51 protein-coding genes and 2 tRNA genes (2 of these 53 cut by a window edge) are annotated in these 57,671 nt (G+C 46.3%); 37 read left to right on the top strand and 16 right to left on the bottom strand.

Annotated features, from left to right (window positions below; translation table 11 throughout):
* The 8 genes from Q1V85_RS00210 to Q1V85_RS00245 all read left to right on the top strand — a co-directional run.
* Positions 1 to 623, top strand: the 3' end of a protein-coding gene (locus Q1V85_RS00210) for a TonB-dependent receptor (RefSeq protein ID WP_300596210.1). 1,246 nt of this gene lie to the left of the window's left edge; only the last 623 of its 1,869 coding nucleotides appear in the window; its start codon lies beyond the left edge, outside the window; it ends in the stop codon at positions 621 to 623.
* A gap of 89 nt (positions 624 to 712) precedes the next feature.
* Positions 713 to 1,432 (top strand): ATP-binding protein, encoded by a 720-nt coding sequence (locus Q1V85_RS00215; RefSeq protein WP_300596212.1) that lies wholly within the window; start codon positions 713 to 715, stop codon positions 1,430 to 1,432.
* A gap of 59 nt (positions 1,433 to 1,491) precedes the next feature.
* Positions 1,492 to 2,082 carry a MarC family protein gene (locus Q1V85_RS00220; protein ID WP_300596214.1) on the top strand — a complete coding sequence of 197 codons (591 nt, stop codon included), beginning with the start codon at positions 1,492 to 1,494 and terminating at the stop codon, positions 2,080 to 2,082.
* A 52-nt stretch (positions 2,083 to 2,134) separates the two neighbouring features.
* Positions 2,135 to 2,206 (top strand) — tRNA-Arg (locus Q1V85_RS00225).
* Between the two features lie 221 nt (positions 2,207 to 2,427).
* Positions 2,428 to 3,024, top strand: a complete 597-nt coding sequence (locus tag Q1V85_RS00230; RefSeq protein ID WP_300596216.1) for an Ig-like domain-containing protein — start codon at positions 2,428 to 2,430, stop codon at positions 3,022 to 3,024.
* 511 nt (positions 3,025 to 3,535) lie between these two features.
* On the top strand, positions 3,536 to 3,937 hold the full coding sequence (locus Q1V85_RS00235; RefSeq protein ID WP_300596218.1) for a hypothetical protein: 402 nt from the start codon (positions 3,536 to 3,538) through the stop codon (positions 3,935 to 3,937).
* 50 nt (positions 3,938 to 3,987) lie between these two features.
* Complete coding sequence (locus tag Q1V85_RS00240) at positions 3,988 to 4,284, top strand: hypothetical protein (RefSeq protein WP_300596220.1); 297 nt, start codon at positions 3,988 to 3,990, stop codon at positions 4,282 to 4,284.
* 18 nt (positions 4,285 to 4,302) lie between these two features.
* Positions 4,303 to 7,584, top strand: a complete 3,282-nt coding sequence (locus Q1V85_RS00245) for a TonB-dependent receptor (RefSeq protein ID WP_300596222.1) — start codon at positions 4,303 to 4,305, stop codon at positions 7,582 to 7,584.
* Between the two features lie 360 nt (positions 7,585 to 7,944).
* Here Q1V85_RS00245 and Q1V85_RS00250 read toward each other — a convergent pair whose 3' ends face one another.
* From Q1V85_RS00250 to Q1V85_RS00260, 3 genes are all read right to left on the bottom strand, one after another.
* Positions 7,945 to 8,922 (bottom strand): hypothetical protein, encoded by a 978-nt coding sequence (locus tag Q1V85_RS00250; RefSeq protein WP_300596224.1) that lies wholly within the window; start codon positions 8,920 to 8,922, stop codon positions 7,945 to 7,947.
* Positions 8,923 to 8,990: 68 nt separating this feature from the next.
* Positions 8,991 to 10,538 carry a hypothetical protein gene (locus Q1V85_RS00255; RefSeq protein ID WP_300596226.1) on the bottom strand — a complete coding sequence of 516 codons (1,548 nt, stop codon included), beginning with the start codon at positions 10,536 to 10,538 and terminating at the stop codon, positions 8,991 to 8,993.
* A gap of 37 nt (positions 10,539 to 10,575) precedes the next feature.
* Entirely contained in the window at positions 10,576 to 13,335 is a 2,760-nt protein-coding gene (locus tag Q1V85_RS00260; RefSeq protein ID WP_300596228.1) for a TonB-dependent receptor, read from the bottom strand.
* A 701-nt stretch (positions 13,336 to 14,036) separates the two neighbouring features.
* Between Q1V85_RS00260 and Q1V85_RS00265 the strand changes: the two genes are divergently transcribed.
* A complete protein-coding gene (locus Q1V85_RS00265; RefSeq protein ID WP_300596230.1) occupies positions 14,037 to 14,255 on the top strand; it encodes a hypothetical protein in 219 nt (72 codons plus the stop codon).
* A gap of 11 nt (positions 14,256 to 14,266) precedes the next feature.
* On the opposite strand, the gene Q1V85_RS00270 is transcribed toward Q1V85_RS00265, so the two are convergent.
* A complete protein-coding gene (locus Q1V85_RS00270; RefSeq protein ID WP_300596232.1) occupies positions 14,267 to 16,105 on the bottom strand; it encodes a LuxR C-terminal-related transcriptional regulator in 1,839 nt (612 codons plus the stop codon).
* A gap of 228 nt (positions 16,106 to 16,333) precedes the next feature.
* Between Q1V85_RS00270 and Q1V85_RS00275 the strand changes: the two genes are divergently transcribed.
* The 10 genes from Q1V85_RS00275 to Q1V85_RS00320 all read left to right on the top strand — a co-directional run bounded on the left by Q1V85_RS00275 (position 16,334) and on the right by Q1V85_RS00320 (position 26,244).
* A complete protein-coding gene (locus tag Q1V85_RS00275) occupies positions 16,334 to 16,660 on the top strand; it encodes a hypothetical protein (protein WP_300596234.1) in 327 nt (108 codons plus the stop codon).
* Between the two features lie 335 nt (positions 16,661 to 16,995).
* A complete protein-coding gene (locus Q1V85_RS00280) occupies positions 16,996 to 17,964 on the top strand; it encodes an SPFH domain-containing protein (protein ID WP_300596235.1) in 969 nt (322 codons plus the stop codon).
* A complete protein-coding gene (locus tag Q1V85_RS00285) occupies positions 17,964 to 18,215 on the top strand; it encodes a hypothetical protein (protein ID WP_300596237.1) in 252 nt (83 codons plus the stop codon). The genes Q1V85_RS00280 and Q1V85_RS00285 overlap by 1 nt, the downstream gene beginning before the upstream one ends.
* Before the next feature lie 111 nt (positions 18,216 to 18,326).
* Positions 18,327 to 19,136 (top strand): hypothetical protein, encoded by an 810-nt coding sequence (locus Q1V85_RS00290; RefSeq protein WP_300596239.1) that lies wholly within the window; start codon positions 18,327 to 18,329, stop codon positions 19,134 to 19,136.
* 37 nt (positions 19,137 to 19,173) lie between these two features.
* Positions 19,174 to 20,166 carry a DUF6620 family protein gene (locus tag Q1V85_RS00295; protein ID WP_300596241.1) on the top strand — a complete coding sequence of 331 codons (993 nt, stop codon included), beginning with the start codon at positions 19,174 to 19,176 and terminating at the stop codon, positions 20,164 to 20,166.
* A 245-nt stretch (positions 20,167 to 20,411) separates the two neighbouring features.
* Entirely contained in the window at positions 20,412 to 20,876 is a 465-nt protein-coding gene (locus Q1V85_RS00300) for a hypothetical protein (protein ID WP_300596243.1), read from the top strand.
* Entirely contained in the window at positions 20,860 to 21,378 is a 519-nt protein-coding gene (locus Q1V85_RS00305; RefSeq protein ID WP_300596245.1) for a hypothetical protein, read from the top strand. The genes Q1V85_RS00300 and Q1V85_RS00305 overlap by 17 nt, the downstream gene beginning before the upstream one ends.
* A gap of 483 nt (positions 21,379 to 21,861) precedes the next feature.
* A complete protein-coding gene (locus Q1V85_RS00310; RefSeq protein WP_300596247.1) occupies positions 21,862 to 23,067 on the top strand; it encodes a metallophosphoesterase family protein in 1,206 nt (401 codons plus the stop codon).
* Between the two features lie 266 nt (positions 23,068 to 23,333).
* Positions 23,334 to 24,662 (top strand): sugar porter family MFS transporter, encoded by a 1,329-nt coding sequence (locus Q1V85_RS00315; RefSeq protein WP_300596249.1) that lies wholly within the window; start codon positions 23,334 to 23,336, stop codon positions 24,660 to 24,662.
* Between the two features lie 61 nt (positions 24,663 to 24,723).
* A complete protein-coding gene (locus Q1V85_RS00320) occupies positions 24,724 to 26,244 on the top strand; it encodes a glycoside hydrolase family 32 protein (RefSeq protein ID WP_300596251.1) in 1,521 nt (506 codons plus the stop codon).
* Positions 26,245 to 26,527: 283 nt separating this feature from the next.
* On the opposite strand, the gene Q1V85_RS00325 is transcribed toward Q1V85_RS00320, so the two are convergent.
* The 5 genes from Q1V85_RS00325 to Q1V85_RS00345 all read right to left on the bottom strand — a co-directional run bounded on the left by Q1V85_RS00325 (position 26,528) and on the right by Q1V85_RS00345 (position 32,116).
* Entirely contained in the window at positions 26,528 to 26,674 is a 147-nt protein-coding gene (locus tag Q1V85_RS00325; RefSeq protein WP_300596253.1) for a hypothetical protein, read from the bottom strand.
* Positions 26,675 to 26,789: 115 nt separating this feature from the next.
* A complete protein-coding gene (locus Q1V85_RS00330) occupies positions 26,790 to 28,349 on the bottom strand; it encodes a sodium:solute symporter (protein WP_300596255.1) in 1,560 nt (519 codons plus the stop codon).
* Positions 28,350 to 28,705: 356 nt separating this feature from the next.
* Positions 28,706 to 30,076, bottom strand: coding sequence for an NAD-dependent succinate-semialdehyde dehydrogenase (locus Q1V85_RS00335; RefSeq protein WP_300596257.1), 1,371 nt, complete (start codon positions 30,074 to 30,076; stop codon positions 28,706 to 28,708).
* 350 nt (positions 30,077 to 30,426) lie between these two features.
* Positions 30,427 to 31,446, bottom strand: coding sequence for a hypothetical protein (locus tag Q1V85_RS00340; RefSeq protein ID WP_300596259.1), 1,020 nt, complete (start codon positions 31,444 to 31,446; stop codon positions 30,427 to 30,429).
* A 100-nt stretch (positions 31,447 to 31,546) separates the two neighbouring features.
* Positions 31,547 to 32,116 carry a hypothetical protein gene (locus Q1V85_RS00345; RefSeq protein WP_300596261.1) on the bottom strand — a complete coding sequence of 190 codons (570 nt, stop codon included), beginning with the start codon at positions 32,114 to 32,116 and terminating at the stop codon, positions 31,547 to 31,549.
* A 354-nt stretch (positions 32,117 to 32,470) separates the two neighbouring features.
* Here Q1V85_RS00345 and rny point away from each other — a divergent pair, with 354 nt between their 5' ends.
* Positions 32,471 to 34,030, top strand: coding sequence for a ribonuclease Y (rny, locus tag Q1V85_RS00350; protein ID WP_300596263.1), 1,560 nt, complete (start codon positions 32,471 to 32,473; stop codon positions 34,028 to 34,030).
* A 57-nt stretch (positions 34,031 to 34,087) separates the two neighbouring features.
* Here rny and Q1V85_RS00355 read toward each other — a convergent pair whose 3' ends face one another.
* Positions 34,088 to 34,750, bottom strand: coding sequence for a hypothetical protein (locus Q1V85_RS00355; RefSeq protein WP_300596265.1), 663 nt, complete (start codon positions 34,748 to 34,750; stop codon positions 34,088 to 34,090).
* A gap of 193 nt (positions 34,751 to 34,943) precedes the next feature.
* Between Q1V85_RS00355 and Q1V85_RS00360 the strand changes: the two genes are divergently transcribed.
* From Q1V85_RS00360 to Q1V85_RS00405, 10 genes are all read left to right on the top strand, one after another.
* Entirely contained in the window at positions 34,944 to 35,555 is a 612-nt protein-coding gene (locus tag Q1V85_RS00360; RefSeq protein WP_300596267.1) for a hypothetical protein, read from the top strand.
* Positions 35,556 to 35,631: 76 nt separating this feature from the next.
* Positions 35,632 to 36,234 carry an outer membrane beta-barrel protein gene (locus tag Q1V85_RS00365; RefSeq protein WP_300596269.1) on the top strand — a complete coding sequence of 201 codons (603 nt, stop codon included), beginning with the start codon at positions 35,632 to 35,634 and terminating at the stop codon, positions 36,232 to 36,234.
* Positions 36,235 to 36,300: 66 nt separating this feature from the next.
* Positions 36,301 to 37,533 (top strand): multidrug effflux MFS transporter, encoded by a 1,233-nt coding sequence (locus Q1V85_RS00370; RefSeq protein WP_300596271.1) that lies wholly within the window; start codon positions 36,301 to 36,303, stop codon positions 37,531 to 37,533.
* 101 nt (positions 37,534 to 37,634) lie between these two features.
* Positions 37,635 to 38,018, top strand: coding sequence for a 50S ribosomal protein L19 (rplS, locus tag Q1V85_RS00375; RefSeq protein ID WP_231003981.1), 384 nt, complete (start codon positions 37,635 to 37,637; stop codon positions 38,016 to 38,018).
* A 267-nt stretch (positions 38,019 to 38,285) separates the two neighbouring features.
* Positions 38,286 to 38,513 carry a twin-arginine translocase TatA/TatE family subunit gene (locus Q1V85_RS00380; RefSeq protein ID WP_300596276.1) on the top strand — a complete coding sequence of 76 codons (228 nt, stop codon included), beginning with the start codon at positions 38,286 to 38,288 and terminating at the stop codon, positions 38,511 to 38,513.
* A 47-nt stretch (positions 38,514 to 38,560) separates the two neighbouring features.
* A complete protein-coding gene (gene gatA / locus Q1V85_RS00385; RefSeq protein ID WP_300596278.1) occupies positions 38,561 to 39,985 on the top strand; it encodes an Asp-tRNA(Asn)/Glu-tRNA(Gln) amidotransferase subunit GatA in 1,425 nt (474 codons plus the stop codon).
* Positions 39,986 to 40,059: 74 nt separating this feature from the next.
* Complete coding sequence (locus Q1V85_RS00390; protein WP_300596280.1) at positions 40,060 to 41,103, top strand: lytic transglycosylase domain-containing protein; 1,044 nt, start codon at positions 40,060 to 40,062, stop codon at positions 41,101 to 41,103.
* A gap of 411 nt (positions 41,104 to 41,514) precedes the next feature.
* Positions 41,515 to 44,352: a pitrilysin family protein gene (locus Q1V85_RS00395; RefSeq protein ID WP_300596282.1), complete on the top strand. Its 2,838-nt coding sequence runs from the start codon at positions 41,515 to 41,517 to the stop codon at positions 44,350 to 44,352.
* Between the two features lie 195 nt (positions 44,353 to 44,547).
* Positions 44,548 to 45,177 carry an ATP-binding cassette domain-containing protein gene (locus Q1V85_RS00400; protein ID WP_300596284.1) on the top strand — a complete coding sequence of 210 codons (630 nt, stop codon included), beginning with the start codon at positions 44,548 to 44,550 and terminating at the stop codon, positions 45,175 to 45,177.
* On the top strand, positions 45,174 to 46,295 hold the full coding sequence (locus tag Q1V85_RS00405) for a hypothetical protein (protein WP_300596285.1): 1,122 nt from the start codon (positions 45,174 to 45,176) through the stop codon (positions 46,293 to 46,295). The genes Q1V85_RS00400 and Q1V85_RS00405 overlap by 4 nt, the downstream gene beginning before the upstream one ends.
* Positions 46,296 to 46,422: 127 nt before the next feature.
* Here the strand turns inward: Q1V85_RS00405 and Q1V85_RS00410 are convergent, their stop codons facing one another.
* Complete coding sequence (locus tag Q1V85_RS00410; RefSeq protein ID WP_300596287.1) at positions 46,423 to 46,950, bottom strand: lipocalin family protein; 528 nt, start codon at positions 46,948 to 46,950, stop codon at positions 46,423 to 46,425.
* Positions 46,951 to 47,378: 428 nt separating this feature from the next.
* Between Q1V85_RS00410 and Q1V85_RS00415 the strand changes: the two genes are divergently transcribed.
* Positions 47,379 to 48,053 (top strand): response regulator transcription factor, encoded by a 675-nt coding sequence (locus tag Q1V85_RS00415; protein ID WP_300596289.1) that lies wholly within the window; start codon positions 47,379 to 47,381, stop codon positions 48,051 to 48,053.
* 80 nt (positions 48,054 to 48,133) lie between these two features.
* Here Q1V85_RS00415 and Q1V85_RS00420 read toward each other — a convergent pair whose 3' ends face one another.
* From Q1V85_RS00420 to Q1V85_RS00435, 4 genes are all read right to left on the bottom strand, one after another.
* On the bottom strand, positions 48,134 to 49,387 hold the full coding sequence (locus Q1V85_RS00420; RefSeq protein ID WP_300596291.1) for an anthranilate synthase component I family protein: 1,254 nt from the start codon (positions 49,385 to 49,387) through the stop codon (positions 48,134 to 48,136).
* An 83-nt stretch (positions 49,388 to 49,470) separates the two neighbouring features.
* Positions 49,471 to 49,902 (bottom strand): hypothetical protein, encoded by a 432-nt coding sequence (locus tag Q1V85_RS00425; protein ID WP_300596293.1) that lies wholly within the window; start codon positions 49,900 to 49,902, stop codon positions 49,471 to 49,473.
* An 85-nt stretch (positions 49,903 to 49,987) separates the two neighbouring features.
* Positions 49,988 to 51,250 (bottom strand): adenylosuccinate synthase, encoded by a 1,263-nt coding sequence (locus Q1V85_RS00430; RefSeq protein ID WP_300596295.1) that lies wholly within the window; start codon positions 51,248 to 51,250, stop codon positions 49,988 to 49,990.
* 259 nt (positions 51,251 to 51,509) lie between these two features.
* Complete coding sequence (locus Q1V85_RS00435; RefSeq protein ID WP_300596297.1) at positions 51,510 to 53,762, bottom strand: RelA/SpoT family protein; 2,253 nt, start codon at positions 53,760 to 53,762, stop codon at positions 51,510 to 51,512.
* 297 nt (positions 53,763 to 54,059) lie between these two features.
* Here Q1V85_RS00435 and Q1V85_RS00440 point away from each other — a divergent pair, with 297 nt between their 5' ends.
* The 6 genes from Q1V85_RS00440 to Q1V85_RS00465 all read left to right on the top strand — a co-directional run bounded on the left by Q1V85_RS00440 (position 54,060) and on the right by Q1V85_RS00465 (position 57,562).
* Positions 54,060 to 54,458: a hypothetical protein gene (locus tag Q1V85_RS00440; protein WP_300596299.1), complete on the top strand. Its 399-nt coding sequence runs from the start codon at positions 54,060 to 54,062 to the stop codon at positions 54,456 to 54,458.
* Between the two features lie 9 nt (positions 54,459 to 54,467).
* Positions 54,468 to 54,638, top strand: a complete 171-nt coding sequence (locus Q1V85_RS00445; protein WP_300596301.1) for a hypothetical protein — start codon at positions 54,468 to 54,470, stop codon at positions 54,636 to 54,638.
* 209 nt (positions 54,639 to 54,847) lie between these two features.
* A tRNA-Leu gene (locus Q1V85_RS00450) sits at positions 54,848 to 54,929 on the top strand.
* Between the two features lie 79 nt (positions 54,930 to 55,008).
* Positions 55,009 to 56,415 carry a trigger factor gene (tig, locus tag Q1V85_RS00455; RefSeq protein WP_300596303.1) on the top strand — a complete coding sequence of 469 codons (1,407 nt, stop codon included), beginning with the start codon at positions 55,009 to 55,011 and terminating at the stop codon, positions 56,413 to 56,415.
* A gap of 164 nt (positions 56,416 to 56,579) precedes the next feature.
* Entirely contained in the window at positions 56,580 to 56,936 is a 357-nt protein-coding gene (locus Q1V85_RS00460) for a hypothetical protein (RefSeq protein ID WP_300596305.1), read from the top strand.
* Positions 56,936 to 57,562, top strand: a complete 627-nt coding sequence (locus Q1V85_RS00465; protein WP_300596307.1) for a Fic family protein — start codon at positions 56,936 to 56,938, stop codon at positions 57,560 to 57,562. Before Q1V85_RS00460 ends, Q1V85_RS00465 begins: the two co-directional genes overlap by 1 nt.
* A gap of 3 nt (positions 57,563 to 57,565) precedes the next feature.
* Here the strand turns inward: Q1V85_RS00465 and Q1V85_RS00470 are convergent, their stop codons facing one another.
* On the bottom strand, positions 57,566 to 57,671 hold the 3' end of the coding sequence (locus tag Q1V85_RS00470) for a metallophosphoesterase (protein ID WP_300596309.1). The gene runs 710 nt beyond the window's last position; only the last 106 of its 816 coding nucleotides appear in the window; the start codon falls outside the window, past its right edge; its stop codon occupies positions 57,566 to 57,568.

Here is a 57,671-nt window from a genome sequence, read left to right on the forward strand (position 1 = left end):
TGTTTGGTCTGTATGGTGCCAATCCCAACCTCAAACCGGAGGAATCTCAAACGCTTGAAACAGGTGTTCAATTTACAACAACCGATAAAAAAGCAGATGCCCGTATTACCGGCTTTATGCGGAACACAAAAAACATCATTGCCTATGTAAATAACCAGTATACCAATTATAATCGTCAGAAAGACCACGGCCTTGAGCTGGAGGCTACGTTGCGGCCGGTTGACCCGTTAACCATAAAACTGTTCTATTCGTTTACTGAGGGAAAAGTAACAACCACAAACAGCAGTAATAACGGTGATACAACGTACAACAACCTGTTCCGTCGTCCTAAAAACAGCTTTGGCGCCCATATCGGATACCAGGTAGTACCGGCATTATATATAAATACCAACGTTAATTATTACGGAAGCCGCCATGACCTCGACTTTAGTACTTACCCGTCCTTAACCGTACCATTAAAGGCCTATACACTTTGGGACCTTTATGCAGAATATAGCTTTCTTAAACAAAAGCTGCGTGTTTTTGCACAAGTCACCAATCTCCTGAATGCAGACTATTATGAAACCTATGGCTACGCTGTATGGGGCCGGGCCTTTAATGCCGGCGTCCGGTTTCAGTTATAAAACGTTTTAAAAGAAACAACCGTATCAAAAAAGAATGCCCATCCTGTGGAAGCAACGGTATCTGCCCAACTGAACAGGCCGGTTCAGAAATGACGGCAATATCAAAACAGCCCGGCGGTAAAATACCGGTGCTCCTCAACTGGAGCGGGGGAAAGGACGCTGCATACAGCCTGTACCGGCTGCAACAGGAAGGTTTATATGAAGTGCGGTACCTCTTAACGGTTTTTAACCAGGACGGGAGGTCTTCCATGCACGAGATCCCCGAACCGCTTATTGCAGCGCAAGCCTTACATACCGGCATTCCCCTCCTGAAAATATACGTTTCAGATGCTGCCGGCCGAAGCTATGATGCAGCAATGGCACAGGTATTGGAACAGGTAAAACAGGAAGGGATTCAGCTTGTGGCATTTGGCGACCTTTTCCTGGATGACCTGCGGCAATACCGGGAAAAACAATTGCAGCAGGCAGGCATGACCGCAATTTTCCCCTTATGGCAGATCGATGCCGGGACTTACCTGCAGCAGTTTTTTCAATCCGGTTTTGAGGCCGTGATCTGTTGTGTGAACGGATCGATGCTGGATAAGACCTATTGCGGCAAACCGCTATCTCCGGCACTGATCGCCTCCTTTCCGGCGCCGGCTGATCCCTGTGGTGAAAACGGGGAGTATCATAGCTTTTGTTATGCCGGTCCGGTCTTCAGCAGCCCGGTTCCTTACCATGCAGAAGGCTGGTTTAACCGGTTTTTTCCATCACCGGTGAATGAGCAGGAACAGGTATGTTTCCGCCATCTTAAATTCAGGGATGAATAACCGGGGCTGCTGCAATTTTATACCGGCAACAATTTACCTTTGCAGGAAAACCTACAGGCATGGATTCATTGAATTATAAGGCCATACTCACCGTTACCTTTACACTGTTCGCCATCATTGATATCATCGGATCCATTCCTATCCTGATCTCCATGAAGAACAAGATCGGCGGCATCCGGGAGTTTAAAGTAACCCTGATTGCCGGTTCTTTGATGATCCTCTTCCTTTTCCTTGGTGAGCCCATACTGAATGTGCTGGGGCTGGATGTAAAATCCTTTGCAGTAGCGGGTTCCATAGTCATTTTTATCCTCGGGATGGAAATGGTGCTGGGCGTAGAATTTTTTAAATCAGACGGAGATGTAAAAGCCTCCACCCTGGTGCCCCTGGCGTTTCCCCTTATTGCGGGGTCCGGAACCCTGACCACAATCATGTCCTTAAAGGCCAATTACAAAGAAGTCACTATCCTTATCGCCATCCTGTTGAACCTGCTGATCATTTATATCGTATTAAAATCCCTCGCCCGGCTGGCCAAACTGCTGGGTCCGAGTGGCCTGATCGCCATCCGGAAATTCTTTGGCGTGATCCTGCTGGCTATTGCCATCAAGATTTTTGCGTCCAATGCCGCAGGTTTATTTCAACATATACAATAAATTGATGTAATTGTAATAAAGTTCTTTATATTTGCCGACCCTTAAGGGGTTTGGCCTCGTAGTACAATGGATAGTATAAGAGTTTCCGAAGCTCCAGATACAGGTTCGATTCCTGTCGAGGCTACTAAAGCACAGCGTAAATGCTGTGCTTTTTTCATTTACAGGACATTACAGTTTCCTTTTATTCCTTATTCTTCCCTAAATCCAGTATTTTTGCAGAACCAGCAGCTATAACCGCCTGCTTGTCCTGCAATGAACAAAGCTTATGAGGTTACCGGATGCCGGCGTATCAACAAAGACCGTACTTGAAAAAAACAATACTACAAATTACTAAAACAAACTATTATGAAAAATCTTACGCTTTTATTGCTGCTATTGGGAATGTACGCTTGTGGGAAAGACCGATCGGTTAATAAGCTGCAGCCCCTGGCTTCGATTACGGTTACTAATCCTGTCACAACGCTAAAAGCCAGCAATAGTTTCACCATTCAGTATAAACTATCACCTGCGAATACCTATGATACAACAATCGTATGGACATCTTCTGATCCGACCATTGCATTTGTTGAAGACCAAACAGTGTATGGAATAAGAGAAGGCTCCTGCCAAATTACAGGCAAAAGTAAGGTGGGCGGCATTGAAGTAAAAATGAATTTAACAGTTGAATATTTATATATTGAAACAGTTGAATTCGTGGAAGACACGTACGAATTCACAGTGGGTCAGAGTCCCGCATATCTAACTTACAGATACAATCCTGATAATGCCAACAGGCAGGATCTGGTTTTTTCCATCACCCCTGAGTCTGTTGCCACCGTCGACCAGGATGGAAATATCAAATGCATAGCACCAGGCGTGGCGACCGTTACACTAAAATCAAAAAACAGCGCGGCAAAGGCGGAGTGTAAAGTGATCATCCTCCCGGTTCCTGATCCCAGTTAGTGACCCTTTTTTGATAAAATATCGCCCGGGGAGCCGGCAATAAATCAATGTAACCGCAGGCGGGATTCGGATATTTAAAATTCCGGAAATGAGAGCCTCATCCCTATTGGGCAGTTGGTTTATGAACCGCAGACGGTTGCTTGGCTTTGCATGATTCTTTGCCACCTTATTAATTGAGCATTCGGTTTGTTCAATAGTACGTTTTTTTCTCAGTGTAATTGCAAAAACGGTCTCTGTTCAAATGAAAGCAGGAACTACGCAAGGCATCAAAAAGCGCCCTGATTTTTCGCTTATTAATTCTTCCTGATTATCTTTTTATACCGTACGGCCTGGCTACTTCAGTTTCAATAAGATTCCGGAGCCTCCAGCCCGTGCAATAATGTATCCGCCACCTGTCATGAGCACCTATACGCACCCTCGACCTCCTCCTTCAGAAAACAATTCCTTAACGCATCGGTAACAATTTCATAATATTTTGGAAGGGGGTTTTCAATTTAGTTTTGCAGTTCGGATGAAGCGTATTTTATCTTTCCTGATGGTGGCTGTTTATCTTAATGCCGCTTTACTTCCCCAGGTGGCGGAGCGGGACCTGTTTGATGCAACCGGCGTTCAAAGGGATGATGTAAACAGCATCGCCGAATGGATCGGCATTACACTGGGCATTGATAAAACACCCGATGATGAGGATAACGATTTCGCAAGAAATTTCATTGCAGTAAAAGCGATCAAACTGAGTAATCTTGCCCAGTATGCAGACAGCGGCATCCGGCCCGTCCCGGCCAGAACCGCGGCGATAAAACACCCCGGTGCTACCGGCACACACAATCTCCCCGTTATAACGATCGATATTCTTTCACCTCCTCCCGAAGGAGGAATAGCTGTTCATGCGTTCGAGAAAGACGGGTATCTCTAGATACGGCGCCTTCTTCATGAATCTTTTTAAAGTCTGTAAAACGAATTACCATGGCATTTATTTATCCTGCCAGGCATACTGCCTTCATGCAAACACTGGAGGCTTCAATTAAAACATTTGAGCACGAAGGATACGAAATCGTTACCAATGAACTCAAAAGAAGCCTGGCGGAGCTGAAGAATATTTATACAGAATGTGACACACTCACCAATCAGCTCCGTACCCTTATTCAACAATATCAACTCCTGCAGCACAGAACCCGTACCCAACTCCGGTTCTGCCGTCAAAAAAACGACACACAGGTTGCGATCCTGAAAAACCATTCATCGGATACGTTATCAAAATAACCATTTTAAAATCCATTTATGACTTCCCGACAAGTACTCTTTTTATCGATCTTCGTTGCACTCACCGCCTTTATCGGTTCCGGCCGTTTATACGGTCAGGTAAATACCGCAGCCGTCAGTGGCTCTGTTTACAACGGGCAGGGTGCTCCCATGCTGGGCGTAACCGTGTCACTGGCTTATACAGCTACCGGTTCACAAACCACCACGCAAACCAACAAAAACGGTATCTTTTACATACCCAACCTTAACCCCGGCGGCCCCTATACAATCAGCATCAGCCACGTAGGATTCAAACCCATTGAAGCCGACGGTTTATCACTTACGCTGGGCAACAATACGTTGAATTTTAAAATGGAGACAGAGAACGGCACCCTGAGCAACGTAGTGGTTACCGGCAACCGGAAGGGTGGATTAAAAACCGGTGCCGGTTTGCAGATTAGTCAGAATCAGATGAAAAGTCTGCCTTCAATCAGCCGGAGTCTGCAGGACCTTACCAGACTTACACCGCAAAGCAACAACAACTCCTTTATGGGTACCAACTTCCGTTACAATAACGTAACGCTGGATGGAGCCATTAATAATGATGCCATTGGTTTCAGTCCCTCTTTAGGAGGACAAACCAACAGCTCCGGTCAGCCGGGCAGCAGTACCCGTACCAACCCGGTGTCGATGGATGCTATACAGGATGTGCAGGTATACCTGGCGCCTTATGATGTAAAGATCGGTAACTTTTTAGGAGGAAGCGTAAATGCCGTAACCCGCAGTGGTACCAATACGTTTCATGGCTCTGTATATGGCTTTGGCCGTAATGCAAGTCTGATCGGGAAAAACAATGCCGGGGATGGCACCGCACTCCCCTCTTCCTTTCATGAATACCAAACCGGCGTACGGTTAGGTTTCCCCATCATCAAAAACAAATTGTTCTTCTTTACCAATGAGGAAATCACCCGGAGAAAAGATCCGGTGATCCTGGCAGCAGGTTCTCCCGATATGGGCGTGATCACCCTTCAGCAAGCCCAGCAGATCTCCAGGCATATGGATTCTGCTTATGGCGTAAATGCCGGTTCCTATGATAATTACACCATCTACTCCAATTCAAATAAATTCTTTAACCGGGTCGACTGGCATATATCGGATAAACATCAGCTCTCCGTCCGCAATAACACCATCCGGTCTGAAGCAACCAACCTGGAACGGGATCAGCAGAATTTTCGCTTTGGAGGAATTGATTTTAAACAAACCAACAACCAGAGTTCAACGGTGGCTGAGTTAAAATCGCGCTTTTCCAATGAACTTTCCAACAACCTGGTATTGGGTTATTCGAATATTCATGATTACCGCACGCCCTCGTCGAACCCGGCCCTGCCGCAGATCCAGATCAAAAACAACGGCGGTACGATCTTCCTGGGTACAGACCGGGAAGCCAGTATTTTCAATATGAAACAAAAGACCTTCGAATTCACGGATAATATTACCCTTTTAAAAGGAAGGAACACCTTTACCTTTGGTACACACAATGAGTTCTACTCGATCAACTATGGTTTTGTAAACTCCTGGAACGGCCGTGTGGAATATGATAATATTAATAATTTCCTCAACAACCTGCCAACCCGTGTGCGTACCAACTACAGTTATGCGAATAACACAAGGGATTATTTGTGGTCGAATCCTCCTGCCGAATTTAAAATAGGCATGTACAGCCTGTATGGCCAGGATGAAATACGGGCTACAGAAAAACTGAAAGTAACGCTGGGATTGCGTTTCGATATGGCCAGCATGCCCAACAAACAACCGCTGAGCCCCAAAACGTCTTCTATGCCGGAAGATCCGTTCTATGGCAGTACCTATACCTACACCAAACCCAAAGATATCAAGAATGATTTCCTGGGCCAGGTACAGGTATCGCCCCGTTTTGGATTTAACTACGATGTAAACGGCGATCAGCGCTTTATTATCCGGGGTGGCTCCGGGTTGTTTACCAGCCGGATTCCCTTTGCCTGGTTAGGTTACGCCTATTATAATAACGGGGTTACATTTGGATCGGCAGATTTTAATAAGGTAAGCCCGGTACCCGGCAGCGATCCTATCCGGGATGCGATCAGCGGCAACAATGGCGAAGCAGCATACGCGGCCAAACAAGGAAATAATATTACAGATGCCAACGATCCCAAGGCACAAACACAAATTGACCTGATCGATAATAACTTCAAAATGCCGAAAGCCTGGCGCAGCAGCCTGGCACTGGAGTATACCACACCCGATCAATGGAAGTTCAGCGTTGAAGGCATCTATACAAAGGTGATCCACGACCTCAAGTTCCAGCAGGTGAATTTAAAAGACAGTGCCTATTATGGCGCCTATGATGTAAACCAGCAGCAACCTTTCTGGGGCAATAAAAAACTGAGCAGCAATGTAACCAGCATGTACCTGCTGTCTAACACCAACCAGGGGTATCGCTACAGCATCACCGCACAGATCAATAAATCCTTTCCGTTTGGAATCAATGCAATGGTGGCCTATACCTATGGCGTGGCAAAAGACCTGACCAATGGTATCCGTAACTCCATGGAGAGCAACTGGCAGCTGAACCAGGCCTTAAATCCCAACAACCCGTCGCTGGCTTACTCCAATTTTGATACCCGGCACCGCATTGTGTCTACGCTGAATTATCACCTGAACTGGGGTAAGGATAATGCGTTTGTTTCTAATTTCACGTTCTTCTTTAGTGCAGCCTCCGGAGCTCCGTTCTCTTATGGTGCGATCCAGAATATCAATGGCATCGGCCAGCAGGTAGGATTGATGTATATCCCTAACAAAGGCGAAACAGCTAAATTTATCACCACCGACCTGAAAGACAGCAAGGGGAATATTACCCAAACAGCTGCCCAGCAGGTGGCGGCATTTGATGCCTTTATCGACGGGGATAAATACCTCAGTACCCGCCGCGGCAAATTCACCGAGCGTAACGCAGGACGCACCCCCTGGAACAACCAGCTGGATTTTCGCTTTGCACAGGACTTTAACCTGAACACGGGTGGCAAAACCGTACACACGATCACACTTACCTATGATATCGTGAACCTGACAAACCTGCTGAACAAAGAGTGGGGATGGCAGTACTTTTCGCCCAACACCTTTAACTCTACAGCAGATATAGGCGTGGTAAACTTTAAAGCACCGGCAGCGGCAGCCGCTAACTATAGCAATTATAACTGGGTACAGCCCACCACCGGTTTATACTCCAAAGACTTCTTCGCTTCCCGCTGGCAGATGCAGCTGGGATTGCGTTATAGCTTTTAATAGCCGAAAGCATTTTTATAAAAGCCCCAAACGAAAATATCGTTTGGGGCTTTTTAGTGGTTCTAGGACCAGGCAAAACAGTTGCTTTTTGGAAGCCGAAATAAGTGACCAATAAGTGATGATATGTTACAGATGAAAGAGTAATCATCCGTTCGTTACAAGTAAATAATTTACGCAGCAAAATCCTTGGGGCCATGACCTACCACACTTTCGTCACTCTGACCCCAGCGGAGCGGAGCGGAAGAGTCGCTCAATTATCGGGTAGTTCGGTATTACAGGGATGCTTCGGCTACGCTCCGCATGACGACTACCTGATGTATCTTCCATATACAACGTATTTTACAGGGCTACAAAAACCGGTTACTTCTTTTTATAAAATGAAAGCCTGGATACAGCCCCTGTATAATCTCTGATTTCTGTATTGGTAAAATATCCACTGCTGCCACTATATGCAAAAGCAATGCCCTCCCCCTGGTGCTCGTTGCCGGCATAAGGAGCCATCTGAGGCGGAGTCTGTAAGGTTTCCGCAACGCTCTTTGCCACATTACGCGGCCAATACCATACCTGCGATTTATTGCGCAGCAGGATCTCCTTCCCATGTGCACTGATATCACCGGAGGTAAACGAATCAAAAAAACGCATAGTTAAAACCGGCTCCATAGTGGTAACAATGGTTTCTGATTGCGGATAAGCGGCCCTGTATAACGTGCTGCGATTGGTTTCCTTGGTTGCAATAAAAATATCTTTCGTTACAGGATCTACCAGCAACGTTTCCGCATTATACGTAGCAGAAGGATATTTCAACACAATCTTTGCAATATTGCTGATATGAATTTCTGTACCCGCAGCAGGATTACTTAAAACGGGTTCTTCAAAACGGTAAACCGTTACAGCAGCTCTCGAACGGTTATTATCGCCGATATCTGCATAATAAATATACGTTTTCCCGGCCTCCGGTCCGGGCCCTACCCTAATATCTTCCGGATTCACCGTAGTAACTCCATCAAGTATTATTTTACCCAGATCATCTCCGGCTGCATTGGAAATAATTACCGGTGCATTCCGGTTATCATTATGCATATACAAGATGCCCGGGTTTCGCATGCCGGCCGCAATACCAGACAGTTCGTTATAATCCTGCCGCTGCATCAAGGTAACTACCGGAGTGGATTCAAACAGTGCACAATAGGCCAGCTGGGTTACGTCATATTCCGTTTGGGGCACCTTGCTGGTTTCCGGAGGGCCGGGAATCACGGCTTTAACATCGGCGCCTGTTTTAGCGCAGGAACCAACCACCAATAAACTTCCCGCAACAATTGAAAAAACAACTTGTTTCATAATGGTTCATTTAGCAAAAAAGGAGCACATTGCTGTCCTCCTTTTTTTATGTTTATGATCAGCTACAATTAATAGGTGTGCAGGTTACCGCTTCCATCTGTTGGAAAAGCGCCCAGGTCCTTATTGGGAGGCGTAATTTTTGCAGCCGCCACACCGCCGTTATTGCTCAGCAAGGTCATTGGAAAACCGTACTGTTTCAGCAAGGTTGCGGTGGCCTTCACCGGCATTGCGTTTTTACCGGAACCACCGGGATAAACACCGGCGCCAATAGCCGGCGAGCCGGTAGCCAGGTGAAAATTGGCACCCGAAGGGATACCGGCGCTCAGGTAGCCGGCAGCCTTTGCTTTTGAATCATAATTTACAAACAGCGGATTGTATTTATCAACATCGATCACATTGGTTCCATCATTGGTTCCAATACCACCTTTTGCTTCTACCACCGTTCTGATGATTCCGTTTACATAGCCATTGAGATCATTCGATTGTTTTAAGGTAAACTGGTTGGGTTCGATGTAGATCATCAAGGGATTATTTGCTCCATCCACTCCGGCATTACCGATATAAGTAAGGTTATTATTATAAGATGTATTAAGTGTATCACTGGGGCGACCTTTTTCTGAATTCCAGGAAATCCGCAACCCTTGCTTGCTGTTTACAATAATATTATTGTAGATAAATCCACCGGCATTGGTTTCGGTATTAATAGAGCCATTACGGGTTGCTTTCTTCTGGCGGAAGCCACAATTCACCAGCGTGTTGTTGTAAATATTTACAATAGTAGAGGATCCATCGATACCCGCGGTTTTTAATCCATTGGTAGCAATCCCATAACAAAGGTTATACGCCATATCACCATAACAATCATTTTTAAGATTGATCCCTTCGCCACCGGTAGCGCCAAGCTTCGACAAGGTATTGCGCATAATGCTTACATATACGTGCTGACATTTACCAATGCAATCATCCACGCCTCCAAACAACCAGGAATCTTCAAAAATCAATTTACCATAGGCGCCTGCGGGGTCGCAGTTCATATAAAGGGCCGGGGTCGGATCCGTATCTTTTGTATCAAATAAAGCAGCATTTACGCCGTAAGGACCTCCGGTGTATTCAATACGCGTCCAGCGGAACGCCATTAACTTACAGGTTTTGGTTCCCTGAAAACCGCTCCAGTAGCCTTTGTAGGCCGGATCTTTTGAAACATCGTTTCCATAGTCGCCTGTTGATTTAAGCGCATCGGCTACCGTAAACACATTCGGTTGTTCTTTTGTGCCGTCGCTGATGATGGCCCCATTTACAATAAACATCGGGCTCTTCCCCTGCGTTCCGTCACCATCAATAATTACGGTAACTCCAGGCTGTAAATACAGGGTATCGCCAGCATTGATCGAAACATCGGCGGTTATATGATACGTTGTTCCGGAAAGCATGGTACCCTTTAGCGGAACAGCATGACCACTGGCATCCTTTTCGGGCAGCGTGGTGCTTTTAATTTCCGCACCAATTACCGTAAGCGGCTTTGATATTTTTGCGCCATCATCTTTTGATTTGGAGCATGAAAAAAGCGCTGCAGCTGTTAGCATTAAAAAGCCGGATCGCATTAGATTTTTTTTCATTGTCTTTTGGTTAAAATTGATATAATTGAACAGTTTGTTATTTATTCAGGTCGAACCGGAATCCCAGCTGGTATACCCGCCCCGTTTCGTTGCGCTGCATCAGTGTTTTTCCGCCGGCAATGTTCTGAAACGGCATGATATTGATATTCGACGGCTGCTTATTAATATATACTTCGTACTTCGCGTTGAAAAGATTCTGTACTTTGGCAAACAGGTACAGGTGTTTTACCAGTTTCTGCTCTGCCGAAGCGTCAAACACCTGCATATCCTTCATCCAGTAGTCCATACCATAATAAGGAGAAACCAGTGCTATACGGCGCCCTGTAAATTGCCAGTTAAATTGTATTTCAGTGCCGGCATTTGTATTTTTATATAAGAGCGCAGCATTGGCTAAATGTGCCGATTGTCCCTGCAACGGACGTTTTTCATTAAGGATGCGGATCTGGGCCTGGGTATTTTCATCCTTATACGGCTGTCTTTTAGACGATGAAATAGAAGAGTTGGTATAGGTATAGTTTCCTCTCAACCCAAACTTACCAATATATTTTTCAAAGACCAGCTCCACTCCATAGTTACTGGCATTGCCATAATTACCCGGCTGGTAGGCCACGCTTGCCTGGTTGCCTGTAAATGCAAAACCATACTCGATCGGGTCCTGGATGTATTTGTAAAAAGCGCCTAACAGCAACTGGCCGTTCCGGGGCATATACAGTTCGTATCGTAAATCGAGGTTTTGTGCGGTGGCATGTTTTACATTATAATTTCCGTGTTCAGAAAAATCATCGCCCTGTATTCCATAAGGTACAGGCTCGAAAAAGCCGGGCCGGTTGATCGCCGAGAAATACACGAAACGCAGGTTCGACTTACTGGTTAAAAGATATTTCAAATTAGCACTGGGCAATATATTGGAATAGTTATAAGAGGCCGTTTTACCTTCAATGGTTTCGGGGAGGTTGGTATTGTATCCCTGGCTGGTATTTTCCATACGCACACCGGCAACAACTTCCAGCCGGTCTATGCCCAGTTTAGCCATCGCATACCCTGCTTTTATTTTTTCATAGGCCGTGTAGTTATTCGCGCTGGCCGGGGAGCCCTGGGGTGTGATCACCGTCCATTGAAAATGGTCGATACCGGACCACACCTGTTGTGCACCATCTATAAACACAGGCCCCAGCGTATATCCGTCATAATCATTTGCCCGTTGCTTGTCGCGATACAATCCGCCGGCGCTGATGGTATATGGCAATTCCCCTATTTTTGAAGCATAATGCAGGTTCAGGTAGCCTGCAAGATCGCGGTCGCTGTTAAGCCACCACTCGCGCTGAAACTTCTGAATGATATCGAGCATGGCGGTACCATCCGGTTTTATACCTCCGTCATATTCATATTCACCAAAATCCGGCATTTTATTATTTGCTTTCGAATACACGGCCGACCAGTCTAAAGAAAAAGCCTGGCTTAGCCGGTGCTCCCCCTGTAATGTGGTATTGTAAATTTGCTGCTCCTGGTATTTGGAGCGGCCGAAATGCCATACCTGCCCGTTACCAAAATCTGTCCGGGGCGGTGTGATAATGGTATCATTCGTAATACGCACCTGTGCTTCGGTAAGATTTGCATACAGTTCATACAAACTAATGGTGTTGTTCGCATTCATTGCATAATCCAGCTTCAGACTGCCGCCGGTCCTTGTCAGATGACTGGAGTAATCCCTCACATTTACATGTTTTACTACAAAACTCCCATCCGTATTCAGGGGTTCTGCAGGGCTGTACAGGCTGCTGTATCCTTTATATAAGTTCTGATATGAAAGCCCCAGCATCACCCCCAGTTTATTCGCCAAAAAGCGATTCCCAATGGCCAGCGTGGCCAGGCTGTTCAGCGGGGCGTTTGTATGTTGGTATTTGTAGTTATTACGTGTAAAGTCATCGGGAGTGGCGATATACGCCGGGCCATTTAACCGGAATGGCGATTGTTTATTCATCGCATTCACAGAAAACTGATCATATCCTTTATCTAAAAGATTTTGATTGAGGCCGCCCGATACACTTGCTTTCAAATAGAGGCCGTTCGAAGGTGCATTTTTCATTACCATATTCACCACACCGCCCACGGCATCTGCCTCCATATCGGGTGTAAGCGTTTTATGTACTTCTACCCGTTCTACCAGGTCCGATGGAAAAATATCCATGGGAACATACCGGTATTTATTATCGGGGCTGGGTATTTTAATGCCGTTTATCAGCGTATAGTTATAGCGCTGATCCATCCCTCTTATAATGGCATAACGACCTTCGCCACTGGTACTGCGTTCCAGTGATACACCAGACACCCGTTGCAATACACCGGCAATGGTAACATCCGGCGATTGCAAAATGGCATTTGCAGAAACCGTATTAATAACACCTGCCGCATTTTTTTCTAACCGCCTTGCATAGGCGTCCGACTCAGCGTTTCCCGATCCCTGTACCACTACTTCAGAAAGTACAGAAGAATGATTGCTTAATGAAAGCGCCAACACCATATCTCCGTTCAGGATAATGGTCGTGTCTCTATGTTTGTAACCCATGTAGTCACAGCTCAGGGTATAAGTCCCCTGTGGGATATTTCTAAATGCAAAACGGCCATCCAGTTGTGTAGCGCTTTTCTCGTGGTTCAATTGCAGCGTAGCGCCTACCAGCAGTTCTCCGGTTGCGATATCTGTTACCTGCCCTTTTACCGTATAGCTTCCGGCCTGCCCGAAGCTATCGAGCCCCAAACAAAAAAATAATATACAGAGCAGCCAATTCAAACGCAGCATGGTAAAAATTTCTGCGAAATAATCCAAAAATATTAAAGGCGATGGACCGTCTGAAAGACATAACGATTTTGTAAAAAATTAATAATACAAACTTAACCGTACTAAAAACGGGCCATCCGGAGAATTGACCCGCTTTCAGAAACCTGCTGTCCCCCTTCTGGCAGACGCGGCAAAATGTTGTTATACAGCGGGAATAAATCCTTGCGCACATTGCGGTTTGAAACATAAACCGCAACGAACGTCAGGACCACGCAAAGCACACGGCGAAATGTTGTTATACAGCGGGAATAAATCCTTGCGCACATTGCGGTTTGAAATACAAACCGCAACGAACGCCAAGGCCACGCAAAGCACGCGGCGAAATGTTGTTATACAGCGGGGTTAAATCCTTGCGCACATTGCGGTTAGAAACATAAACCGCAACGAACGCCCGGGCCACGCAAAGCACGCGGCGAAATGTTGTACAGCGGGAATAAATCCTTGCGCACATTGCGGTTAGAAATACAAACCGCAGCGAACGCCAGGGCCACGCAAAGCACCCGGCGAAATGTTGTTATATAGTGGGAATAAATCCCGCGTTCCCGCGAATTTCTTACGCCCCTTGCGGTTGAAACCTGGCTCCAAAAGAAGTTTGTATGATGTTATACCCCCTCCCCAAAGATCCCCGTCTTTTTCATTATCTTTGTAGAAACATTCTGTTTATGTACTGCTACAAACTTGTAGTTCAACCCACACACGTTAACAACAATCTTTCCTACGTGTTTTTACACGCCTCCGAGAAGGAGCTGTCTCCTTCGGCAAACGACTATTTATCGGAGCTGGTCAACCGCAAATTCACCAATGGGTCTTTCGCATACCTGATCGCCATTTCAGAAGACGAATTCAATGAACTGAAACAAACCGTACTGGAAATCGCCTGAGCATCTTCTTTTCAGGCAATGCCCTTCAGGAATACAACCAGGTCGGTTTCTTTGTCCAGGTCAAATTTTTGTTTCAGCCGATATTTGGTCATGCGTACACTTTTAGGCTCTACATGCAGCAATCCCGCAATTTGTTTCGTATCCATTCCCAAATATAAATACGCACAATACTTCAGGTCGAGTGAGGTAAGTTTTTGAGCTGCACGCTCATGCACCTGTTTAAAAAAGTTGGGATGCACCTCCTGGATGCTAAACTTGGCTTTTTCAAAGTCGCCATCCAGCAGGTCCTCCTCGCGGATGATCTGTTGCATATTCACCGGCTGCTCGTCCTTTAATTTTTCTTTCAGATGCAGCAGCAATTCATTTTTATGTTGCACCTGCAATTGACTCATCATGATCTCATCCCGTAGTTTTAGCTGTTGCAGTTCCAGTAATTCCTGCTCCGCCTTTAAGCGCGCACGTTCTTCTTCCTGTAAACGCAGGCGGGTTTGAGCGTCGTGCTGCTCCGCTTTCAGTTTTTTTTCACGCTCCACGGAGTATTTCAAATTAAAATGGTACGACCGGAACATAAAAAAAGCGCCCAGCAAACCGATACCGGCCAGGCCAAAATAAAGGTGTTGAGCCTTTTGCTGGCTACGGGCCTTATCTTTTAATACCTGAACTTCCTGCTCCTTTTTTTCGGCCTGGTATTGCGCCTCTAGCTTATTCACCATCAACGCCTGATCTTCGTCAAACAATTTTGTATTATTGTCCAGCAGCTCCTTTTCCAGTTCATAGGCTTTTGCATAATTGCCTTCCGCTGCATATAGGGCTGCCATATCCGATAACAGCGTATTGCGGGTATGATAAAAAGGTTTGGCAGCTTTGTCCAATGTTTGTTTTGCCTGCAAATAATACTGTGCTGCCTGGCCAAAATCATTAGCGCGTTTGGCCAGTGTTCCAAGTATCCCATAACAACTGGCAATAACATCCTGGTTATCGGTCAGGCCCGTTGCAGCAAACCGGAGGACCGACTCAAGTGTATCGGTAAGCGCCCGTCGAATCTGTGGGTCGTTAACAGGATAATATTTAAGATAGTAGCTGGATAGGTTCATCCGGGCCAGGGCATAGGTATGATACGCCACTTTTCCCGGATATTGAAAGAACAGGTCGCCGGCAGCCCGGGAGTAGTACATGGTAGAATCCAGGTCGGCCTGCTTTTTTTCCTTATCATACCGGTAAGGATATACTACGGCAAGCGCCGAATAGGCGGAGCTCAGCAGGTTCTGGTCCCCTGCCGCTAAGGCCGACGCAGCTGCTTTACCGGCATAATACAGACTTTTGGGGAAGTCATTATAAGTGGTATAAACGGTATATAAATAATAATAACATTTAGCCATCAGAAACGGATCCTTACCGGAGGGCTCCACATCTTTTAAGATCTGCTGGCACAGGGTCACCAATACATCATCCTTGTCAATATTGTAGTAAAAAACGGCCCTGGCAAGCAGCGCATAGTCTTTCGCCAGGGGATCTTTTGACATCCCGGCCGTAAGAGCCGCCGAATCCAGGTACTGCTGCGCCAGCTTATAATCGCCCATATTTAGCCGGATATGGGTCAGCACCCCATAGGCCTTTGTCTTTTCCAGGTTGTCTTTTTGTGCATCCGCCAGGGCTACATACCTTTTTCCCGTTGCAACGGCGTCCTCATAGTGATCGTTGTACCGGTATGCTTCCGCCAGTTTAAAATACAGACCCGTTGTGGGAGTTCCGGCAAGTTCCATTTTTAAACTGTCGATATAGGAGCTTTGAGCACCGGCATTCATCAGGAACAGGATCACGATCCCCAGGGTAATTGCAACGCTTTTCATGGGGTGAATTTATAGAATTATTACAGTCCGGCACCATATCTCCTGAAAAATCAGTCAGTCAGAATCGTTTTCAAAACAATGAATAACAGCAACTTAGAATTCATGTAGACATTTTGTAGACGCGCCGCCTGACACATGTAGCCATTATGTAATGGTGCAAAATTTTGCAAAGAGATCGTCTGACCGCAGTTTTGAGCCTGGTACGAATCACCTTTAAAAATCAAAACCATGCGTAACAAAGACCTCTCCGTAATTGCCTACCTTACTATTTTTGGCTGGTTATATGCCTATATCAAAGGAAAAGATCAGGCAGACAGTCTGCTGAAGTATCATTTGCGCCAGTTCTTCGGGCTCTTCCTGCTGTCGCTTATCATCAATATTGCAATTACCATCCTGGTCCGCGCCATTCCCGGAATCGGGTTTATTTCTTATCTGAGCGGCATCGCATTCCTGGCCTTATGGATTTTTGGCTTACTGAATGCCATCAACGGGGTTCAAAAAAGCATTCCCCTGGTGGGAAAATTTTTTGAAGATAAATTTTCTTTTATCGGTTAGTATAAACACGTAACACCCCTGCGTTATCCCGGCCGTTGCCACCTGCTATACGGTTATATTACCTGTAACCAGCGATCGTCTTAAAACACCCAGACGCAACCGAACGGCAATACAGATTGCTGCGGCTCCTCCGGTTAAATACTTTTCAGCACTTTGGTATGGAAAAAATCATTTACACCCGGATCCCGATCCAATTTATGTTAATCGCCCGTTTTTGCATGAATGGAAAACCAAAAAAGGTTGTACTTTCACAAGCAGGGTCTGCAAGGGCCCTGCAGGAACTTATGAATGAATTAACCGGGTTCTCCGGTCAACCGTTGTTTAAAAATTAAAAGATGAGCTTACCTTTTATTGAAATCATAGAGTCGCCCACACCCGACCCCAACCTCCTGATGTGGAAATTTGCCGACAAAGACAGGGAAATTAAAAAGGGGGCCAGGCTTACGGTAAGAGAAAGCCAGCAGGCCATGTTGCTGAATGAGGGACAACTGGCCGATGTTTTCTCCCCAGGGCTGCATACGCTTTCAACAGAAAACATTCCCATCATCAGTCGCCTTAAAGGATGGAAATATGGATTTGAAAGTCCTTTTAAAGCAGATATATACTTTTTTAATACCTATCATTTTATTAATAACAAATGGGGAACACCCGCCCCCATCTTAATGAATGATCCCCAGTTTGGCCAGGTGCGTGTACGTGCTTTTGGCAGTTTTGATATAAAAATTGCAGATCCCGGCACCTTTTTCAAAACCTATGCCGGTACATTCCCCCGGCTGACCATTTTTGAGCTGCAGGCCCAATTGCGCGATTTTGTGGCACCTAAGTTTGGAGAGGTGCTGGCAAACGAGCAGATCCCCGTAACAGCGGTTGCCGGCAATATCACGGAGCTGGGTAAAAAGATCGAGCCATACCTGAAACCCTATTTTGCCACGCTGGGCCTGGAACTGACACAGTTCGTTATTACCAGCGTAACACTGCCGGAAGAAGTAACCACATTCTACGATAAGGTTACCAATATGAATATGATAACTGATATGGACAAGTTTACAAAATTCAATACCGCCAATGCAATTGGAGACAAAGGCACGGCATTGAACGATGCCACTCAAACGGCTATGGCCATGGGGATGATGATGAACCAGTTTCAGCAAAATAATTCAAACGCTGCAACACCACAGGCGGCTGCAGCGCCCCAGGCAGATATTACGGCAAAGCTGCAGCAGCTCAAAACACTTTTTGAAAACGGGCTGATTGATGATGAAGAATATAAAACAAAAAAAGCTGAACTCTTAACCCAGTTATAATGGAAGAAAAAAAAGCACCATCCTTTTTAGAAAAATTAAAAGCCAAAGCACAGGCACAGGAAAAATACGGTGGTCCTGTAACAGAAACAGCGGCCAGTATGGGCGCCCGCACCTGTCCTAACTGCGGGGCCGGAAGAGCTAAAGATGATGGCATTACCCATTGTGCCTATTGCGGTTTTGAATTTTTACAGGTAACGCTTACCGATGGATTACATATTAAAAAGGAAGACAATTCCAGGGAAAATCAATAGCCGTTTCCAAAGAGCGCTTTCGGAAACCCTTGCCGGCCGGGTTCCGGAACCTTATTAATGCAATCAGCGGACGCCGACCATATGCATCGCTTCATACTTTAAAAACAATGTATGTTTGGTTTATTTGACAATAAAAAGAAAACCGGTGATCCGGTACCATCAGAATGGACACAACAGATCCGCGAAACCCAGGAGCGCTGGTTCGTGTTTCTTCAAAAACTGGAAGAGCGGGTGGAGGAGCTTTGCCAGGCAGCCATCCCGGAGTTAAAAGCAATGCGTAGCAGCACCAACGCCGTATATGAAGCCAATATCGGCCAGGTATGGAGCGGCATCCGCGGACAGATCAACCAGGTACGGGAAAAAGCCCGGCAAACAGAAGAACAAAAGATCCGCCCCTTTTACCGCCAGCTGGATAGTGCAGGGCTTTCGTATACCGCAGCCTTACAGTTCAGTGAGGCCTGCGCGGAACGGTACCGCCGGTTTGAGGATTTTTGCAACGACTGGCAAACACAACTCGAAGCCGCTACCAGGCAGGACCACGAAGCCCTGTATCAAAAAATCCTGGAGGAGCATGAGCAACTGAAGCACCAGTTCAAATGCCAGCAATGCGGCGCGCCCATTTACCTGGAAAAGATTTACTTTACCACCAGTTATCTGCAATGCCCCGCCTGTCGCACCCAAAACACCTATGAGCCCAGTACGCTTGCCAAAAGCCTGAACTGGATTGCACGGGATCTTGCCGAAGAGCGCACGGCGCACCTGCTGGATGCCTACAACAAGGATGCCGAGCACAACCCGGATCTTTACCGCAATTATCTGCGGATGATGTTCGACGAATGGAACCGGATCGTACCCGATATGGCCGCTTCCAATGAAAAATTTTACCAGCGGCAACTCGACGACTTCAACAAATCTGTCTGATCTTCTATCTATTCATAACACTTAAAAAGTAACCACCATGTTTAAAAAATTTCTGAATAACCTTATGGGCAATGATGAAGCTCCTAAAAAACACCAGGAGCAAACGCAAGCCTCATACGGCCAGTTTACGCATCACAGTGCCGAAGATGCAGATAATAATGAAGCTTCGGTATCCAACCGGCATCAGTACCGGTTTGATCCCCAAACACAGCACGGCACGCACTATTCCAAAGATGCATTTGATGCAGCCGCAAACCGGCATTATGAGGAGCTGCTGGCTAACCAGGACGAAGCCCTGAGCGAAAACGAAAAACGGAATTTAAAAAGAGAAGCCGTTACGCAGCTATACCTGCAATGGAACGGACATAATTATGACCAGCTGGTACAATTTGAAATGGCCAATTCCATGGAGCTTACCGGCTATGCCACCCAGGGATTCAACCAGGTGCAGGAAGCAGGAAACCCATTGTATGAGCCCATCCATGGCATTTCACTTTATGATTATGCCGGCATTGCACATGCAATGACACAAAACATCCCGGAAGCCGCCATATTAAAGGCAATGGGTATTGAGAAAGCGGTATGGGAGGAAGTAAACCTGCTTTGGCCGGAACGGATGAAAGAGGATGCCAGTTTTGGCATTATGACGAAGTATGGCGAATATTTTGCGATCGCCGGCGAGCATCCTAAACTGGCAGACCTGAAACCTGCTACAGCAGCCAGCCCCGAAGGAAATTCGAACCTGGAAAAATTAAAAACCGACCGGTATTTTTATGAAGAGCTTTGCGGTGCAAGAACAGCGGCTTACGAATACGGTTTGGATGGCGCTCAGTGGATACTGGAAAACTTCGGCATCAACCTCTCCGATTTCCAGGCGGTTGCCATGAACTGGATGACCGCGCAAAATCAGCAGTTCAACAGCAACGAAATTCACCATTATATGGATTATCAGCTGCAAAAGCAAAAAGAATACGCAGAACAGTTTGCAAAAGAGCAGGGCGGTAATATTGCAGATGATGTTACATTCTAAAACGCGATCGTATCGTATTTAAAGGAAGCATACATAAACTGGTTACATTTCCTGCAATCCCGGCCGAAGTATCTGGCATCATCCGGCATTAAAAGGAAGCCCTGCCATATCCGCTGCCGGTTGCCCTTAAAAGCAGCGGAAACTTAATACACAACGACTATAAGCACTGCAGTAATCCACCGGTTGACCCGGTGTGCGGCAGTTCTTTATCTTATTCATACACAAACATGCCATAAAAAAAGCACATGCAATCATTAAAACACTTTACCGCAGAGGGAAACGTTTACAAAATGAAGCCTTCCTATTTGCTGCCCATTACCCTCATTGTTATTTTACCCCTCCTCAGTTATCTCATACTCCGGGAAGGCAAATATCCCGTTATTGGCTGGATCGTGCTGGTGATGGCCATCCTGGGGTTTTCGGGAATGATCTCCCGGTCACTGGTTATTGACCTGAACACCCGGGAAATACGGGCCAAGGCCGCCCTGCTCCGGCCAGCGGTACGGATCCCGTTGGCCGACTTCCAAAATTTTGAGCTCCATCAATTAAAACAGGGACTTTTCACCACTAATACTTCTTTGAATATTTGTTATCTGAAAGATGGAAAAACAAAACGCGCCCTCATTGCCCAGGGGGTTACTACCCGGGCTATGCAGCGCATTTTAAACGAAATCGATGAAATCATCAGTAATTATGACAGCCCGAGATAAATATAAAGTAGCAGAAACCGCTCAGTCCGTTTCCTTACAGCCACACTACTACCTGTTAAAAAACCTGTTCTGGTTTTTTATCGCGATAGTGGGTATTGCCGGTGCCGTTTTTATCTTTTACCAGCAATTAGGAGAAGCCGGTCAGGTATTTGGTTATTCCATTATGGCATACCTGTTCCTGCATGGGTTGTATGATTTCCTTTTCCGGATAAATGTGCGTTATGTATTTGACAAAACCGGCAATGCGGTTTATAAGATCAATACACCGTTTCTGAAAAAACGTTTAATGTCGCTGAACGAGCTGGTGATCTTTACCCGTTCTGAACAGGGCGCCTGGCATTATGCAATGGGTGCCAGGAAAAAACAATTTATAAAAAGCTATGCCATCAGTGAAGACTTTGGATCCGGGAAGAAAAGTGAACGGTTGCTGGGGGCCTATGAGGCGGAGGTATTAGACCCCATCCTGCGGCTAAGCGCCACATCCCCGGTACCCGGGAAATAATCCTTGCGGCCAAAAATTGAACCGCAAAGAATACGCAGTGACCTCGCAAAGGCCGCCCTGAAATGTTGTTATGCTGCGGGAATAAGTCGTTGCGTTCTTAGTGAAGCCCTGGCGCACCTTGCGGTTGAAAATTGAAACGCAAAGGTCCGCGAGGATCGCGCAAAGGCCGCTATGAAATGTTGCTATGCTGCGGGAATAAGTCGTCGCGTTCTTAGCGAAGTCCTGGCGCACCTTGCGGTTGAAAATTGAAACGCAAAGGCCGCGATGAAATTTTGTAATACAACGGGAATAAACCCTTGCGCTCCTGGCGGATTCCTTGTGCACATTGCGGTTAAAAATATAAACCTTGAAGGGTAAAGATATTCAGCAACAATCTTTCAAGGGCACCTGTTGTATTTCCCGCAGTTGATCATTGCAGAGATTCTTTAAAAAAACCGGAATAAATCCCTCATTTTTGCGGCCAACAACCAATTTCCATTTATCATGAAAACAAGTTCATTAAAAGATAATCGACGGTCTTTCTTAAAAGGAAGTCTGGCCCTGGGTGGCATCGCCCTTCTAAATCCGCAAAAAGCCCTGGCCGCTGCAACTGAAAAAGAAGAAGGCTTTAAAGTCATTGCGGGCCCGTACCTGCAAACAAACTTTGGCAACAGTATTTCCATTTTATGGATCACCAATAAGAATGCCGCAAGCTGGGTTACTTATGGAACGGCTGCAGATGATCTTAACCTCAAAGCGTTTGGCAAAAGTGAACTGGGATTAAAGCCCGCCGGAAGGATCAATTGCGTAACCCTTACCAACCTGAGGCCCGGCGCCACTTATTATTATAAGATCGCATCAAAGGAAATAAAAGATTTTCAGCCCTATAAGCTTACCTATGGGGAAGAGCTGAGTGGAAATACCGAACAGTTCATCAACACCGATACGGCAAAAGATTCCGTTTCCTTTGTGATGCTGAATGATATCCACGACCGTCCCCAGTCCATACCGCACCTTCTGAACCTGGACAAGGGCCATCAACGCGATTTTGTTTTTTTTAACGGTGATGTTTTTGACTACCAAACCGATGAACAACAGATCATCGATCATATGCTGCAGCCCTGCGATCTGTTTGCCAGAAGTCTTCCTTTTGTGTATGTACGCGGCAACCATGAAACCCGCGGGAAGTTTGCACGCGATTTTTCCTCCTATTTTCACCATGTAGGACATACGGCCTTTACATTAGGCCCTGTTCGCTTTGTAATCCTGGATACCGGCGAAGACAAGGAAGACACCCATCCTGTTTATGCAGGCATTGTAGATTTTGATACCTACCGGCTGGAGCAGGCGCAATGGCTGGAACAGGAGATCAGCAGTAAAGCCTTTAAGAACGCACCCTTTCGCATTGTGATGATGCATATACCACCCCGTTATTCCGGAGATGCCCATGGTGCGGTGCATTGTACACAGGTGTTTGAACCGTTGTTAAACAAAGGTAAGGTAGACCTCGTGCTGAGTGGTCATACCCACCGGTACAAGGTACATCCGCCCGACAAAAATGGCAACCACTACCCCATCATCATTGGTGGCGGTCCCAGGGACGGGTCCCGTACCATTACCCAGGTTGCCGCTTCCAAAAAAGAGATCAGCGTTCGCATGCTGGACGATTCGGGCAAAGAAGTAGGCAGTTACCTGGTAACAAGAAGATAAATTATTTTTACGGTCGCTACGGTTTTTGTCCAGGTTAAAGACGGAGGCCGAAGAAACAGAAAGGCGCTAAGCTGCACGGATTCTTTTCACGCGGCCTGGCGCCTTTGTTGTGCGTGGCCGTATAAAGCGATACGATTTTAATTCCGCCTTCAAATAAAAAGACAAACAATATTATTTTTAAACCCTGAAAGGATTTGACACAAAATCAAAATAATTTAATTTTGTCCTTACTGTTTTCATGACACCATTAAAATAACGATTGACATATGAAAAGGAAACTTTTGTTCTGGAGTATCGTAATTGCACTTGGGGGTCTTTTATTTGGAATGGATGTGGCTGTTATTTCCGGTGCGGAACAGCAGATACAACAAATATGGCAGTTAAGTGATGTGCTTCACGGGCAAGCCCTGGCCGCTGCACTTTATGGCACCATTATCGGTGCCCTGTTTGGCGGTATCCCGGCCGAACGCTATGGCCGTAAAAAAGTGTTGCTCTGGATCGGGATCATTTTCTTTATTTCTTCGATAGGATCTGCCCTTGCCCACGATGTGGTTACATTTATGGCGTTCCGCTTCCTGGGTGGGCTGGGTGTGGGCGCTTCTTCCGTAGTGGCGCCAATGTTTATTTCCGAGATCGCCCCGGCAAAAAACCGGGGTAAGCTGGTTGCTACCTTCCAGTTCAATATCGTTTTTGGTATCCTGCTGGCTTATTTATCCAACTATTTAATGAGCGGCATTGGTACGGAGGCCTGGCGCTGGATGTTGGGGATCCTGGCCCTGCCCGCAGCGGTATTTGTGCTCCTCCTGTATTTTGTGCCGGAAAGTCCCCGTTGGCTGATGGTACATAAAAATGATTATACCGGTGCCCGGAAGATCCTGGAAGTATCGGACCCCGATGGTGTGGAAGAGGCACTCCGCTCCATACAACAGGAAGTAGCTGAAGACCGGAAAAAGGCCAGTCTTTCTGTTTTCTTTTCCAAACGGTTCATCAAGCCGATTGTAATGGCTACGCTGGTAGCTCTATTTAACCAGTTATCCGGCATCAATGCGATTATTTATTTCGCCCCAAGGGTTTTTGAGCTGGCGGGTTTAGGTAAAAGCGCTGCATTTTTACAAAGTGCCGGTGTGGGACTGGTGAACCTGGTATTTACCATGTTTGGGCTATACCTCATCGACCGGCTGGGCCGCAAAAAATTAATGATCATCGGTTCACTGGGCTATATTCTTTCCCTGGGCGCCATTGCAGCAGCCTTTTACTTCCAGTATCTTGGTGGTATGATCGTTCCCCTGCTTGTTTTTGTGTTTATTGCCGCTCATGCCATCGGCCAGGGCGCCGTGATCTGGGTATTCATCTCCGAGATCTTCCCCAACCAGGTGCGCTCTTATGGCCAGTCGCTGGGCAGTTCCGTACATTGGGTAATGGCCGCTGTAATCACCAGTGTATTTCCCTTCTTTGCAAGCAACCCGGCAATCGGGCCGGCAAAGATCTTCCTCTTCTTTATGTGCATGATGGTGTTACAACTGTTGTGGGTACTGTTTAAAATGCCGGAGACCAAAGGCGTTACGCTTGAAGAGATGGAGCAAACACTCCGGTAAGCCATTGCAATACCCATTTCAACACAATCAGCGGCCATCGATTAAAACAACTAAATCCTGAATGAATATGATCCGGGCCATCATCAGAAATACGGTTATCCCGCTGTTGTTTCCGCTCTTTGCAGTATCGCAGGCCGCACCCGGTCCGGAGCAACACCGTCCCCAGCTTCACTTTTCACCTCAAAAAGGCTGGATGAATGATCCGAATGGCATGGTGTTCTTTAATGGCCACTATCACCTGTTCTTTCAACACAATCCCGATGCTACTGTTTGGGGGCCCATGCACTGGGGACATGCCACCAGTACAGACCTGGTGCACTGGAAGGAGCTGCCCATTGCCCTGTATCCGGATAGCCTGGGCACCATCTTTTCCGGCAGCGCCGTGATTGATGTACACAATACGGCCGGCTTTGGCAAAAACGCCATGGTGGCTATTTATACCAATCACAGCCATGAAGGTGAAAAAGCCGGTACTGCTACATTTCAAAACCAGAGCATTGCCTATAGCACGGATGAAGGAAAAACCTGGACCCGGTACAAGGGAAACCCTGTGCTAAAAAACCCGGGTATCCGGGACTTCCGGGATCCAAAGGTTTCCTGGTATGCACCGGAAAAAAAATGGATCATGACCCTGGCCACACTGGACCATATTACCTTCTACTCTTCTCCCGATCTGAAAAGCTGGAAAGAAGAAAGCAGGTTTGGTAAGAACCTGGGAGCTCATGGAGGTGTATGGGAATGTCCGGATCTTATTTCGTTTAACAACAACGGCAGAACCGTTTGGGTACTGATCGTGAACCTGAACCCCGGTGGTCCCAATGGCGGTTCTGCAACCCAATATTTTACCGGAAGTTTTAACGGCCATACCTTTACACCGGACGACAGCATTGTTAAATGGCTGGATTATGGCCCCGATGAATATGCCGGCATCACCTGGAGCAATACCGGAAGCCGTAAATTATTTTTAGGATGGATGAGCAACTGGCAGTACGCGAATGTAGTGCCCACAAAAAACTGGCGGAGCGCCATGACCCTGCCCCGGGAGCTTTCGCTGAAAAAGATCAATGGCCGGTATTTTATAACATCCGCAATCGTAAAGGAACTGCGGACCGTTACCCGTCCTGTAAAAACGCTTCCCAATATATCCGTAAACAACCGCTTTGTGGCAGCACCTGCTTCCGGTAATGCAAAGGGCCTGTTCCGGCTGGACCTTGAAGGGATTCCGTTGACGGACTTTTCCATTGCATTGACCAATACAAAAGGAGAAGCTGTACGAATCGGGTTTGATAAAGCGGCCAACCAGTTCTTTATTGACCGCACGCACTCCGGAGACACAGGATTTGAAAAAGGTTTTGCCCAAAAACATGTTGCTCCCAGGATAGCAGTCAATAATACTACCCGTCTTACCGTTATCGGTGATGCAGCTTCACTGGAATTGTTTGCAGATGATGGGCTAACGGTAATGACCAGCATTTTCTTTCCTTCGGAGCCCATATCTGGTATTGCCATAGAAACGCCCGGTAAACTGCAAATAAAGCAGTTGAAGTATAGTATGCTTTCAACAAAGCCTCAAAACCGCTGAACAGCGTTTTAGCGCAATCTTTGCGTTTCAATTTTCAACCGCAAGGCGCTCCAGGGCTTCGCTAAGAACGCAACGATTTATTTCCGCAGCCTAACAATATTTCATGGCGGCCTTTGCGTGATCTTCGCAACCCTCATGTTTCAATTTTCAACCGCAAGGTGCGCCAGGACTTCGCTGAGAACGCAACGATTTATTCCCGCAGCATAACAATATTTCATGGCGGCCTTTGCGTTTCACTTTTCAACCGCAAGGTGCGCCAGGACTTCGCCAGGAAACGCAAGGGTTAGTTCCCTTTGCTGTTGGCGAACAAGCGCGTCGCCCCATTCTTCAGGTAGCAATTTGTTAACAGCGTGAGTCCGTTAAAATCAATACCTCCATCCTCATTAAAGGGGGTTAACATCACCGGCACAAACCCTTTTTCTACATTCATTGTATTTCTTTTTAAATATTATCGTGTACCGGCATGCAGGGTGCAACCCGGGCAATACCTGTCCGTTCCGCTATCCGGTCCGGGATAGCAGGCAACATGCGTACACGTTATTTTATTATGGATATTTTTTTTTCTGAAACCGGGTAAACAACAACCCCGACAGGAAGATCGTCAGCGTGCCTACCACAATGATCATATTTGCGTGCAGCGTACTTTTTATATAATGATACGGTTCCGGTATCCAGGCCGAAAGGGTCATCCACAGGATTACAACAATCCCCGTAATGGTAGCCAGCAGCGCCGCTGTATTTCCGGTTTGCTTACTAATAATACCTAAAAGAAACAGCCCCAGCATGCCGCCGGCAAAAATGCCGGAAAGCTGCCACCAGATATCCAGCACACTTTTAACACCGATCATCAACACGCCCGCAATCATGCCCAAAAGCCCAAACACTACGGTAGCAATGTGCAACAGCCGCAACCCTTGTTTTTCATTTACCACTTTTTTAAAATACCGTTTATAAATATCTTCTGCAAATACCGTGGCAGAAGCATTCATACCGGAACTAATGGTACTCATTCCGGCGGATAAAATCGCGGAGATGATGAGCCCCACCAGTCCCGCCGGGATCATAGTTACCATAAAATGCGGCATCACCTTATCGCCATAATCACCCGGAACCAGTTGCGCCGCTGTTGCAGCGATCTGTGCCGCCGGAGCTCCCTGCCCGATCCGTTCCGCTGCCACCTGTAATTTCACCGCATGCAGCAATTCGGGGTTGAGCTGGTAATACGCGTACAAACAGGTACCGATCACAAAGAAAAGCAGCGAAGCTGGAATATAGATCCAAACGCAAAGCCAGATCGACCGGGCCGCCTCTTTTTTAGAACTGGCTGTATGATAACGTTGCACATAGTTCTGATCCATTCCAAAATTGTTCAGGTTGATAAAAAAGCCGTACAATAAAACCACCAGGAAACCCGAGCTGGTAAAATCGAGATTGAGCCGCCCGAGGCCGAATTTGTTTTCGGCTTTCCCGATCTTTATAATTGTATCCAGGCCACCGTTTACATTTGAAATAACCAGGTATACAATCAGGATGGCGCCCAGGGTTTTCAGAACGCCCTGTACCACCTCTGTCCAGATCACGGCTTCAATGCCACCCATTACCGTATAAAGAATGATACAGGCGCCGGTAACCAACATGATCATCTGCATCGGAAACCCGGTAAGGGCCTGGAGGGTGAGCGACAAACCAAAAAATATGGAACCCATCCGCGCGATTTGTGTTAATAGAAAACATACAACGGCGTAAGTGCGGGCCCAGGGGCCAAAGCGCTTTTCGAGGTTGGTATATGCAGACACCTCCCCTACATTCCTGTAAAACGGAACAAAATATTTTGCAGCCACCCAGGCTGCCAGGGGCATGGAAAGACTGAACGCAAAAGCATTCCAGTTGCTGCCAAAGGCTTTACCCGGCACTCCCAGGAACGTATTACTGCTTAAAAACGTGGCATAGATGGAAAGACCTACGGCCCAGCCCGGAATCCGGCCGGAAGCGGTGGTAAACTGATCTGCGCTTTTATTTTTTCTTGAAAACAGGTACCCCACCAGCACCATGGCTACCAGGTAAATCAGGATCACACTTAAATCAATCAAAGGCAATGTTTTCATCTGCAAAATTTATCAATCATTAGAAGCGTTCCGTTCTATATGTAAAAATATTACGGTGCATACTGCAGGCAATTTAAATATTTATCCTTTTTTTATACGATTCTATCCTGAAACGGATTTTGAAAGCAAAAATAGCCGTTGGTTTACCGGAATGGGAAGAAAACCGGCTTAGTTGGGTATTGGATGGGCGCTTAAACGGATGTATCCAAAGGCTTTTATTTGTTACCAATCAAAAACTCAGCAGAGCGAAAGAAAAATGATTTTTTGCTACAAAAGCGAATGCTATTATTCCCTTTATAGAATGCGCTTCAGATAAAGGGGCACCGTCACATTTCACGATACAGGATATCCAGCGGCTATCTCCAGACCGTCTTAATATTTACAAACTCCTTAATACCAAAACTCCCCAGCTCACGCCCATAGCCCGATTGATGAATACCTCCAAAAGGCACACGCGGGTCCGACTTCACAAAGGTATTTACAAAACAGGCGCCTGCCTGCAACTGCTCACGCGCAATACGCTCGCCTTTCTTAATATCCTTTGTAAATACCGCAGCCCCCAGACCAAAACGGGTATCATTTGCAATTTCAATAGCATGTGCTTCATTCCGCGCTGTGATCACACAGGCAACCGGACCAAACAATTCCTCTTCGTAACCGCTCATTCCTTTTTGGATGCCGGTGAGGATGGTAGGCGCATAGAATGCATGCTTCCCTTTAAACGCCGGAATATTGCCACCTAAGATACAGGAAGCGCCAGCGGCAATATTTTCCTGCACCTGCCGGTGCAGCGCATCCCGGAGATCGGCACGGGACATAGGGCCAAGTTCTGTTTGGGCATCCAGCGGATCGCCCAGTTTTTTATGGCGCATCTTTTCCAAAAAAAGCCGGATAAATGCCTGCTCCACTTTTTTCACCACAATGAATCGCTTTGCCGCGATACAGCTTTGCCCGTTATTGATCAGCCGGCTTTGGGCACAAACCGTTGCCGCCAGCTCCAGGTCCGCATCTTCCAGGATGATATACGGATCACTGCCCCCCAGCTCCAATACAGTTTTCTTTATTTGCCGGCCGGCCTGTGCAGCCACCTGGCTTCCCGCTTCGGTACTTCCCGTTAGGGTAACGGCTTTTACCAACGGATGATCAATGACAGCATTTACCGCCTTACTGCCCACCAGCAGGGTTTGAAATACCCCGCGCGGAAAACCAGCCTTCAGCAGCAGGGCTTCTATGGAAAGGGCACATCCCGGTACATTGGAGGCATGCTTTAGCAGCCCCGTATTACCCGCCATCAGCGCCGGTGCAATAAAGCGAAAACATTGCCAGTAAGGAAAATTCCAGGGCATCACGGCTAACACCAGGCCAATGGGCTGAAAAGTAACAAAACTGTTCCGGGCATCGGTTTTTACCTTTTCATCTTTTAAAAAAGCAGCTCCGTTCCGGGCGTAATAGGTACATACCGCCGCACATTTTTCTATTTCGGCGATGCCATCCTTTAAGGGCTTTCCCATTTCCGTTGCCATTAATATTGCCAGGTCATTCTTTTGCCGTTCCAATACGGCTGCCGTTTTCAACAGCAAACCGGCACGTTGCTCAAAAGACGTATGGCGCCATTTCAGCCATGCCTTATAACCCGCTTCAATTTTTTCCACGGTTGCTTTTACGGTATCCTCTTTATATTTTTTAACCAGCTTTCCATTTAATGGGTTGATCGATTGTATTGCCATAATATTATTTTTAGATGTGCCGGCCATCCTCATATTTTCGCTTTTGATGACCATGACCTGATCAGCGATCTTCCCTAAAGGTAATTCATTTGCGGGTTAGCAAGCCGGACTCCATCAGGTAGGGTGCCATTCAAGTTTTCGCATTCGGCTTACTGTTTTATTTGAACCACATAGGAACAGCAGCGCACATAAATGAAGCCACATAGATATGTTATGTGAAAACACTATGCAGCCTACTATTTGGTTCAAATCCAGCCGAAAATTTGAATGGCATCAAATTCCTTCGCAGCGCCGATTTTTTTCAGGACGCATCATCTCTAACAGGTAACCGCCAAATCGGGATATGTCCGTTAATTTAAAAGATCCTTTAACGGGAGCTTCGTAAAATAAATATTGGTTTTCCCTTTATGTGAAGAATAGTAGCTTACCCAAAGTTCTTTGTCTTTTATCAGCATCCCGGGATAGCTGCAATCGCCGCCACTCTCCAATACCTGTGTTTTAAGCAGCCGGCCATTGAGGTCGGTAACCAGTACACCGGTTTTGGCACCGCCGGGTAAATACAGCCGGGTGCCGATGATCAGTTTTTTCTGGTCAGGAGTAAACATAAAATCGGGGCCACCCAGCCGGTAATCCAGCTTCTGGTAATGAAACGCGGTAAAAGGCGCCGTGCCGGTAGCCAGTACTCCTAGCTTATCTTCCTGCTCCCTGCGGATAAGGATATACATTTTCCCTTTTTGATCAAACCGGATGGTTGACTCATTGGGCATCCCATCCACCGCCAGGTCGACAATCTTTGTAAAGGTTTTTCCATCGGTTGTTTTAACCAGTGTGGCAGCCCCGCCCGTACCGTAATCGATCCCATACCCCGTTCCCCTGTACCAGGTAAGCCGCCAGATCCAGTTATGACCGCTGTTTTCAAGCACGGCCTTTTCCGGTTCGGTAAATTTCATACCGGCTCCCATAAACGCTACATGCGGATACATCCCCAACAGGCGTGATGGCCTTGTAGTGGTGTCGTATACGGAGCCACCCATCAGGCAAAGCATGCGCCCATCCGGCATTACAGAGATCTTCTGATCCCGGAGGTCGATACCATCTTTCCGGATCAGCGCAAACGGTTCCCAGGTGCTGCCATCTTTCGTACGGAGGATGCGGCCTACCCCATTGGAACCGGGTACATGTCCCGATCCTTCCCGGAAACTGCAATACACATACCCTTTATAGGCAATCAGGTCGGTAAACGCATTGTGCGGCGCGCCGCTCCAGATTTCCGTACCGGGCAATACGGAAGACGGAATTGCAGTTGGGAACTGTGCCGGGCAAACTCGGGCCAAAAGCAGCACGAAAGCAAGTGCAGGCAATCTTTTCATTTGTTTTATTTTAATGTCCGATCAATGATCCAAAATCGTCTAACATCATACAGGAGCAGGAGCAACTTTTTTACGCTTCCGGAGGATCTAAGGATATGCCTTACTGTTTAAATGATTCCCGTACCGGTTCGCCATCAATCAATACTTCAAAGTCGTCAAACCAGGCCTTACCGGTTCCGCTCATTTTACATCCAAATACAACGGACTGTACATTTCCGGAAATGGGAAGCTCGATGGAATATTGTTTCCAGTCGGAGTTTCCCTGGGCACTTTGATCATCACTGTTCTTATCGGCAATAATGGAACCGATGCCGTTGAGCTGCATCCAAATGCTGGCCGTTCCGTTTGCAAGCCCTTCGGTTTTGATAAAACCCGTAATCCGGATGGTCTTTTTTCCGCTAACCATCTGTTGCGCCAGGATGGTATTGCATAAACCATTCCCCCGTTCAGCCGGGGCTTCCGGCTTTGGCGTAATCAATATCGATCCCACCCCCGAATGGCCCGTTAAACTGGGAAGGATCTGGTACTGGCCCTTTGTATTCTGGGGAACCCAGCTAATCAGTTTGCCACCAACATCAAACCACTCAAATCCGTAATTCCGGATCACTTTTTGTGACCAGCCGTTCAGGGCAAACGCTGAGCAAAACATAACGGTTAATAGTTTTTTCATGATCATAAGAAGTTTTATTTTTTAGTCAATACAGCCTCATCGTTAAACCCAGGGCAACATCAAATTACTGGTATCTTATGGCAGCCGTCAGGCTAAAATAATGAATATATGACATACATATTACATCTGCACATTTTCAGGGCATTTCCATTCCCGCAGCCGGCCCATCCGGGAGGCTTCATAACCCCCTCATTCCGAACGATATAATTTAGTTCACCTAAAGATGTATTTTTTTGATGCTGCTTTTGTATCTTCGCCGCTATGCCTTTCCGGATAAATAAAAAATCCAGGTGGGTATTAACTTTTAATGAATTATAGAATCTTTTTCTGAAAAGAAAAATAAAATGAAGTTTAATGGATCCTTTAATAATTGTTTACATCATCGGTGGCCTTATACTGGGCATTATCGCCGGTAAATTGATCTTTGCAAAAAATACCCAGCAGAAAATTGAAGAAGCGGAATTACATTCTAAAAACATCCTCAAAGAAGCAGAACTAAAGGCAGAAACGATCCGGAAGGAAAAAGAGCTGGAAGCCAAAGAACGTTTTGTTTCCCTGAAGGCCACGCATGAAAAAGAAGTAAACGAGCGCAACCGGAAACTGTCTGAATCAGAAAACCGCATCAAACAGAAAGAACAGTCGCTCAGCCAGAAAGAAACCAATGTTGAAAAGCAGATCAAGGAAAACGATGCCATTAAAGAGAACCTGAACCGCCAGATAGAGGTGGTGAATAAAAAACGGACCGAACTGGAAAAGCACCAGGAAGAGCATATCCGCCGCCTGGAAAAAATTGCCGGACTGTCTGCTGAAGAGGCCAAAAGCCAGTTGGTGGAAAGTCTGAAGAACGAAGCGCAGACCCAGGCGATCGGCATCCAGCAGGAAATCATCGACGAAGCAAAACAAAAGGCCAATAAAGAGGCCCGGAAAATTATTATACAAACCATCCAGCGTACCGCTGCCGAACAGGCGATTGAAAACTCGATCACTGTTTTCAACCTGGAAAGTGATGAGGTAAAGGGGCAGATCATTGGTCGTGAAGGACGTAATATACGGGCGCTGGAAGCCGCTACCGGTGTGGATCTGATTGTAGATGACACTCCGGAAGCCATCCTGCTTTCCTGTTTTGATCCGCTGCGCCGTGAGATCGCCCGCCTGAGCCTGCAGCGCCTGGTTACCGACGGACGGATTCACCCTGCCCGTATTGAAGAAGTAGTAGAAAAAACCCGCAAACAGATCGAAGAACAGGTGATGGAAATTGGTGAACGTACCGTCATCGACCTGGGTATTCATGGTTTGCATAAAGAACTGGTGCGGATGGTAGGCCGTATGCGCTACCGTTCTTCTTACGGGCAAAACCTGCTGATGCACAGCCGGGAAACAGCCAATCTTTGTGCCATCATGGCTTCTGAGCTGGGCCTCAATCCCAAGCTGGCCAAGCGTGCGGGGCTGTTACATGATATTGGAAAAGTACCGGATGAAGAATCTGAACTGAGCCACGCACTGCTGGGAGCAAAACTGGCAGAAAAATATGGAGAAAATCCTGCCGTGGTAAACGCTATTGCCGCCCACCACGATGAGGTTGAAATGCAATATGTGATCTCTCCCATCGTACAGGCCTGTGATGCCATCAGTGGTGCACGTCCCGGGGCACGCAGGGAGATTATGCAGCAATACCTGCAGCGGATCAAAGACCTGGAAAACCTGGCAACCAGCTACCCGGGCGTGGAAAAAGCCTATGCCATCCAGGCGGGTCGGGAACTGCGGGTGATTGTAGAATCGGACAAAGTTTCGGACCAGGACAGTGACAAACTTTCTTTTGAAATTGCCCAGAAGATCCAAACGGAAATGACCTTCCCCGGCCAGATTAAGGTAACGGTGATCCGCGAAAAAAGAGCGGTGAACGTAGCGCGCTAAATAAGGTATCAACAATACGACAACCGTCTCAGCCTTCTGAGGCGGTTTTTTTACGCGTCAACGATCGGCTGAAGACCAGTCGTTGGGATCATTTATTTCATGGGTGATCGTAACAAATATATTTTTTGCCCGCCCGCCGACGGTTGCCTCCCGGTCGTAATAGATCCATTCCGACAGTACATCCACTGCAATCGCCCGGCAATGTTTGATCGACTGGCCGTCCCGTTGTTCCCGGTGCTGCAACAGCAGTACCTGCCAGATCAGGCAATCCTGAAAAGAATCATGAAACAGGAGCGCTTCTACGCTTTTTGTTTTGTATCCTTTGGTCTCCGCATACCGGGTGGCCTGTCTTATAGCCTCCACCCTCCCATTTAAAACCGCAACCGCATAAGCTCCGTTTCTCGGCAACCCGTATTTCAGTACCTGGCCATATCCATCAAAATTCAATTCGAAGCCATACTGTTCTCGGCTGTTTTGGGGGCTTACATAAATGTAATGCAGGTTATACCGTGGAATTGGGGTATAGCGGATGGCCTCATCCTCCGCCAGGCAACAGGCATCAGGATCATACAGCGTTGCGATGTTGAACACCGCATCCACGCTGTGTTCTTCCAGTGAGGTCTGTATAATTTTTGTTGCCCGGATTTGTATCTCAACAGGCAGTTGCTCAAACTCTGTAATAATTTTCGGAGAGACCTGTTTGGATCGTTTGGTTTTCATTCATTAAATGTAGCATAAAACCAGTTAGGCCCTTAAACAATTCATGTTATTGAACATTACCTTCGGCAGCATCAATGATTTTTCACAGTTCATTGTACTAATCAATCGTTAAAGGGCATTGCGGATAATTGTATTCACGTTATTTTCATCCCCTTATTCAAAATTGACTTTTAACCTTCAAAAAACTGAATTTATGAAGACAAAACTACTCACGGTAGCCTTGCTCACATGCACGTATTTTTATTCGAACGCCCAGGTTGAAAAAGGGTCTGCACTTATTGGTGGAAGTGTTTCATTTACCAATGTAAAAAATGATACAACCGGCAAAACAAGCGGCAGTTCCGCTTTTTTAAAAGTAGGCCGGGCTTTTTCAGACAACGTAGTATGGGGCGTTTTTGGCATTTTTGGATCCGGTACCAATAAGTCTTTTTCTAATCCTACAGCAACCAAAATACACACGTACGGAGGTGGTATCTTTAACCGGTTATACAAACCGCTGGGAAAAGGGTTCAATCTTTATGGAGAAACCGGCCTGGCCTATGCGCATACATCCGGATCGGGTTTTATTGGCCGGCAGCCGGCAGTAGACCAGGTGGCCCTTGGATTCGCGCCCGGAATTTCCTACAAAGTATTTGACTGGGCACACCTGGAATTATCGCTACCCAACCTGGTTTCGGCAAACTATCAAAAGGCCCGGACGGAAGTCGCCGGCGTACAATCCAATACCAGCAATTTCGGTGTAAGCACCAGTTTGAAAGGAAGTACCGCCGATTTACTGGGCCTTGGCTTTACCGTACTCTTTTAAGACACTACCACATCAAAACAGCTGCTCATCACAACAATCTCCTTTTTACAAGGTGTTTCATCTCTAAAAATCAATCATGAAAAAAGAACTATTTGCAACCCTCGCATTTACATTTTGTTTCCTTATCCATATTCATGCTCAAACAGGCAGCGGTTCAACCCTCATTGGAGGCGGCCTGTCTTCTAATAACAGTCAGTTCAATGCTGACGATCATTCGAAATCCGGAAACCTCCAGTTGAAAATCGGGCATGCGTTTACGCCAAACATCCTTTGGGGAGTACAGGGCGGCTACCTGTTCGGAGATAAGATCAACGCTGCAAATCCAGGATATTCCGGCTTTTCTGTAGGCATTTTTAACCGTTTGTATAAACCGCTGAGCCATACCTTTTATCTGTTTGGCGAATCTGCACTGGGCTATTCCCGCTCAAAGAACCGGATCAACGCCGATAACCAGGTAAAATATACACAGGATGCCGCAAGCCTGGGCTTTACCCCCGGATTGTCTTACAGTGTGCTGGACTGGGCGCGTATTGAGCTGATGCTGCCCAATATTTTTTCGGTGAATTATACCCAAAACCAGGCGGCAAATGACAAAAGCGAAAAGAGTTTTGCAGCGCGCACCAGTCTTGGCGGTGAGGCGCTTAAAACACTGGGACTGGGCTTCAGTGTTGTTTTTTAAACCGCCTTACTGCGGTTAACTTAATCTGCCTTTTCCATAACCTTACCCTACCTTTGCTCCTGATTTATGAAGGAGCAAAGGTTTATTCGTTTACTGATACTGGGTTTATTATCCGCTATCGGCCCGTTTTCCATCGACATGTATCTCCCGGGTTTCCCGGATATTGCAAAAGACCTGCATACCAATGTGAGCAATGTATCGCTTACCCTTTCCGGTTTCTTCATCGGTATTTCGATCGGGCAGCTGCTTTATGGTCCGTTGCTGGATAAGTTCGGGCGCAAAAAGCCCCTGTACCTGGGGATGGTCTTATATATATTAGCATCCTTTGGCTGTGCAATGGCCACGTCCATTGAAATGCTGATCGCCCTGCGTTTTTTCCAGGCCATCGGCGGTTGTGTTGGCATGGTAGCCTCCCGGGCCATTGTACGGGATCTGTTCGACGTAAACGAGAACGCTAAAATTTTTTCCCTGCTGATGCTGGTGGTAGGGGTATCGCCCATAATAGCACCCACTGCCGGGGGCTACCTGGCCGCAGCATTTGGCTGGCAGGCTATTTTTATGGTGCTGGGCATCATTGGTACGGTGATCCTTACGATGGTAATATTCCTGTTACCGGAATCGAAAAAGCCCGACCCGGATTATTCCCTGTATCCCCGGTCTATCCTTGGCAAGTTTGGAATGGTTTTCCGGGAGCGGCAGTTTGTGACCTATGCCTTTGCCGGATCCTTTACCGCAGCCGGCCTTTACGCTTATATCGCCGGTTCGCCCCATGTATTTATGGAACTCTTCGGCGTTAGTGAAAAAGTATATGGCTGGATCTTTACCATTGTAGCGGCAGGACTGGTAACGGCCACGCAGATCAATGCCCGCATCCTCCGGAAATACCCCAGTGCATACATCATTCCCAGGGCCATCAGCTTTCAGACCCTGGCAGGGATCCTGTTGCTGACCGGGTTTGCGCTGCACTGGTGGGGATTGTACAGCAGCATTGTACTTTGCTGCATCTTCCTGGCCTGCCAGGGTTTTACCTTTCCCAATGCGTCTGCCCTGGCCATTGCCCCTTTTGATCAGAATGCCGGCAGTGCTTCTGCCCTCCTGGGCTGTATCCAGATGGCCGTGGGCGCTTTGAGCACCGTAATGGTAAGCGTATTTCATAATGCAACGGCGGTGCCGATGGGCGGAATTATGGCCTTTTGCGCCTTTACAGCGCTCTGCATCCTGCTTTTTGGCAGACGGGCGATCCGGAAACGAAAAGAATCAATTGAATCCCAGACAGTTGATATGCTCCGGCGTTTATAAACAGCGGCAACAGCAATTCCTGTTCTTTTTTTTGGAAAATATTAATTTCCTTGCTACCTTTGCATCCCGATAATTAAAATCGGGACTAAAAATTTTGAGTTATGAGCAGCGCTATAGACTTTGTACACGAACAATTGACGCCCAAAAAGACCTTCCCCGCTTTTAAAGCAGGCGATAACATTACCGTTAATTACAAAATTATTGAGGGTAACAAAGAGCGTATCCAGTCTTTTAAAGGAGACGTTATTAAAAAACAGGGTAATGGAAGCACTGCTACTTTTACTGTTCGGAAGATCTCTGACGGTATCGGAGTAGAACGATTGTTCCCCTTTACTTCTCCCAACATTGAATCCATTGTTTTAAACAAAGTTGGCCAGGTGCGCCGTGCAAAACTGTTCTATCAAAGAGAGCGTTTTGGTAAAAGCGCCCGTATCCGCGAAAAGCGTATGGCTGTGGCTGATGTTAAGAAAGCTGCAAAAGCTTAATACCAGCTTCTATCATATTTTAAGAATCCCGCCTTCGCGGGATTTTTTGTGCCTGTATACGACTGCTGAAATGGTTCCTCCGCCCGGCACAGCCCTTTGTCCGTTTACACCGGATTCGCTCCTTCGATAAAAAATATCAAAATTATCCGGTCAATTTTAGAACAATTGTATTTTTTTGGCGTAATAATCTTTGTAATCTTCAATCTAATATTTAATCGTTCAGATTACGATACAAAGCGTATATTTGAACACTAATTTTTACAGATCATGGCAAATTTTCAATTATTGGGTGCTTTGGGAACCAACGAGATCATTATCATTATGGTTATTGTGCTGTTGTTATTCGGAGGCCGTAAAATTCCTGAATTGATGAGAGGTTTGGGTAAAGGGGTTCGTGAATTTAACGACGCAAAAGATAACGTAAAAAGGGAGATCGAAGAAAGCGCCAATACGATGTCTTCTGAGCCGAAGAGACCTTCCACTACTCAGGAATAAGACCCTTTTTTTAATATTTTCTATCTGACTACAAAAGCGATTTTCTTTTGCAGGACTTTATTTCTATTGCCCGGTACCAAACACAACTGCAAAATGGTGAAACCACCTGCAAGGCCGCAGTTGAGGCTTACCTGAAAAAGATTGAAGAAAGCACACATCTCAATGCGTTTATTGAGGTATATGCTGCTGAGGCGCTGCAGCGCGCGTCCGAACTAGACCTGCTGCCCGCACCCCAGGGAAAACTGCATGGAGTTGTAGTGGCCATCAAAGATGTTATCTGCCATAAAGGGCATGCGGTTACGGCTGCATCCCGGATACTGGAGGGCTTTACCTCCGTGTTCTCCGCTACGGCAGTGGAACGGCTTTTAGCTGAAGGCGCCATCATCATCGGAAGGGTAAACTGCGATGAGTTTGCCATGGGCTCCACCAACGAAAATTCTACTTACGGAAAAGTATTAAATGCCGCGGACGAAAGCCGTATCCCCGGTGGTTCATCGGGCGGATCCGCCGTAGCTGTGCAGGCCGGGCTCTGCATGGTATCATTGGGAAGCGATACGGGCGGTTCCGTACGGCAGCCAGCCGATTTCTGCGGCATCATCGGGCTCAAACCCACGTATGGCCGTGTATCGCGCTATGGGCTGATCGCCTATGCTTCTTCCTTTGACCAGATCGGGGTCTTTGCCAAAACCATTCCCGATACCGCACTGGTACTGGAAGTGATCGCCGGCGCTGACGCCTATGACAGTACCGTATCTCAGCAACCGGTTCCCGCTTATTCCCAACAGCTCGAAAAAGACCGCCGGTACAAAATTGCCTATTTTCCCGAAGCCCTGGAACATGAAAGCCTGGACCCCGAGATCGGCAATGCCATCAAAGACCGGTTGCAGCAATGGGAAGCCGAAGGGCATACGGTAGCCCCGGTACATTTCGATTTGCTGGATTATATTGTGCCTACCTATTACGTGCTCACCACAGCCGAGGCATCTTCCAACCTTTCGCGGTTTGATGGTGTAAAATACGGGTACCGTTCAGCAGCCGGCAATCATGTTGAGCTGGACGATTTTTATAAAAAGAACCGTTCCGAAGGATTTGGAAAGGAAGTAAAAAGAAGGATCCTTCTGGGCAACTTCGTTTTAAGTTCCGGTTATTATGATGCTTATTTTACCCAGGCACAAAAAGTACGACGTATTTTAACAAATAATTTGCAGCTGATTTTCAAGGAGTTCGATTTCATTTGTTTGCCCACCTCCCCCTCTGTAGCCTTTAAGATCGGTGAAAAATCGAAGGACCCGATTGCTATGTATATTGCTGATATCTATACCGTTATGGCCAATCTTGCAGGAGTTCCGGCCATTTCCCTTCCTATGTTTACTCATCCAACCCACCAGATGCCTTTCGGCGTCCAGTTAATGGCAGCTCCCTTTAATGAACTATCTTTGCTGTCTTTTAGCAACAATAATTTAGCTTCATAATCGTTATTTTAAAGCTTACACTCCAGACTGCGTTTTTTATAAAAGTTCAATTATTAAAACACGACAGAAAAATAATGAGCAGGAATAAGTTAACTGTTTTCATTGGCAGTTCATTCATGTCACTCTGTGCCATTACGTCGGCACATGCCCAGTTGAGCCCGGTAAAGGAAACAGCGGCCGTGCCCGCAGCCCCCGCTGAGCAACTGGTAAAGGCTGACCTGAAAGCCGGGTTTAAAGACCTGTTTGAAAATACGGATCTGAAAGCAACGAGCTTCAGGGGCATTAAAACGGAACACCTCAACCCCAAAGCCATCAGCTTTGTGAAAGAATATATCGACCGGAATGCACGGGAACTGAACGAACTGAAGACCTGGGCACGCCCCTATTTTGATATGATGGACGATGTGCTGTCGCAAAGCGGGATTCCCAAGGAACTAAAGTACCTGGCGGTGATTGAATCGCATTTACGGGCCAACCTGGTGTCCTGGGCCGGAGCCGTGGGGCCCTGGCAGTTTATGCCGGAAACGGCACGGGGATTGGGACTGAATGTTTCCCGTGGCCGGGATGAGCGGACCGACTACCTGAAAAGCACAAAGGCCGCCAGCAAATACCTGAATTATCTCTTTAATATTTATAAAGACTGGCTGCTGGTTGTTGCCGCATATAACTGTGGTCCGGGCCGTGTAAACTCCGCTATTAATAAAGCCGGAAGCAACGATTTCTGGGATCTTCAGTACTATCTCCCGGCAGAAAGCAGGAACCATGTAAAGAAGTTTATTGCCACGCACTATATAATGGAAGGCCAGGGCGGTGTAGCCACCGTTTCCAGAGACCAGGCGCTGGCAATGATGAAAACAGTGAAGGATGAAGTAACCCAGCAAAATGTAAAAGTGCAAACCATCAGCGGACGTTATAATGCCGCTGCTATTGCCAAATACCTGGAAATGTCCCTGGCTGATTTTAATAAGCTGAACCCCAGCCTCGATAAGGTACTGGCCTCCAACAGTACGTACCAGTTAAAGCTGCCTGAAGAGAAAGTGGACCTGTTCCTGGAAAAGAAAAATGAGATGCTGAATGAATCCATCCAGATGCTGATCAACCCGGAGTACCGGAATTAAGAGCTGAGATTTGTAATTCAATGCCATTTTCCTATGCAATTTTTATGGTTGCCCACAGATACGCTGATTGCGCCTGCGGCACTTTTCTGCGACATTATTGCGGTTAAAACTGATACAAAATCTGCGCAACCTGTCACGCCCCGGGCGTGATCTGCGGCTTTAAGGAAATGACATTGATTTGTAATTGAGATTGAAGATTGTATTCCCGATATATTCCACAGGCTTGCCCCTGTGGATTTTTTTTGCTCGTAAATAATGCCCGGGTACCGGTATTTTGTTTTACCGCAGAACTTGTTTAATTTTAAAAAGATCCTTTCAACATCCGCTTATGATAACCGGCGATGCAACTGCTCCCTGTTGTCAAAAGGCGCATAAGGAATCAACATCTAAAAAATAAAATTTTTCATGCTTATGAAACAACTGTTTCTGCTTCTGACAACTATCTGTAGCACGACCCTTGTTTTCTCCCAGGCCCGGTTAATGGAAAAAGTGGCGGCCAGCGACAATGATGTGGTAATTCCGTTTAGCCGCTATCAGCTGCCCAACGGACTTACGCTGATTGTTCATGAAGACCACAGTGATCCACTGGTACATGTAGATGTAACCTATCACGTAGGATCGGCACGGGAAGAGATTGGAAAATCGGGCTTTGCCCATTTTTTTGAACATATGATGTTCCAGGGTTCGGACAACGTGGCCGATGAACAGCACTTTAAAATCATTACCGAAGCCGGCGGAACGCTGAATGGCACTACCAACCGGGACCGGACCAATTATTTTGAAACTGTTCCAAAAAATCAGCTGGAAAAAATGCTATGGCTGGAGGCCGACCGGATGGGCTTTTTGCTGGATGCCGTTACCCAGCAGAAGTTTGAAGTGCAACGCGCCACTGTTAAAAATGAAAGAGGTCAGAACTACGACAACCAGCCATACGGTCTTGTTTTTGAAAACTCCAGTAAGAATCTTTATCCATACGGACATCCTTATTCCTGGCTTACGATCGGGTATATCGATGACCTCAACCGGGGCAATGTAAACGATCTTAAAAATTTCTTTTTACGCTGGTATGGTCCTAACAACGCGGTGCTTACTGTTGGTGGCGATGTACATACGGAAGACGTTGTAAAGCTGGTGGAAAAATATTTCGGCAGCATTCCTGCCGGTCCGGCTGTTAAAAACATGGGGGCAATGGTGCCCGTTCTGGATAAGGACCGGTATGTTACCATGGTAGATCAATACGCCAAGTTGCCGCGTTTGCAGATCGTATATCCGGCTCCTGAAATGTATACAAAAGACGAAGCGGCACTCGACTGCCTGGCTGAAATCATCGGTCAGGGTAATAATTCGCTGCTTTATCAGAAGCTGGTAAAAACCCAACAGGCACTAAGCGCCAGTGCTTACAATATGGGATCGGAACTGTCGAGTGAATTCACCATCGGCCTCACTCCCGCAAAAGGCAAATCACTAAAAGATATGGATGAAGCCGTACGCCAGGTATTTTCGGATTTTGAGCAGCGGGGCGTAACCCAGGCTGACATTGACAAATTCAAATCGGGGATCGAGTCTCAGACCATTTATGGACTGGAATCTGTAAGCGGGAAGGTATCCCGCCTGGCGGCATTTTATACATTTACGGGCAATGCCAATTTTATTACAAAATACCTGGAGAACTACCGCTCTATTACTCCGGAAGCGGTTATGAATGCTTACAATAAATACATCAAAGGAAAGGGCGCCGTACGGCTAAGTGTGGCAACCAAAGACGCCCCTGAAAATATTGCCGGAGATTCAAAATACGAAGTTGACAAAAGCGGCTACACGGCCCCGGACTATGGTTATGCCGGGCTTACCTATACCAAGGCCAAAGACAATTTCGACCGCAGTAAAATGCCGCCTGCAGGCAATAACCTGGCTGTAACTGCACCTGAATTCTGGAAAGAGAAAAAGAATGGCATCCAGTATATCGGAAGCCTGCTTAAAGAACTGCCGGTGGTCAATATTATGATCGGTATCAAGGGTGGAAAGCTGGCCGAACCAGCAGAGAAGAGCGGACTGGCGGCATTGTTCGCCTCCATGATGAATGAAGACACGAAGACCCGTACGGCGGAAGATTTCAGCAAAGCACTGGATCTGCTGGGGAGTTCCATCTCCGTAAGCGCGGCCACCGACGCTACCAATATTGTAGTACGTTGCCTTGAAAAGAACCTGGACAAAACGCTGGCCCTGCTGGAAGAGCGCATCCTGCAGCCGAAGTTTACAGACGCGGCGTTTAACCGCATCAAGAACCAGTATACGGAAGGTTATAAGAACAATCTTACCAGGCCGGCAAGTGTAGCCTCTTCCGTTTATAATAAGTTGTTGTTTGGCAACAGCGCTTTCGGCAGAAACTTCTCCGGTACCGATCAAACGCTTGCCGGTATTACCCTGGCAGACATTGAAAATTTCTATGCCCGTTGTTTTTCTGCTGTGGATGCCGAAGTGATCGTGATTGGTGATTTGTCTAAACAGGAGATCCAGAACAAAACCGCATTCCTGGCAAAGCTTCCCAAAACAGCACCGGCTATAAAACAGCTGCCCGACTTTAACCCAGGCCCTGCAGCAAACGGTAAACCCATTCTTTATATCGTCGATTTTCCAAAGTCGGCCCAAACCGAATTCCGGATCGGGAACCGTACAGGTATGAAGTTTGACGGCACCGGCGACTATTATAAATCGGGGATCATGAATTATCCGCTGGGCGGCGTATTTAACAGCCGGCTCAATCTTTACCTGAGAGAGGATAAAGGATGGACCTATGGTGCAGGCTCTTATTTCAGCGGGAACAAATACATCGGTTCTTATACGTTCTATTCCGGTATTAAAGCCGCCGCCACGGATAGTGCGCTGCATGATGTACTCCGGATCATTACGGCATATCGCGATAAGGGTGCTTCACAGGAGGAGCTGGATTTTACCAAGAGCGCCAAATTGCAAAGCGAGGCCCGCAAGTATGAAACCGGTTATCAGAAAGCTTATTACCTGAGCGATATCCTGACGTATCAGCTACCCAACGATATTGCGGCAAAACAAACCGGCATTCTGAAAAATTTCAAACTGGAGGAACTCAACCGTCTTGCAAAAACAAAGCTCTCCGATCCCCGGAACCTGGTCATCCTGCTGGTAGGCGATCAAACCTTGCTGAGCGACCAAACAAAAGCGCAGTTCCAGGTGGTGCTTTTAGATAAGGAAGGCAATCCGGTTCAGCAGTAGGTTAATGCTTCGGCCGGAGGGAAAAGGCAACTGGTGGAACAAGGAAATTTCAATGAAAGTGGCGGCCCCTTTGGCTTCCTGGCCTACGGGGTTGCCGGGGTCCGCCTGTTCACACAACGCCCCACCGTTTTATAGCTCCATTAACAAAACGGCAAACGGCAATGCTTTATCTTAGACCTTAATAAATAACCCCACATGCTGGAGATCAGATCTATTACCAAATGGTATAACCGTCAGTTGATCCTCAACATTCCTGCACTCCGGCTTCCCAAAGGCATTTACTGGTTAAAAGGAGAAAACGGTTCCGGCAAAACCACTTTTTTAAAAATGACGGCAGCGCTGATTCCTTTTGAGGGAACCATTTCTGTCAGCGGCATTTCTCAAAAGACCGATCCCCTGCATTACCGCCAACGCATCAGCTGGGCGGAAGCAGAACCCCTGTACCCGGGATTTTTAACCGGTATGGAGCTCATCGCGCTTTACCGGCAGATCCGCAAATCATCTTCAGAAGAAACGGCCGCACTGGTGCGGCTGTTTGGCGCCGCTTCCTATATACATAACCAGGTAGCCACCTACTCGGCCGGTATGCTCAAAAAGCTTTCGTTGATCCTTGCATTTACCGGTGTTTCAAGACTGGACCTTCTGTTGCTGGATGAGCCCTTTATTACGCTGGATGCCCCGGCCTGTAACCAACTGGTACAATTACTGCTGGAGCAACAGCAGCAGGGTCGTTCGTTTATATTAAGCTCCCACCAGGATCCCGGTCCGGACCTGTTGCCCTTTTGCCAGGAGCTGATTGTTGAACATAAAACGATCCGTTATTGAGCCCCTTTTTCCGCATATTTTACCAATCCTTTGTAAAACCTTTTTACAGGGAAAATGCGGGCACTTTTGTATTTGTGTTTACCATGTTCTTCTTTGTAGTGGGCACGGTAGATGGTGCAGGCCTCTTTAAATATCATTATGGACTGATCAAAGCACTATTAAGTATCCCAGCCTTCCTGGTAGCGGCACTGCTGCTCTGGGGGCTTTATGCGCGCAAATGTGCCGTGTTTATTATCCAGTTGCTGCAACAGCCGCCCTACCGGTTCTTTTCTGTATTCCGGAACCTGTCCCAGTGGCGTCAGTATGCACTTTTTGCCATTACGGATTTCATCCTGTTGCTGCCGCTGACCTTCTACCTGGTATTGGTCATCACAGAAGGGATTTACCTGCACCGACCGGGGCCAACAATGACGGTAGTTGCGTTGCTGACCGCCTGCTGCACCCTGCTTCCGGTATGGCATGTATACGTATTGAATCATCCCGAAAAAAATGTGTTCCTAACAACAGGTCTTAAAAACCCCGCGACCAATCCTTCCCTTTTTTATTCGGGTATCCTCATCCGGTCGGCGCAGCAAACGCAAAAGCTTGCCTGGCTGGGCATTAAGTTGTATACCTGTGTGGTTTTGTACTTTACAACCGTTAACAACCAGCTGGGCCCGGATGATCTGCAACTCACCTTTCTGCTTTTTAGTTTTGGGATCCTGGCCAATGGTGTTTTTATTAACCGGCTCCGCAAATACGAGGATCAATACCTTTCTTTTTACAGGAGTCTTCCGCTGTCCGTTACAAAGCGGCTTATAACCTATGCCTTGTGTTGTTTTGTATTGGTAACTCCGGAGATCCTGCTGCTGTGCTTTCTTTCGCACCGGCACCTCAGTGCCTCTGCCGCCGTTTTTTTTGGATGTTATGCCTTTTCAACCGTCCTGTTGCTCCTCAGTATCAGTTTTGTAAAACAGCTGACCTTTAAACACCTGGTAGCGGTGTTGTTGCTGCTGTTCTTTACCGGGTACTTTATCATGATGGCTACCGGCATTGGATGGATCAGCCTGGCATTCTTTCCCGGTGCAGTGATCCTTTTTCTGACCCGGTATTATCGATCGGAAGCGATTGTGTCCTGAGCAGATACCCGCGCTGCATTTTACGGCCCCTCCGGCGTACATTATTATTATCCCAGAACAGCCTGGCGCCGCTTGATGCTACTGCGGAGAGAACAGGTACATTTGAAAACCGATTTCAATGCAGCGGTTAATGGACCAATACAATCTCGCTTATATAGGTGATTCCTTCTTCTGTGTAGATCTCTTTCATTTTAAGCCGGTTAGCTGAAAGCTCTACAATGGAATAGGTCGTTGCTTCCGCCCCCGTTCCAATAATAATACCGGCATTGTCATCGGTAAAAGTCCATTTATCTGTGGTGAGCTTAACATCCGGATCATTATCGCATAATGTTTTAGGATCCATAACCATATCCCCATTAGGCTTAAATATGGTTACATCATCTTTCTCACAGGTAGCCTGAGCGGCCTGAATCTTGCTTTCGTTTGCGTCATCAGACTCTGCGGAACCAACCGGCCTAACGGTCCAGGCATCCAGTTTCCATTCACCTGCAGTCAGCAGTGTTGCCGAGGGTTTCTCCGTTCTGTTATCTGTAACCGGTGTATCCTTCTTGCTGCAAGCCATCAATAACAGCGTCAGGAACAAAATCGTTGTAGAACGAAAAAAGCGTGCACAGTTACCGGCACGCCAAAGCAGCGTCGTTTGTAATTGTCTCATAATAAACCCATTGGGCGTCAATAATACAGTGTGGTTGCTAATGTAAAAGTAGTATGGGGTTATGCGCTTGTCAATACCTACAAGTAGTATTTTTTAAAATCGCAGTTAAGTGTTAGCTTTGATTGGTAGAAAAAGTCGCATGTTTACGTGTATCAATGACCACAAGCCCGAAACCAGGATCAGGATTTATGCCCGGTCCAATATTCTAAAAAAGCACGGACGCACTTTCAATAATGACGGCGTTTCCGTTACCAGAAATTATGTGCAATTTCCTGTTGTTGTGCCCAGGAATTCAAAGATGGTTCAAAAGCCGGTAACGTCCCCTCTTAGGCCGCCGGTGGCAAAAAAGGTTTGTATAAAAGTTTCTCCAACCAGAGCCGTTCCGTCCCTGATCAGCCTCCATTATTCAGAAAACTAGTTTAGCAGCAATGACTACAGACCGTATTTACAGTTATGTGATCATAGAAGACAATCCGGTAATGCAAAAAGGATTGGCTTATATTTTAAGACGCTTCGAGAACCTGGTCTTAAAAGGACAATATTATAATATTGAAAGTGCCCGGGAACCTTTAACTAAAATTCAGCCGGACCTGATTTTACTGGATATTATTTTAACTGGCCTGAACGGGGATAAAGGATGTGCCCAGCTGAAAAAAGACCTGTTTAAAACGCCTAAAATCATCGCTTATACGAATGCTTCTTTTAACAAAAAAGAGCTGATCAAACTGGGTTTCGATGGTTATGTACATAAGAACGAACCGGTTGATACGCTTATATCGGTGATCCGCGACGTGCTTGAAGGCTCATACAATTTCCAGGCGTCTAAAGAAACGGAGGCTACCAAAGAGCATTATGCGTATAATGAATCGAAGGCACCGCGGGAATTCCAGATCATGGCAATGGCCGTTATGGGGAAAACCAATAAAGAAATCGGGGACCAGCTGCATATCAGTATTGAAACGGTTAAAAAAAGTCGCCAGAATTTTAAAACCAAAGCAAACCTCCGCGATAAAAGTATGTATGGGATCCGCGAATACCTGGAGAAAGAACATGGATACCGTTTCGGCGAAAATGGTTTTGTTAAATCGGATAAAAATGATTAGACCAGCGTCTTGCAGTGGTCCGGCGAAGCCTGTTTCCGCCCGTTACCTGGGTACATTGCTTTTAAAATACAAGGATAGCTTCAATCATTCTGCAGGCGATCACCTTCCAACACCGCTTCAATAGCCGTTGCCTTTAACAGGCATTCTTCCCATTCCAGTTCCGGATTGCTGTAAATGGTGATGCCGGACCCTACTTTATAGGAAAGATAATGCGATTGAGCATTGTACATTACACTACGGATCACCACATTGAAATCAAAATCACCGCCGGGCTGTATATACCCCAATGCACCGGAGAAAATACCCCGGGCATTTTTTTCATAACGGTCGATGAGTTGCATTACCCGCACTTTGGGCGCACCGGTCATGGATCCCATAGGAAAAGTGGCCTTTAAGATATCGGTCATTGTAACCGGTTCGTCCAGGAGCCCCGAAACCGTTGAGATCATCTGGTGCACCTGTGCAAAAGAGTAAATTCCAAACAGCTCATCTACCTGCACCGATCCTTCGCTACAGATCCGCGACAGATCATTCCGTACCAGGTCTACCACCATTACATTCTCTGCCCGGTCCTTATTGCTCGCGGCCAGTTGTTGTTGTTCTGCATACAAACTTGCGGCATCTGTTCCGCTTCGCGAAAGGGTTCCTTTTATGGGCTGACTGATCAACCGGCGGCCCGTTCTTTTTAAAAACCGTTCGGGGCTGGCGCAGATCAGCCATTGGTCATTGAGCCGGTAAAGTGCAGCAAAGGGATTCGGCGAGCGGGTGGTCAGCTGCCGGTACACATCAAACGGATCCATGCTTGCCGCTTCCGAAAAAAATTCTACACAATAGTTAATTTCATAGCAATCGCCCCGGTGGATATGGGCCTGTAATTGCCGGATGGTTTCCAGATACGCTTCTTTAGTAACCCGGCAGCGAACAGGTTGCTGCAGCTGCAGGGCCTCCGGACGAACCTCCGGTTCCCGGAGTATTGCTGTATAAAGTTCCCGGGGATTTTCTCCTTCAATATAAAGCCGGCCTTCTTTTGCATAGAAGACCCATTCCGGCTCAAAGAAAAAGCCCATTGGGAATCCCGTCGTATCGATCTGTCCGGAATTGCTCATTCCCGCACCGGTCTGCAGCTCATAGTTCCAATGCCCCATCAGCCAGCTATCTTTTTCTGCCGAAAAATCTTCAAAAGTATAAAGGCCCTCCTTGCCTTCAAGCACCACCTTACGCCGGATACCGGCGCCTGCTAAAAATTCAAATTGCCCCTCCGGAAAATTACAGGAGTCCAGAAAACAAAAGGTGTTAAACCGTCTTAACCAGTTTAACACCTTTGTCTTTATCAAGACTGCGTCATTTAACGGAAAACCTTGGCTTACTGTTGGTTCACTATCCAATGTCTCTTATTAAAAACGGTCCTTTTTGATTTCTATCTAAAATCATCGTCGTCATCAAAATCATCATCGTTGTTACCGAACAGGTCATCAAATTCCTCATCCGGTTTAAACTCATCTTCGTCTTCGTCGTATGATTTCTTTCCTTTGCCAGTGCCGGCACCGCCTGATTTTGATTTCGATTTCGGGATGTCAAATTCTTCAAAATCTTTATCCCAGTCTTCGTCTTCTTCTACTTTATCCCACTCGTCATCATCTTCATCAAAGTCTTCCTCATCATCGTCTTCACTCTGTGAAGCCTTTCCTTTTTTCCCTTTCGCAGGCGCTTCGTCTTCATTATCATAAAGATCGTCCTCTTCGTCCTGTTCCTCCTCTTTTTTCTTCGATTTGGAGGATGCTTTTTCCACAGGTGCGTTTCCTGTATTTGTCTTCTTGTCTGTTTCTGCTGACTTATTTGATTTTGCCATAACCTAATAAAATCTGGTAAATGAAAGTGTAAATTTTAATCGAAGTTTTTAATTCTCCAAATTTTTTAAACTGATTTTTTTTGAATTAAATTTTGATCAGTTGCTCCCGTTCGGGCCCGTTGGAAATGTATTTTACAGGTACCCCCAGATAGGTGTCTATAAAGCGGATATAGCGCTGCATTTTTTCCGGCAGCGTTTCATAAGAAGCTGCCTGGGAAATATCCGTATGCCAGCCGTCAAATGCTTCAAATACGGGCTGATAAGGCGCCAGATCCAACCGCAGGGGTACTTCCTGGATCTCTTTTCCTTCCAGGGAATACGCACTGCAAACCTCCAGTTTTTCAAAATGATCCAGCACATCGGCCTTGGTCATTACCAGTTGGGTAACGCCGTTGATCATACAGGCAAAATTCAGGGCCACCAGGTCGATCCAGCCGCAGCGCCGCGGACGACCGGTAACGGCTCCGTATTCCTTGCCTATATCCCGCAGGCGCTGGCCATCTTCATTATCCAGTTCTGAAGGGAAGGGGCCGCTTCCCACGCGCGTACAGTACGCTTTGGTAATACCGATCACTTCTTTAATATGTTGCGGGGCCACGCCCAGTCCGCTACATACACCGGCAGAAATGGTATTGGAAGAGGTTACAAACGGGAAGGTGCCAAAATCCACATCCAGCATGCTACCCTGGGCGCCTTCTGCCAGTACTTTTTTACCCTCTTTCAGCAGTTTGTTGATAAAGTATTCTCCGTTAACAATATTCAGTGTTTTCAGGAACTCGATGGCGTTAAAGAAATCGGCTTCATCCTGGCTGATATCTTCATCAAACCCGTAAGAGTTCAGGATCACATAATGTTTTTCCTTTAACGCTTCGTACATGTTCTTAAAGTCAGGGTTCAGGATATCTCCTACCCGCAGCGCATTCCGGCCGGTTTTGTCCATATAAGCAGGACTGATCCCTTTTAACGTAGATCCGATTTTGCTATTGCCCTTCGCCAGCTCCGATGCTTTATCCAGCGCCCGGTGGGTAGGAATGATGAGGTTGGTCCGTTCAGCTACATAAAGATTTTTCTTCAGGTCTCCCTCGAACTTGGTCAGCTGTTCGCACTCTTTTTCCAAAGAGATGGGGTCCAGCACTACCCCGTTTCCGATGAGGTTGATCTTTCCTTCGTTGAAAATTCCCGAAGGGATCTGGCGCAGCACCAGTTTTTCTCCGTTCCGGTAAAGGGTATGCCCTGCGTTGGGGCCTCCCTGAAAACGTGCTACCACGTCATAGTCTTTTGCAAAAAAGTCTACAATCTTGCCTTTGCCTTCGTCGCCCCATTGCAGACCCAGAATAACATCTATCATTATGAACTTTTTATAAACTGATCTTTAATAAAGCTACAAAAATAGAGGTTTGGAAGCGAAACCCTTGCAGGGAGTAAAAAATATTGAATGTAAAAAAATTAAATGCAAAAGATGGTTGCTGTTCCTGCTCAGAATTTGAAAATTTGAAAATTTAGAGATGTGGAAATGAGCTCCCTCGAAAGTCCATTAAGCATAAAAACGTCCCGAAGCTTCGGGGAAACTGGAACTTTAAACGTTAAATCTCAAACCAGGAACTTCCTCACTTCGCCGGTAAATCCTCCGTATCATACCGCTCCACCGACTCGATCCCGTTGAGATCTTTCAGCCGGTTTACCAGCTCATCCAGTTCCTCCTTATCATGCACGTATACTTTGATATTCCCTTCAAATAATCCTTCCGAGGCTTCGATGGTCAGTGCCGCAATATTTATTTTCAATTCGGCAGAGATCAGGCCCGTGATCTTACTCACCACGCCCACATCATCCATTCCAATGATACGTACACCCGTTAGGAACGAGATCTCTTTATTCTTAGCCCACTTGGTTTTTACGATACGGTGGCCGTAATTAGCCAGCAGTTTGGGCGCATTGGGACAATTGGTGCGGTGGATGGCCAGCCCCTTCCCGGTTGTAATGAAACCAAATACATCATCGCCCGGTATCGGCTTGCAGCAATTGGCCAGGTGGTACATGATCTTATCACTGCTTTCCCCAAAAATGATCAGCTCCGTATCCTGTTTATTACTGCTCTGCGCCGGTGTATGACTTTCAATTTTATGTTCCTGTACGATCTTAACCGGCCGCGGGTATTCGATCCGGTCGCCGATAACTTTAAATTCCTTCAGCTCCCTGAGATCGATGTTTTTGATCGCTACCTGGTAAAACAGTTCCAGGTTCGAATGCAACTTATAAAATTGTACCAGTTCGTCCAGGTTGGCCTGCTGCATAGAAACGCCCATACCTTCCAGCTTACGCTGAATGGTATAACGCCCTTCATCGGCTACTTTTTTCTTTTCCTCCTTCAGCGCCTCTTTTACCTTGGCCTTGGCCTTGGCGGTGATCACAAACGAAAGCCAGTCTTCCGAAGGCGTTTGCTTGTTGCTGGTAATAATCTCTACCTGGTCACCACTGCGCAGTTTATAGCTGATGGGCACCAGTTTGTGGTTTACTTTTGCCCCGATGGTTTTAGCACCAATTGCCGTGTGGATGGCAAACGCAAAATCCAGTGCGGTACTGCCCACCGGCAACATTTTAATATCGCCCTTGGGAGTATAGATATAGATCTCTTCCGTGAGGAAGCTCATTTTAAAATCCTGCAGGAAATCCACGCTGTCTGCGTCCTGGTTATACAATACCTCCCTGATCTGCTGAAACCATTTATCAAAACGGTTTTCATTGGCACTGCCCTCTTTGTATTTCCAGTGCGCGGCCAGCCCTTTTTCGGCAATTTCGTTCATTCGCTTTGTCCGGATCTGCACTTCCACCCATTTCCCCCGGGGGCCCATTACGGTGGTATGCAATGCTTCATACCCGTTGGATTTGGGATTGCTCACCCAGTCGCGCAGGCGCTCTATAGACGGTGTATATTCATCTGTGATCAGGGAATACACTTTCCAGCAGTCTTCTTTTTCGCGCTCGGGCGGTGAATTGAGGATGATGCGAATGGCAAAGAGATCGTATACCTCTTCAAAGGTTACGCCCTTCTTTTTCATCTTATTCCAGATCGAATGGATGTTTTTCGGACGACCATAGATCTCGAAGTTGAAGGCATTCTTTTCCAGCTTCTCCTTGATGGGCTTGATGAATTCATTGATATAGCGGGTGCGGTCGCGTTTTGTTTCCGCCAGCTTTTTTGCAATTTCTTTATAGGTATCCGGCTCCAGGTATTTCATGGCCAGGTCTTCCAGTTCGGTTTTGATGCTGTACAGTCCCATACGGTGCGCCAGCGGTGCGAAGATGTAAACCGTTTCAGAAGCAATTTTCAACTGTTTTTCCCGCTTCATACTGTCCAGCGTTCGCATATTGTTCAGGCGGTCGGCCAGTTTAATCAGGATTACCCGCGGATCGTCGGTAAGGGTGAGCAGGATCTTTTTAAAATTCTCTGCCTGCTGGGATGCGGAAGAATCGATTACATTGGAGATCTTTGTAAGTCCGTCCACGATCCTTGAAATTTCCGATCCAAATTCCCGTTCAATATCCTGCAGGGTTATATCCGTATCTTCTACGGTATCATGCAGGAGCGCACATACGGTAGAACGTACGCCCAGGCCAATTTCCTCAATGCATATTTTGGCTACGGCAATCGGATGCAGGATATAGGGTTCCCCGCTTTTCCGCCGCATGCTGCTATGCGCATCTGCCGCCATTTCAAAAGCCCTGCGGAGAATGTCTTTGTCGCCCGGCTTGATCTTATCTTTCAGCGCGCGCAACAGCGACCGGTATTCCCTTAAAATCAGCTTTTTTTCCTGCTCCTCGTTAAGACTATATTTGGGTTTTTGCTCTACAGTTTTCATGCAATAATGGACACACTCCTCTTCCTTTTATTTCTTTGATAACGATTCAATCCTCCGGTTAAAATTACAGAAATTCTGCTGCGCAGCATCATATCGGCATAAACAACAGAAATCAGGGTGTACCATATGCACAGGACCTGGCCTATTTAAACAGCCCTTAACGACACACCCGGATTATATTATTTTTTTATTCGATTTATCAGTAACTTACATTGTATTCGCTAACCGCTGAATGAGATAACAATGAAACACCCTGCGTACCCTTATGAAATAAGCTCCGGCACCCGGTATTCTTTTATGAGTACGGGAAGAAGCTGCATAGAAAAAGTTGTTGAATTTTCGCCTACTGCCATGCCCGATATCTATAACCTGGGCTTTGGTGATCTATGTCCGGACGGAACGATGGACGACGCTGTAAATTCCAACAATGGAGACATTATAAAAGTTTTGGCCACAGTTATCCGCATTATAAGAGCATTTACGCAGCTAAGGCCTCATATTAAAATAATGTTTGCAGGAAGCACTCCTGAACGGCAGCGGCTTTATCAGCGAATCTTAAAAATGTACCACGCTGAATTCGTCAAAGAATTTATAATCACTGGCCTTATTGAAGATGAGAACCTTTATAAAGAGCTGTTTTTCAATCCACAAAAGGATATTTTTTATTTAGCCTTTTTTATTAAAAGAATTTATTAAATTTGTTATATGTGCATCTTGAAAAATACAAAGAAACGCAACGGGAAAAAACTGGTATTAGGAGGTGTTCCCATTTACGCCGTTCAATTTGATCCTGTTATTGAGGGTACACTATTTAGCGATAAATTAAAGAAAGCAAATGTGCTTTTGGAGAAAACTGTTTTCCTGAAACAACCTTAATACTTTAAACGCTGTATTTCCTGCGCTGCTGTATCCATTACCATGAGCGCTCAGGCCTGCCCTGACGCGATCGCAGCTCCTTTCATTTTTAAATACCGGAATCAAAATCAGCGCAACCGCACCATTCTCCCTTTCCCGTATTTTTTCCGCCAACAGTGATTTTTTATTGTAGAATACACTACATTTGCACCCCGAAACAGCGTTCTTATCCGGATGTGGTGGAATTGGTAGACACGTCAGACTTAGGATCTGATGCCGCAAGGTGTGGGGGTTCGAGTCCCTTCATCCGGACTTAACAGGTTTGAGGTTTAATGTTTAAAGTTAAAGTGATAACCTTAAACATTGAACCTTTAAGCATTAAATAATACAAATGGCGACAATTACACAAGAAAAAATTGGCCCTCTTCATGAAAAGCTCAGCGTAAAGCTGGAAAAAACGGATTACCTGCCCGGGTTTGAAAAGTCTTTAAAGGAGTATAGCAAGAAAGCCAATATTCCCGGCTTCCGCCCCGGAAAAGTTCCCGCTGGTTTAATAAAAAAAATGTACGGTCCTTCTCTTTTTATGGATGAAGTACTGCGCTCTATTGATAAAGAAATCCTGAACTACCTGGATACCAACAAGGTAAATATTTTTGCCCAGCCACTTCCTTTGGAAAACGATATGGCAAAGCTGGATGCAAACAATCCTGTGGATTATGATTTTCATTTTGAGATCGGTTTAAAACCCGACTTTAAAATGCTGGATCTGGCCAAACTGGATATTACCGGTTATAATATCGACATTACCGATGAAATGGTTAATGAAGAAGTAGAACGCCTGCAAAACCGGTATGGCAACATGACCGATAAAGATACCGTTGAAGCAGATGATAACGTAGTAAACGTAACGTTTACCGAAACCAGTGCAGATGGTAGTGAAGTAGCAGACGGTATTAAAAAAGACAACTCCCTCCTGGTAAAATATTTTGCACCGGCTGTAAGAACAGCACTGAATGGCAAAAAAGCCGGAGACAGCATCAATATCACCCTGGGTGAAGCGTTTGAAGAAAAGGAACTGGAGTTTATTGCACAGGACCTGGGCCTGAACAAAGATGAAACAGCCACCAAAGAAAAAACCTTCAAACTGGAGATCACTAAAGTTGGCCTGCTGGAAAAAAAGGAACTGAACGAAGAGTTCTTCAACCAGCTCTATCCTGCCGGTGATGTAAAGACCGAAGAGGAGTTCAAAGCAAAAGTAAAAGACGAGATCTATAACTACTGGGCATCTCAAAGCCGGAACCAGATCCACGATCAGCTGTTCCACAAACTGGTAGATGATACCAAAATAGAATTTCCCGAAACCTTCCTGAAAAACTGGCTGATCACACAGAACAACCAGCCGCAGGAAGGGGAAAATCCACAGCCCGCAAAAACGCCGGAGCAGATCGAAGCAGAAATGCCTGCTTTCCTGAACCAGCTGAAATGGACGCTCATCACCGAAAAGATCGTTGCAGATAATGCCATCCAGGTAGGTCCGGATGAGATCCGTGATTTTGCCAAACAGCAGCTGTTCCAGTACATGGGCGGAGCAATGGGCATGACAGACGATCAGCCTTGGGTGAACGACTATGTAGAGCGTATGATGAAGGACCGGAAATATGTAGAGGATGCGTATAACCGCCTGCAGTCCCAGAAGGTGTTTGAATGGGCAGAAACCAAGGTAAAGCCCAAGGCAACATCCATCAAAGCAGAAGATTTTGCTAAAATGGTAAGTGAGCACCAGCATCACCACCATTAATCGGAATAGTAACCGACTTTTAAAAGACCGTCCCCAAAAGGCGGTCTTTTTGTTTGTTAGGCCACCGCGTGTTGGGGTATGTAATAATATCAGGCATTACGCAAATGATCTCTGGGAACACTTATGTTCCTTAAACCCATTTCTGCATATAAATCCAAATAAGTATGCCATCTTTGATAGTATCAAATGATACTATCAATTACATGAAACCTCCATACGAAATAACGACTCCAATATTAAAACAAATAGCATACATTTCTGAGAAGATTGGCGAAATAAATGCCAAACTATTAATCAGAGCAAACCCAACACTACGAAAACAAAATCAGATCAGGACGATTCAATCCTCATTAAGTATTGAGGGGAATACACTTTCGGAGGAACAAATAACAGCAATTCTGGAAAACAAACGCGTTGTTGGTCCGCAAAAAGACATTCTGGAGGTTTTAAATGCTTTAGAGGCTTACCGGGCGCTACATTTAACAGAGAAAAAGACTTTCTTAAAGCGCATAAAATATTGATGAATAATTTGATTGATCACCCTGGGAAATATCGAAATAAAAGCGTTGGCATCGTAAAAGGCTTAAAGGTTGAACACCTTGCCCCTCCAAACGAAAACGTTCCTTTTTTAATGAAGGAGTTATTCCGGTATTTAAAAGACATGTCGGAATTAACATTTATTAAAAGCTGTGTTTTTCACTATGAGATGGAATTTATTCACCCCTTTATGGACGGCAATGGAAGGATGGGTCGATTTTGGCAAACATTAATCCTGATGAACGAATATCCGGTTTTTGAATTCTTGCCATTTGAAACATTAATTGCAAAAAATCAAATTGAATATTACAAGGCGCTTCCTACAGCTGATAAAGAAGGAAAATCAACGGCATTTATTGAATACATGTTGGAAATGATTGACTGCTCCCTTTCTGAAGTACTTGAAAATTCAGAAAAAAAACTATCCGGAAGGGACAGGATAACCTTATTCCTGGAAAACCAGGAAACTGAATTCACAAGAAAAGACTATATCAACTACTTTAAAAACATTGCTTCAGCAACGGCAAGCCGCGATTTAAAAAATGCCGTTGAAAATCATTTACTGTCAAAGTTTGGCGACAAGAAAACGACCATTTATAAAAAGAAGTAATCATTACAACACAGCATCGTTAATCTTTTTAGTGGGGTTCATTATATACGTCAGCACACTTTCATCTGCCAGCAGTTCCACCACACGGAATCCCTGGTAGGACGTGCCC

It is taken from the genome of Niabella sp. (genome assembly GCF_030150205.1).
Lineage (GTDB): Bacteria > Bacteroidota > Bacteroidia > Chitinophagales > Chitinophagaceae > Niabella.

Bases quoted from the DNA above. Each gene is read 5' to 3' on its own strand.
- Q1V85_RS00240 (WP_300596220.1), top strand. From the start codon at position 3,988: ATGGCATTTATTTATCCTGCCAGGCATACTGCCTTCATGCAAACACTG.
- Q1V85_RS00245 (WP_300596222.1), top strand. From the start codon at position 4,303: ATGACTTCCCGACAAGTACTCTTTTTATCGATCTTCGTTGCACTCACC.
- Q1V85_RS00215 (WP_300596212.1), top strand. From the start codon at position 713: ATGACGGCAATATCAAAACAGCCCGGCGGTAAAATACCGGTGCTCCTC.
- Q1V85_RS00285 (WP_300596237.1), top strand. From the start codon at position 17,964: ATGGAAGAAAAAAAAGCACCATCCTTTTTAGAAAAATTAAAAGCCAAA.
- Q1V85_RS00440 (WP_300596299.1), top strand. From the start codon at position 54,060: ATGAGTACGGGAAGAAGCTGCATAGAAAAAGTTGTTGAATTTTCGCCT.
- Q1V85_RS00465 (WP_300596307.1), top strand. From the start codon at position 56,936: ATGAATAATTTGATTGATCACCCTGGGAAATATCGAAATAAAAGCGTT.
- Q1V85_RS00335 (WP_300596257.1), bottom strand. From the start codon at position 30,076: ATGGCAATACAATCGATCAACCCATTAAATGGAAAGCTGGTTAAAAAA.
- Q1V85_RS00270 (WP_300596232.1), bottom strand. From the start codon at position 16,105: ATGAAAAGCGTTGCAATTACCCTGGGGATCGTGATCCTGTTCCTGATG.
- Q1V85_RS00390 (WP_300596280.1), top strand. From the start codon at position 40,060: ATGAGCAGGAATAAGTTAACTGTTTTCATTGGCAGTTCATTCATGTCA.
- Q1V85_RS00445 (WP_300596301.1), top strand. From the start codon at position 54,468: ATGTGCATCTTGAAAAATACAAAGAAACGCAACGGGAAAAAACTGGTA.
- Q1V85_RS00425 (WP_300596293.1), bottom strand. From the start codon at position 49,902: ATGGCAAAATCAAATAAGTCAGCAGAAACAGACAAGAAGACAAATACA.
- rny (WP_300596263.1), top strand. From the start codon at position 32,471: ATGGATCCTTTAATAATTGTTTACATCATCGGTGGCCTTATACTGGGC.
- Q1V85_RS00275 (WP_300596234.1), top strand. From the start codon at position 16,334: ATGCGTAACAAAGACCTCTCCGTAATTGCCTACCTTACTATTTTTGGC.
- Q1V85_RS00395 (WP_300596282.1), top strand. From the start codon at position 41,515: ATGAAACAACTGTTTCTGCTTCTGACAACTATCTGTAGCACGACCCTT.
- Q1V85_RS00410 (WP_300596287.1), bottom strand. From the start codon at position 46,950: ATGAGACAATTACAAACGACGCTGCTTTGGCGTGCCGGTAACTGTGCA.
- Q1V85_RS00235 (WP_300596218.1), top strand. From the start codon at position 3,536: ATGAAGCGTATTTTATCTTTCCTGATGGTGGCTGTTTATCTTAATGCC.
- Q1V85_RS00460 (WP_300596305.1), top strand. From the start codon at position 56,580: ATGCCATCTTTGATAGTATCAAATGATACTATCAATTACATGAAACCT.
- Q1V85_RS00370 (WP_300596271.1), top strand. From the start codon at position 36,301: ATGAAGGAGCAAAGGTTTATTCGTTTACTGATACTGGGTTTATTATCC.
- Q1V85_RS00230 (WP_300596216.1), top strand. From the start codon at position 2,428: ATGAAAAATCTTACGCTTTTATTGCTGCTATTGGGAATGTACGCTTGT.
- Q1V85_RS00300 (WP_300596243.1), top strand. From the start codon at position 20,412: ATGCAATCATTAAAACACTTTACCGCAGAGGGAAACGTTTACAAAATG.
- Q1V85_RS00355 (WP_300596265.1), bottom strand. From the start codon at position 34,750: ATGAAAACCAAACGATCCAAACAGGTCTCTCCGAAAATTATTACAGAG.
- tig (WP_300596303.1), top strand. From the start codon at position 55,009: ATGGCGACAATTACACAAGAAAAAATTGGCCCTCTTCATGAAAAGCTC.
- Q1V85_RS00435 (WP_300596297.1), bottom strand. From the start codon at position 53,762: ATGAAAACTGTAGAGCAAAAACCCAAATATAGTCTTAACGAGGAGCAG.
- Q1V85_RS00305 (WP_300596245.1), top strand. From the start codon at position 20,860: ATGACAGCCCGAGATAAATATAAAGTAGCAGAAACCGCTCAGTCCGTT.
- Q1V85_RS00310 (WP_300596247.1), top strand. From the start codon at position 21,862: ATGAAAACAAGTTCATTAAAAGATAATCGACGGTCTTTCTTAAAAGGA.
- Q1V85_RS00345 (WP_300596261.1), bottom strand. From the start codon at position 32,116: ATGAAAAAACTATTAACCGTTATGTTTTGCTCAGCGTTTGCCCTGAAC.
- Q1V85_RS00315 (WP_300596249.1), top strand. From the start codon at position 23,334: ATGAAAAGGAAACTTTTGTTCTGGAGTATCGTAATTGCACTTGGGGGT.
- Q1V85_RS00380 (WP_300596276.1), top strand. From the start codon at position 38,286: ATGGCAAATTTTCAATTATTGGGTGCTTTGGGAACCAACGAGATCATT.
- Q1V85_RS00330 (WP_300596255.1), bottom strand. From the start codon at position 28,349: ATGAAAACATTGCCTTTGATTGATTTAAGTGTGATCCTGATTTACCTG.
- Q1V85_RS00260 (WP_300596228.1), bottom strand. From the start codon at position 13,335: ATGCTGCGTTTGAATTGGCTGCTCTGTATATTATTTTTTTGTTTGGGG.
- Q1V85_RS00265 (WP_300596230.1), top strand. From the start codon at position 14,037: ATGTACTGCTACAAACTTGTAGTTCAACCCACACACGTTAACAACAAT.
- rplS (WP_231003981.1), top strand. From the start codon at position 37,635: ATGAGCAGCGCTATAGACTTTGTACACGAACAATTGACGCCCAAAAAG.
- Q1V85_RS00320 (WP_300596251.1), top strand. From the start codon at position 24,724: ATGAATATGATCCGGGCCATCATCAGAAATACGGTTATCCCGCTGTTG.
- Q1V85_RS00400 (WP_300596284.1), top strand. From the start codon at position 44,548: ATGCTGGAGATCAGATCTATTACCAAATGGTATAACCGTCAGTTGATC.
- Q1V85_RS00430 (WP_300596295.1), bottom strand. From the start codon at position 51,250: ATGATAGATGTTATTCTGGGTCTGCAATGGGGCGACGAAGGCAAAGGC.
- Q1V85_RS00415 (WP_300596289.1), top strand. From the start codon at position 47,379: ATGACTACAGACCGTATTTACAGTTATGTGATCATAGAAGACAATCCG.
- Q1V85_RS00290 (WP_300596239.1), top strand. From the start codon at position 18,327: ATGTTTGGTTTATTTGACAATAAAAAGAAAACCGGTGATCCGGTACCA.
- Q1V85_RS00280 (WP_300596235.1), top strand. From the start codon at position 16,996: ATGAGCTTACCTTTTATTGAAATCATAGAGTCGCCCACACCCGACCCC.
- Q1V85_RS00295 (WP_300596241.1), top strand. From the start codon at position 19,174: ATGTTTAAAAAATTTCTGAATAACCTTATGGGCAATGATGAAGCTCCT.
- Q1V85_RS00360 (WP_300596267.1), top strand. From the start codon at position 34,944: ATGAAGACAAAACTACTCACGGTAGCCTTGCTCACATGCACGTATTTT.
- Q1V85_RS00365 (WP_300596269.1), top strand. From the start codon at position 35,632: ATGAAAAAAGAACTATTTGCAACCCTCGCATTTACATTTTGTTTCCTT.
- Q1V85_RS00325 (WP_300596253.1), bottom strand. From the start codon at position 26,674: ATGAATGTAGAAAAAGGGTTTGTGCCGGTGATGTTAACCCCCTTTAAT.
- Q1V85_RS00340 (WP_300596259.1), bottom strand. From the start codon at position 31,446: ATGAAAAGATTGCCTGCACTTGCTTTCGTGCTGCTTTTGGCCCGAGTT.
- Q1V85_RS00250 (WP_300596224.1), bottom strand. From the start codon at position 8,922: ATGAAACAAGTTGTTTTTTCAATTGTTGCGGGAAGTTTATTGGTGGTT.
- Q1V85_RS00255 (WP_300596226.1), bottom strand. From the start codon at position 10,538: ATGAAAAAAAATCTAATGCGATCCGGCTTTTTAATGCTAACAGCTGCA.
- Q1V85_RS00220 (WP_300596214.1), top strand. From the start codon at position 1,492: ATGGATTCATTGAATTATAAGGCCATACTCACCGTTACCTTTACACTG.